At 72.1% G+C, this 55687-nt stretch carries 54 protein-coding genes and 4 tRNA genes (2 of these 58 only partly in view); 35 read left to right on the top strand and 23 right to left on the bottom strand.

What is annotated here, in order from left to right:
- The 4 genes in view from ASF37_RS14185 to ASF37_RS14170 are tightly spaced (at most 53 nt apart) and all read left to right on the top strand, a layout consistent with a single transcriptional unit that may run on beyond the window.
- A protein-coding gene (locus tag ASF37_RS14185) for an NAD(P)/FAD-dependent oxidoreductase (protein ID WP_056555118.1) crosses the window boundary here: on the top strand, positions 1 to 370 show its 3' end. It extends 1052 nt beyond the left edge of the window; only the last 370 of its 1422 coding nucleotides appear in the window; the start codon falls outside the window, past its left edge; the stop codon is at positions 368 to 370.
- Positions 361 to 960 (top strand): acetoacetate decarboxylase family protein, encoded by a 600-nt coding sequence (locus tag ASF37_RS14180; RefSeq protein WP_055970544.1) that lies wholly within the window; start codon positions 361 to 363, stop codon positions 958 to 960. The genes ASF37_RS14185 and ASF37_RS14180 overlap by 10 nt, the downstream gene beginning before the upstream one ends.
- Positions 961 to 1013: 53 nt before the next feature.
- Positions 1014 to 1406, top strand: coding sequence for a hypothetical protein (locus ASF37_RS14175; RefSeq protein WP_055970545.1), 393 nt, complete (start codon positions 1014 to 1016; stop codon positions 1404 to 1406).
- Positions 1407 to 1425: 19 nt separating this feature from the next.
- Complete coding sequence (locus tag ASF37_RS14170; RefSeq protein ID WP_055970547.1) at positions 1426 to 1629, top strand: hypothetical protein; 204 nt, start codon at positions 1426 to 1428, stop codon at positions 1627 to 1629.
- 64 nt (positions 1630 to 1693) lie between these two features.
- Here the strand turns inward: ASF37_RS14170 and ASF37_RS14165 are convergent, their stop codons facing one another.
- The 3 genes from ASF37_RS14165 to ASF37_RS14155 all read right to left on the bottom strand — a co-directional run bounded on the left by ASF37_RS14165 (position 1694) and on the right by ASF37_RS14155 (position 3213).
- On the bottom strand, positions 1694 to 2179 hold the full coding sequence (locus ASF37_RS14165; protein WP_200914573.1) for a YbaK/EbsC family protein: 486 nt from the start codon (positions 2177 to 2179) through the stop codon (positions 1694 to 1696).
- Between the two features lie 73 nt (positions 2180 to 2252).
- Positions 2253 to 2324, bottom strand: a tRNA-Val gene (locus tag ASF37_RS14160).
- 52 nt (positions 2325 to 2376) lie between these two features.
- Positions 2377 to 3213 (bottom strand): aminotransferase class IV, encoded by an 837-nt coding sequence (locus tag ASF37_RS14155; RefSeq protein WP_056581277.1) that lies wholly within the window; start codon positions 3211 to 3213, stop codon positions 2377 to 2379.
- Positions 3214 to 3306: 93 nt separating this feature from the next.
- Between ASF37_RS14155 and ASF37_RS14150 the strand changes: the two genes are divergently transcribed.
- The 5 genes from ASF37_RS14150 (at position 3307) to ASF37_RS14130 (ending at position 4533) form a co-directional block, all read left to right on the top strand.
- Positions 3307 to 3378 (top strand) — tRNA-Gly (locus tag ASF37_RS14150).
- Positions 3379 to 3403: 25 nt separating this feature from the next.
- Positions 3404 to 3474, top strand: a tRNA-Cys gene (locus ASF37_RS14145).
- A gap of 34 nt (positions 3475 to 3508) precedes the next feature.
- A tRNA-Val gene (locus ASF37_RS14140) sits at positions 3509 to 3580 on the top strand.
- A gap of 424 nt (positions 3581 to 4004) precedes the next feature.
- On the top strand, positions 4005 to 4274 hold the full coding sequence (locus ASF37_RS14135) for a hypothetical protein (RefSeq protein WP_055970553.1): 270 nt from the start codon (positions 4005 to 4007) through the stop codon (positions 4272 to 4274).
- A 52-nt stretch (positions 4275 to 4326) separates the two neighbouring features.
- Positions 4327 to 4533, top strand: a complete 207-nt coding sequence (locus ASF37_RS14130; RefSeq protein ID WP_055970555.1) for a hypothetical protein — start codon at positions 4327 to 4329, stop codon at positions 4531 to 4533.
- A gap of 268 nt (positions 4534 to 4801) precedes the next feature.
- On the opposite strand, the gene ASF37_RS14125 is transcribed toward ASF37_RS14130, so the two are convergent.
- The 3 genes from ASF37_RS14125 to ASF37_RS14115 are packed head-to-tail and all read right to left on the bottom strand — an operon-like array spanning position 4802 to position 6614.
- Positions 4802 to 5323 (bottom strand): hypothetical protein, encoded by a 522-nt coding sequence (locus tag ASF37_RS14125; RefSeq protein ID WP_055970558.1) that lies wholly within the window; start codon positions 5321 to 5323, stop codon positions 4802 to 4804.
- A 2-nt stretch (positions 5324 to 5325) separates the two neighbouring features.
- Positions 5326 to 5727: a DUF4333 domain-containing protein gene (locus tag ASF37_RS14120; RefSeq protein ID WP_156368088.1), complete on the bottom strand. Its 402-nt coding sequence runs from the start codon at positions 5725 to 5727 to the stop codon at positions 5326 to 5328.
- 11 nt (positions 5728 to 5738) lie between these two features.
- Positions 5739 to 6614 (bottom strand): YihY/virulence factor BrkB family protein, encoded by an 876-nt coding sequence (locus ASF37_RS14115; RefSeq protein ID WP_055970563.1) that lies wholly within the window; start codon positions 6612 to 6614, stop codon positions 5739 to 5741.
- A gap of 133 nt (positions 6615 to 6747) precedes the next feature.
- On the opposite strand from ASF37_RS14115, the gene ASF37_RS14110 reads away from it, so the two are divergent.
- From ASF37_RS14110 to ASF37_RS14095, 4 genes are all read left to right on the top strand, one after another.
- Positions 6748 to 7368: a hypothetical protein gene (locus tag ASF37_RS14110; RefSeq protein WP_156368089.1), complete on the top strand. Its 621-nt coding sequence runs from the start codon at positions 6748 to 6750 to the stop codon at positions 7366 to 7368.
- A 292-nt stretch (positions 7369 to 7660) separates the two neighbouring features.
- A complete protein-coding gene (locus tag ASF37_RS14105; protein WP_055970567.1) occupies positions 7661 to 9343 on the top strand; it encodes a nitrite/sulfite reductase in 1683 nt (560 codons plus the stop codon).
- A 178-nt stretch (positions 9344 to 9521) separates the two neighbouring features.
- Positions 9522 to 10280, top strand: coding sequence for a sirohydrochlorin chelatase (locus tag ASF37_RS14100; RefSeq protein WP_055970569.1), 759 nt, complete (start codon positions 9522 to 9524; stop codon positions 10278 to 10280).
- A gap of 67 nt (positions 10281 to 10347) precedes the next feature.
- Entirely contained in the window at positions 10348 to 11850 is a 1503-nt protein-coding gene (locus ASF37_RS14095) for a metallophosphoesterase (RefSeq protein ID WP_056581268.1), read from the top strand.
- Between the two features lie 6 nt (positions 11851 to 11856).
- On the opposite strand, the gene ASF37_RS14090 is transcribed toward ASF37_RS14095, so the two are convergent.
- Positions 11857 to 12684, bottom strand: a complete 828-nt coding sequence (locus ASF37_RS14090) for a PPK2 family polyphosphate kinase (protein ID WP_056581265.1) — start codon at positions 12682 to 12684, stop codon at positions 11857 to 11859.
- Positions 12685 to 12711: 27 nt separating this feature from the next.
- Between ASF37_RS14090 and ASF37_RS14085 the strand changes: the two genes are divergently transcribed.
- Positions 12712 to 13362, top strand: coding sequence for a dihydrofolate reductase family protein (locus ASF37_RS14085; RefSeq protein WP_056581261.1), 651 nt, complete (start codon positions 12712 to 12714; stop codon positions 13360 to 13362).
- Here ASF37_RS14085 and ASF37_RS14080 read toward each other — a convergent pair.
- A complete protein-coding gene (locus tag ASF37_RS14080) occupies positions 13337 to 14191 on the bottom strand; it encodes an SGNH/GDSL hydrolase family protein (protein ID WP_235500008.1) in 855 nt (284 codons plus the stop codon). The two genes, ASF37_RS14085 and ASF37_RS14080, sit on opposite strands and share 26 nt — an antisense overlap.
- A 64-nt stretch (positions 14192 to 14255) precedes the next feature.
- Here ASF37_RS14080 and msrB point away from each other — a divergent pair, with 64 nt between their 5' ends.
- Entirely contained in the window at positions 14256 to 14678 is a 423-nt protein-coding gene (msrB, locus tag ASF37_RS14075) for a peptide-methionine (R)-S-oxide reductase MsrB (RefSeq protein WP_055965946.1), read from the top strand.
- Between the two features lie 116 nt (positions 14679 to 14794).
- On the opposite strand, the gene hemQ is transcribed toward msrB, so the two are convergent.
- The 3 genes from hemQ to hemE are packed head-to-tail and all read right to left on the bottom strand — an operon-like array spanning position 14795 to position 17899.
- Positions 14795 to 15505, bottom strand: a complete 711-nt coding sequence (hemQ, locus tag ASF37_RS14070) for a hydrogen peroxide-dependent heme synthase (protein ID WP_055965944.1) — start codon at positions 15503 to 15505, stop codon at positions 14795 to 14797.
- 22 nt (positions 15506 to 15527) lie between these two features.
- On the bottom strand, positions 15528 to 16850 hold the full coding sequence (gene hemG / locus ASF37_RS14065) for a protoporphyrinogen oxidase (protein ID WP_056555728.1): 1323 nt from the start codon (positions 16848 to 16850) through the stop codon (positions 15528 to 15530).
- A complete protein-coding gene (gene hemE, locus ASF37_RS14060) occupies positions 16850 to 17899 on the bottom strand; it encodes a uroporphyrinogen decarboxylase (protein WP_056581257.1) in 1050 nt (349 codons plus the stop codon). Before hemE ends, hemG begins: the two co-directional genes overlap by 1 nt.
- Positions 17900 to 17998: 99 nt before the next feature.
- Here hemE and ASF37_RS14055 point away from each other — a divergent pair, with 99 nt between their 5' ends.
- From ASF37_RS14055 to ASF37_RS14040, 4 genes are read left to right on the top strand one after another with little or no spacing between them, the layout of a single operon-like run.
- Positions 17999 to 18577, top strand: coding sequence for a DUF3000 domain-containing protein (locus ASF37_RS14055; protein WP_055965937.1), 579 nt, complete (start codon positions 17999 to 18001; stop codon positions 18575 to 18577).
- Positions 18574 to 19809: an HRDC domain-containing protein gene (locus ASF37_RS14050; protein ID WP_055965935.1), complete on the top strand. Its 1236-nt coding sequence runs from the start codon at positions 18574 to 18576 to the stop codon at positions 19807 to 19809. Before ASF37_RS14055 ends, ASF37_RS14050 begins: the two co-directional genes overlap by 4 nt.
- 55 nt (positions 19810 to 19864) lie before the next feature.
- Positions 19865 to 20686, top strand: a complete 822-nt coding sequence (gene efeU, locus ASF37_RS14045) for an iron uptake transporter permease EfeU (protein WP_055965932.1) — start codon at positions 19865 to 19867, stop codon at positions 20684 to 20686.
- 60 nt (positions 20687 to 20746) lie between these two features.
- Positions 20747 to 21337, top strand: coding sequence for a hypothetical protein (locus ASF37_RS14040; protein ID WP_055965930.1), 591 nt, complete (start codon positions 20747 to 20749; stop codon positions 21335 to 21337).
- A 198-nt stretch (positions 21338 to 21535) separates the two neighbouring features.
- On the opposite strand, the gene ASF37_RS14035 is transcribed toward ASF37_RS14040, so the two are convergent.
- A complete protein-coding gene (locus ASF37_RS14035; RefSeq protein ID WP_056555725.1) occupies positions 21536 to 22507 on the bottom strand; it encodes an aldo/keto reductase in 972 nt (323 codons plus the stop codon).
- Between the two features lie 87 nt (positions 22508 to 22594).
- Here ASF37_RS14035 and ASF37_RS14030 point away from each other — a divergent pair, with 87 nt between their 5' ends.
- The 4 genes from ASF37_RS14030 to ASF37_RS14015 all read left to right on the top strand — a co-directional run bounded on the left by ASF37_RS14030 (position 22595) and on the right by ASF37_RS14015 (position 27888).
- Entirely contained in the window at positions 22595 to 22918 is a 324-nt protein-coding gene (locus ASF37_RS14030) for a hypothetical protein (RefSeq protein WP_056581255.1), read from the top strand.
- 42 nt (positions 22919 to 22960) lie between these two features.
- The gene (gene secD, locus ASF37_RS14025) at positions 22961 to 25252 is read left to right on the top strand and encodes a protein translocase subunit SecD (protein WP_055965925.1); all 2292 of its coding nucleotides are present in this window, start codon (positions 22961 to 22963) and stop codon (positions 25250 to 25252) included.
- Positions 25253 to 25345: 93 nt separating this feature from the next.
- Positions 25346 to 26722, top strand: coding sequence for a cystathionine beta-synthase (locus tag ASF37_RS14020; protein WP_055965922.1), 1377 nt, complete (start codon positions 25346 to 25348; stop codon positions 26720 to 26722).
- On the top strand, positions 26719 to 27888 hold the full coding sequence (locus ASF37_RS14015) for a cystathionine gamma-synthase (protein WP_055965920.1): 1170 nt from the start codon (positions 26719 to 26721) through the stop codon (positions 27886 to 27888). The genes ASF37_RS14020 and ASF37_RS14015 overlap by 4 nt, the downstream gene beginning before the upstream one ends.
- 18 nt (positions 27889 to 27906) lie before the next feature.
- Here the strand turns inward: ASF37_RS14015 and rmuC are convergent, their stop codons facing one another.
- On the bottom strand, positions 27907 to 29421 hold the full coding sequence (rmuC, locus tag ASF37_RS14010; RefSeq protein ID WP_055965918.1) for a DNA recombination protein RmuC: 1515 nt from the start codon (positions 29419 to 29421) through the stop codon (positions 27907 to 27909).
- Positions 29422 to 29554: 133 nt separating this feature from the next.
- Here rmuC and ASF37_RS17250 point away from each other — a divergent pair, with 133 nt between their 5' ends.
- The 4 genes from ASF37_RS17250 (at position 29555) to tgt (ending at position 32704) form a co-directional block, all read left to right on the top strand.
- Positions 29555 to 30232 (top strand): hypothetical protein, encoded by a 678-nt coding sequence (locus tag ASF37_RS17250; protein ID WP_055965917.1) that lies wholly within the window; start codon positions 29555 to 29557, stop codon positions 30230 to 30232.
- 63 nt (positions 30233 to 30295) lie between these two features.
- A complete protein-coding gene (locus tag ASF37_RS16965; protein ID WP_056576449.1) occupies positions 30296 to 30700 on the top strand; it encodes a tetratricopeptide repeat protein in 405 nt (134 codons plus the stop codon).
- Between the two features lie 38 nt (positions 30701 to 30738).
- The gene (locus tag ASF37_RS14000) at positions 30739 to 31398 is read left to right on the top strand and encodes a M50 family metallopeptidase (protein WP_235497683.1); all 660 of its coding nucleotides are present in this window, start codon (positions 30739 to 30741) and stop codon (positions 31396 to 31398) included.
- A gap of 49 nt (positions 31399 to 31447) precedes the next feature.
- Positions 31448 to 32704 carry a tRNA guanosine(34) transglycosylase Tgt gene (tgt, locus tag ASF37_RS13995; protein ID WP_056581391.1) on the top strand — a complete coding sequence of 419 codons (1257 nt, stop codon included), beginning with the start codon at positions 31448 to 31450 and terminating at the stop codon, positions 32702 to 32704.
- A gap of 12 nt (positions 32705 to 32716) precedes the next feature.
- Here the strand turns inward: tgt and ASF37_RS13990 are convergent, their stop codons facing one another.
- Positions 32717 to 33439, bottom strand: a complete 723-nt coding sequence (locus ASF37_RS13990; RefSeq protein WP_055965915.1) for a queuosine precursor transporter — start codon at positions 33437 to 33439, stop codon at positions 32717 to 32719.
- On the opposite strand from ASF37_RS13990, the gene ASF37_RS13985 reads away from it, so the two are divergent.
- Positions 33438 to 34736 (top strand): geranylgeranyl reductase family protein, encoded by a 1299-nt coding sequence (locus ASF37_RS13985; protein ID WP_304438622.1) that lies wholly within the window; start codon positions 33438 to 33440, stop codon positions 34734 to 34736. The genes ASF37_RS13990 and ASF37_RS13985 overlap by 2 nt on opposite strands.
- A 12-nt stretch (positions 34737 to 34748) precedes the next feature.
- Here ASF37_RS13985 and ASF37_RS13980 read toward each other — a convergent pair whose 3' ends face one another.
- On the bottom strand, positions 34749 to 35252 hold the full coding sequence (locus ASF37_RS13980; protein ID WP_055965913.1) for a hypothetical protein: 504 nt from the start codon (positions 35250 to 35252) through the stop codon (positions 34749 to 34751).
- Positions 35253 to 35450: 198 nt separating this feature from the next.
- On the opposite strand from ASF37_RS13980, the gene ASF37_RS13975 reads away from it, so the two are divergent.
- Positions 35451 to 36395: an RNA polymerase sigma factor RpoD/SigA gene (locus ASF37_RS13975; protein WP_055965911.1), complete on the top strand. Its 945-nt coding sequence runs from the start codon at positions 35451 to 35453 to the stop codon at positions 36393 to 36395.
- A 117-nt stretch (positions 36396 to 36512) separates the two neighbouring features.
- Here the strand turns inward: ASF37_RS13975 and coaE are convergent, their stop codons facing one another.
- Complete coding sequence (coaE, locus tag ASF37_RS13970) at positions 36513 to 37103, bottom strand: dephospho-CoA kinase (RefSeq protein WP_056576440.1); 591 nt, start codon at positions 37101 to 37103, stop codon at positions 36513 to 36515.
- A gap of 17 nt (positions 37104 to 37120) precedes the next feature.
- Positions 37121 to 37882: an SH3 domain-containing protein gene (locus tag ASF37_RS13965; protein ID WP_055965908.1), complete on the bottom strand. Its 762-nt coding sequence runs from the start codon at positions 37880 to 37882 to the stop codon at positions 37121 to 37123.
- 288 nt (positions 37883 to 38170) lie between these two features.
- Between ASF37_RS13965 and ASF37_RS13960 the strand changes: the two genes are divergently transcribed.
- Complete coding sequence (locus ASF37_RS13960; protein ID WP_082480748.1) at positions 38171 to 39478, top strand: class I adenylate-forming enzyme family protein; 1308 nt, start codon at positions 38171 to 38173, stop codon at positions 39476 to 39478.
- Positions 39479 to 39500: 22 nt separating this feature from the next.
- On the opposite strand, the gene ASF37_RS13955 is transcribed toward ASF37_RS13960, so the two are convergent.
- Positions 39501 to 40454 (bottom strand): GlxA family transcriptional regulator, encoded by a 954-nt coding sequence (locus tag ASF37_RS13955; RefSeq protein WP_056555716.1) that lies wholly within the window; start codon positions 40452 to 40454, stop codon positions 39501 to 39503.
- 93 nt (positions 40455 to 40547) lie between these two features.
- Here ASF37_RS13955 and ASF37_RS17245 point away from each other — a divergent pair, with 93 nt between their 5' ends.
- Positions 40548 to 40697 (top strand): hypothetical protein, encoded by a 150-nt coding sequence (locus tag ASF37_RS17245; RefSeq protein ID WP_156364841.1) that lies wholly within the window; start codon positions 40548 to 40550, stop codon positions 40695 to 40697.
- A gap of 92 nt (positions 40698 to 40789) precedes the next feature.
- Here ASF37_RS17245 and rpsA read toward each other — a convergent pair whose 3' ends face one another.
- The 3 genes from rpsA to ASF37_RS13940 form a co-directional block, all read right to left on the bottom strand.
- Entirely contained in the window at positions 40790 to 42235 is a 1446-nt protein-coding gene (gene rpsA, locus ASF37_RS13950) for a 30S ribosomal protein S1 (RefSeq protein ID WP_055965904.1), read from the bottom strand.
- Positions 42236 to 42444: 209 nt separating this feature from the next.
- Entirely contained in the window at positions 42445 to 43710 is a 1266-nt protein-coding gene (locus tag ASF37_RS13945; RefSeq protein ID WP_055965902.1) for a M18 family aminopeptidase, read from the bottom strand.
- 114 nt (positions 43711 to 43824) lie between these two features.
- The gene (locus tag ASF37_RS13940) at positions 43825 to 44817 is read right to left on the bottom strand and encodes a DUF3068 domain-containing protein (RefSeq protein ID WP_055965900.1); all 993 of its coding nucleotides are present in this window, start codon (positions 44815 to 44817) and stop codon (positions 43825 to 43827) included.
- 133 nt (positions 44818 to 44950) lie between these two features.
- Here ASF37_RS13940 and ASF37_RS13935 point away from each other — a divergent pair, with 133 nt between their 5' ends.
- From ASF37_RS13935 to ASF37_RS16960, 4 genes are all read left to right on the top strand, one after another.
- The gene (locus tag ASF37_RS13935; protein WP_156368214.1) at positions 44951 to 46717 is read left to right on the top strand and encodes a hypothetical protein; all 1767 of its coding nucleotides are present in this window, start codon (positions 44951 to 44953) and stop codon (positions 46715 to 46717) included.
- A 107-nt stretch (positions 46718 to 46824) separates the two neighbouring features.
- Positions 46825 to 48696, top strand: coding sequence for a hypothetical protein (locus tag ASF37_RS13930; RefSeq protein WP_156368213.1), 1872 nt, complete (start codon positions 46825 to 46827; stop codon positions 48694 to 48696).
- Entirely contained in the window at positions 48693 to 50519 is a 1827-nt protein-coding gene (locus ASF37_RS13925; protein WP_055965895.1) for a hypothetical protein, read from the top strand. Before ASF37_RS13930 ends, ASF37_RS13925 begins: the two co-directional genes overlap by 4 nt.
- On the top strand, positions 50512 to 51681 hold the full coding sequence (locus ASF37_RS16960) for an acyltransferase (protein ID WP_255353830.1): 1170 nt from the start codon (positions 50512 to 50514) through the stop codon (positions 51679 to 51681). Before ASF37_RS13925 ends, ASF37_RS16960 begins: the two co-directional genes overlap by 8 nt.
- Here the strand turns inward: ASF37_RS16960 and ASF37_RS13910 are convergent.
- Both ASF37_RS13910 and ASF37_RS13905 read right to left on the bottom strand, forming a co-directional pair.
- A complete protein-coding gene (locus tag ASF37_RS13910; RefSeq protein WP_162239961.1) occupies positions 51582 to 55592 on the bottom strand; it encodes an alpha-(1->3)-arabinofuranosyltransferase family protein in 4011 nt (1336 codons plus the stop codon). The two genes, ASF37_RS16960 and ASF37_RS13910, sit on opposite strands and share 100 nt — an antisense overlap.
- Positions 55589 to 55687, bottom strand: partial view of a class I SAM-dependent methyltransferase gene (locus ASF37_RS13905; protein WP_235493025.1) — the 3' end only. 633 nt of this gene lie beyond the right edge of the window; the window shows 99 of its 732 coding nt (coding positions 634–732); its start codon lies beyond the right edge, outside the window; its stop codon occupies positions 55589 to 55591. The genes ASF37_RS13910 and ASF37_RS13905 overlap by 4 nt, the downstream gene beginning before the upstream one ends.

Genomic DNA, 55687 nt, shown 5'->3' with positions numbered 1-55687 from the left:
GACCGACGGGGCCCACGCCCACCTCGGGATGTACGTGCCGGGGTTCCCCAACCTGTTCGTCTCCTACGGGCCCAACACCAACCTCGGTGGCGGCTCGATCATCTACATGCTCGAGGCGCAGGCCCGGCACATGCGCCAGGTGCTCGACCGCATGGAAGCCGGTGGCTACGAGGCGGTCGACGTGCGCCCCGAGGTCGAGGCCGAGTACGACCAGCAGGTCCAGGAACGGCTCGAGTCCTCCGTGTGGGGCAGCTGCGACAGCTGGTACCGCCATCCGTCGGGCCGGATCACGTCGAACTGGCCGGGGTCGACCTACCCGTACCACCGGCGTGTGCGGACCGTGGAGCCGGAGGACTTCGCATGGACGTGACCTACCCCCCGGAGCCGTGGGACCTGCACGGCCAGGCCCTGGCGTCGGTGTTCCTCGTGCCGGCCGCCGACCTGCCCGCCCCGCCGCCGGGCACGACGATCGTCACCCTCCGCGGCCGGGCGGTCGTGACGGCGGCGTTCTTCCGGTACGAGGAGCCCAGCCCGCTCACCTACGACGAGATCATGGCGACGGTGCTGGTGCGCCGTGGGCTGAGGTTCCGCGTGTGGATCCCGTGGATCTGGGTCGACAGCGAGGCGTCCCGCGACGGTGGCCGGGCGCTGTGGGCCATCCCGAAGGACCTCGCCGAGTTCCGCGTGGAGCCGGGCCGGCGGCACGAGGGCCTCGGCCTGGCGTCAGCCACCGTCGAGCGCACCCGGGCGCTCCCCGGACGCTGGCCCCTCGGCTTCCGCATCGCCCAGGCCCGCGCCGGGCGGTCGGTCGTCACGCCGGTGCGCGGGCGGGTGAGCGCCCAGCTGGTGCGTGCCTCGTGGACCTTCGACGGCGTGCTCGGCCTGCTCTCCGGGCGCAGGCCCGTGGTCTCTCTGCGCGTGCCGCGCTTCGCCCTGCTCTTCGGACGGCGCTCGTCCTGACCTCGATGGCCCAGAGCGAGAAGACCCTGCGCGAGATGGCCTAGCCTCGAGGGATGCGTCGTCTTGCCAGCATCCTGCTCCTCGCCGTCCTCGCCGCCGGCTGCACGTCCGGAGGGTCGGACGAGCCCTCGGGCGGCTCCGGTCCCTCGGACCAGCCACGCGGCTCCGACGGAGCGAGTGCCAGCGCGTCGCCCGTGCCCACGGGTCCGGACTGCTCCAGCGTCTGGAAGGCCGGGGACGACCTCCCGGCCGACTACGACCTCTGCGTCGCCGACGGGGAGGCCGGGGTCCAGGAGGTGACGGACTGCGTCGACGGGCCGCCGCTCATCGTGTTCGACGACGAGCTCTACGGCCGTCCGGGCGAGCAGATCGAGGCGCCGACCGCGTCGCCCGTGCAGGACACCGAGGAGTACGGCAAGGCCTACGCGGAGTGCACGGGCGAGTGATCCGGTGCACGGTGGACCCATGGCCGACTACCGACTGACCACCGAGGACGGCGACGTCGTCGCCGAGCGATCCCTGGAGCACGACCAGGCTGCCGTGGCCTGGCGCTCCAGCCACCCCTTCGAGGGCCCGTCCGCGGGCGAGGGGCGCGGGCTCCGGCTCGAGCGCCACACCGACCGCGGCTGGACCCGGCTCGACCCCCTCGGCACCGCCGAGACCACCTGAGCGCGCCCGCGCGCGTCCTGACGCGTTCGGGTCGGTCCTGGCTCCGTCGATCGACCCGAAGGTGTCAGGACGCCGGCGCGGGGTCCTTCGTGACCTGGACCCAGCCCACCGGCTCGGCCACGACCTCGAGCTCGTCTGGCGTCAGCTCCACGGCCGACGCGGCGTTGCCGACGGCCGGGAACACCGACGCGAAGCGCCGTAGTGAGGCGTCGAGGTGCACGGCGGCGACGTCGGGGTTGGCGAACGGGCACACACCGCCGATGGCGTGCCCGGTGAGGGCCTCGACGTCGTCGGGCTTCAGCATGCGCGCCTTGATGCCGAAGGCGGCCTTGAACGCCGCGTTGTCGACCCGTGCGTCGCCGGCCGCCACCACGAGGATGCTCGTGCCCGGCTCGGCTCCGTAGAAGCCCAACGTCTTCGCGATCCGTGCCGGCTCGACACCCAGCTCGGCGGCAGCGAGCTCGACGGTGGCGCTGGACCCCGACGTCTCCACGACGTCGTCGCCTCGGCCGAAGCGGGCGAGGTGGGCGCGGGCGGTCTCGATCGACATGCCCGCCATCGTAGGAGCGCCCGGCGGACGCACGACGAAGCCCCCGGCGCTGGGCCGGGGGCTTCGGTGTCGGTGGGCGATACTGGGTTCGAACCAGTGACCTCTTCGGTGTGAACGAAGCGCGCTACCACTGCGCCAATCGCCCGGGGACGCACAGAACCTTAACGCACGTCTCCGCGGCGGTCCCACTCGGTTCCCTACGGGTCGGAGTGCTTGGCCGCCTCGCGGGCCCAGATGGCCTGCGCCTGCTGGGTGATCGGGCCGGGGGCCGCGCCGACCGCGCGGCCGTCGACGTGGGAGATGGCCTGGATGTCGCGGGTCGTGCCGACGAGCACCACCTCGTCGGCGTCGGCCAGGACCTCGATGGGTGCGTCGCGCTCGACGACGTCGAGCTCGGCCGAGAGCCACTCGAGGGCGAGGGCGCGCGTGATGCCCGCGAGGCAGCCCGACGCCAGCGTCGGCGTGACCAGCGTGCCGTCGAGGACGTACATGATGTTCGACCCCGTGCCCTCGCAGAGGTGGCCCTGCGTGTTGGGCATGACCGCCTCCGACGCACCCGCGGCCCGGGCGGCCTCGACCATCTTCGCGTTCTCGGCGTACGACGTGGTCTTGAGCCCGGCCAGCGCGCCGCGCTCGTTGCGGGGCCACGGCACGGTGGCGATCGACGCGACCGAGGGCGGGCGCTCGGCCGGCTCGGCGACCACCACGTGCGTGAGCCCGTGGTCGCCGCGCGGCGAGCCGAGGGGGCCCCGGCCCGACGTCACGGTGATGCGGATCCGACCGAAGGGCAGGTCCTGCCCGTCCATCGTGGCGGCGACACCCTCCCGCAGGAGGCCGAGGTCGGGGCGCCCGATGCCGAGCCCCGCGGCCGAGCCGGCCAACCGCTCGAGGTGGCGCGTGAGGGCGAACGGCACCCCGCTGTCGACGGCGACCGTCTCGAAGACTCCGTCGCCGACCACGAGCCCGTGGTCGAGGACGCTGATGGCCGGTTCTTCCGGTGATCCGAGGACTCGTCCGTCCACCCAGGCACGCATGTCGCCACCGTACCCCCGCCGACGACGACCCCCCGTTTGGTGCGCCGGAGCCCATCGGCTAATGTTTCTTCCCGCGCCGGAAACGGTGCGAATGCGGACATAGCTCAGTGGTAGAGCATCACCTTGCCAAGGTGAGGGTCGCGAGTTCGAATCTCGTTGTCCGCTCGGAGGGTCTCCATACCCATCCAGCGGTGGGTTGGCCGAGAGGCGAGGCAACGGACTGCAAATCCGTGTACACGGGTTCAAATCCCGTACCCACCTCGACACGACGCACCAACTGAACAGCACCACCCTCGGGCGATTGGCGCAGCGGTAGCGCGCTTCCCTGACACGGAAGAGGTCACTGGTTCAAACCCAGTATCGCCCACTTCGAGAAGGCTCCGGAATCTCGCCGAATCCGGGGCCTTCTCGTCTTTCTCCCCACGGCGGATCCGTCCGCTCATGCGGTGCACGTGCCGTGGGGCTCTCCGCACGAGACTCCCGCGCCGGCTCGCCCCACACCGCGAGCACCACGCCGCCAGCCCCATGCCTCAGCGCCCCGCGACGGCTTCACAGTCGCCCCACCGCGCGTGAAGCGCGCAGATGGTGGAATGCACCTGCGCGCGCACGACCCCCGGCTCACCCACTCCCATGCCGAGCCGGGGGTCCACCCACGTTCACGCCCCGGCGTCGGACCCGCACGTCCCACGACGGGAAGGCTCCGAAAGCTCGACGATTCCCGAGCCTTCTCGTCTCGTTGCGTCCAGCGGCGCTCCGTCGCATTCGATCACCTGTTCGAGTACGATCGCCCGATGGGCGCCAACCGTCGTTACGGAGACCGCTCCCCCGCCGACCACCTCGAGCGGGCCGAGCGGATCCGGCACGTCTGGGTCGCCCCGTCCGCGAAGCACCCGGACATGGCGCCCTACCCGGGGCTGCTGATCACGTGGCAGCGACGTGACGGACAGTGGTGGGCCCACGTCGCGATGGTCCTGCCCGAGGGCGCCGTCGTCCTGAACTGGCTCCCGGCCACGCGACTTCGACCTGCCGCGCCGCCCCGACCCTTGGCAACCGGGAGGTGAACGATCGGCACGGCGACTGGCGCGAACGCCGATCCCGGCGCACCATCGGTGCATGAAGTGCGCGGAGGTCAACTGCCACGAGACGGCGTCCACGCTGTCGCAGCTGGAGCTGGACGACGCGCGCTTCGCCGTGCCGGTCTGCGCGCTCCACGACGTCGGCGACGTCTCCGTCGAGAAACCGACCCGAGCCGCCGGCCTGGACATCAGGCCGACACCCGTCGACGGCAGGTCCCTCGCGGAGTCCACCACACCGATGTGAGCCCTCTGGGGCCTGCGGTTGACGCCACGGGCCGACGCTCCAACGCCGTGACGACCGGCACCTTCGGGCCTCGTCCTGCGCCGGAGCCCGACCGAGACGTCCGCACCCCAGGACCGGGTGTGTTTCGGACTCCTCGGGCCGGGGAACGTGCAGGGCAGCACCGTTGGTTGAGACCACAGCTGCGCGTGCCAGTGGTCCCGGACCCCCGCGCGGGGGTCCGGGATCGCGCAGCTTCGCCGAGGACGCGCCGAGGACGGCGCGGCGTCGGTCAGGACCGCGAGCTCGACCGCCAGGTGAACTGACCCTGGCGGGAGGTGATCCGCACGGTCGCGTCGGCGATGACCGTGGCCGGGGCGGACGCGTAGGCCACGGTGCAGGTGAAGGTGGTCCCCACGGCCGCGGACACCCGAGGCGGGCACCAGACCGACGTCGGCTCGCCCTTGGCGTCGAGCGAGGACCTGATGCGAGCCACGACGGCGCCGGTGGCCCGGGTGGTGCGGGGCGCCGGGGCCGCGGTGCGACGCGGAGCGGACGTGGCTCGCGGAGCCGCGGTGGTCCGCGTCGGTGTCGGCGTGGCCGACGGGGTCTCGCTGGGGGTCGGCTCCGTCGTGGGCGAGGCCGAGAGGCCGGCCGACGGGGTCGGCGCGACCGACTCGCTCACCACACCGGGCGAGGCGGAGTCGTCCGACGCCGCGTCGGTGCCGACCCACGACCGCAGCCCGAAGACGCCGCCGGCCAGGACAAGCACCGTGAGCACGAGCCACGGCAGCACCTTGCGTGCACCGGACATGGTCACTCCCCCTGCGACTTCGGCGTCGACGTCCACACGTAGTGGCCGTCGGGGCCGTCGATCTCGACCGCGGCCGTCGCGATCGCGGCCGTGTCCGGCTCGTCGTCGAAGAACACCTCGCAGTCGAAGGTGGTACCGATCTTCTGCGCCACCCGCTCCGGGCACTCGATGCGAGTGGGGCGCCCTGCGTTCTGGTCCAGACGCGCCTTGATGGTCCGCTCGATCTTGGTCGTGGACATCTTGGCCGGCGCCAGCGACGGGGCCGCGGTCGGCTCGGCCGACGCGGTCGACTCGGGATCGGAACCGGCGTCGTCGTCGCTGCTGCAGGACCGCAGGGCGAACAGCAGCGCTGCCACGCCCAGGAGCACGACGACGAGCGCAGCCACCTTCCGCAAACCCTTCACAGGCGCCGATCCTAGCGGTCGACGCGGGGGTGGCGTTGCTCGTCGAGCGAGGCGTTGATCGCAGCACCGATGAGCACCGCGATCGACAGGACGTACAACCACAGCAGCACGGCGATCGGAGCTGCCAGCGGGCCGTAGATCGACGTGCCGCCCGTGGAGAACCCCAGGGCCCAGCGGACGAGCAGGCTGCCGCCGATCCACAGGCCCATCGTGAAGAAGGCCCCGGGCAGCCCGGAGCGCCACGACACCTTCACGGGGACGGCCAGGTGGTAGAGCGACGCGAGGAACCCCACGGAGACGAGCAGCACCGCCGGCCAGTACAGCGGCTCCAGCACCGACAGCTGGGAGGGCACGATCGAGGCCGCCACCTCCGGCCCGGCCAGGACGAGCGGGACCACGATGATCGCGAGCGCCAGCGCCACCACGTACAGCGAGAACGACAGGGCGCGGGTCTTGACGATGCCGCGCACCCCGCCGAGCCCGTAGAGGATCGAGATCGTGTCGAGGAAGACGTTGAGCGCCCTCGACCCCGACCACAGGGCCAGCACGAAGCCGATGGACACCACGTCGATGCGGCCCGAGCTCAGCACCTCGTCCAGGGTCGGCGCGATGACCTGGTCGACGGTGCCCTGGGTCAGGGCCTGCGACGACAGGTCGAGCACGCGGTCCTTGAGCACGTCGACCTGCGCGACGTCGTAACGCTCCGCGACGAAGCCGATCGTGCCGGCGAGCCCGAAGACGAGCGGCGGCAACGACAGGATCGCGAAGAACGCGGCCTCGGCCGCGAGCCCGGTGACCCGGTGGGTGATGCAGCGCGACACGGTGCGTGCCGTGACCCGCGCCAGCAGGTCGACAGCCGCCGGGCGTGCTACCCGTTCAGCCGCCATGGCCCTACGGTATCGACATGCATCCCCTCCGCTGCGCACCGTCGCGCCAGGCGATCCCTCACGTCGATCGGGACGGCGCCGATCGGAACCGCGTCGAACGGGCCCGCGCCGCCCGCCCGTCCGGGGCGTGCGCGTGAAGCCGCTCGCCGTCGCTGCCGTCACGGCGGCCCTCACGACCGCGGTCGCCGCCTGGTCGCTGCGGGCCACCGATCCGGCCACGGCCGTGGCCGCGGTGGCGGTCGTCGCCGTGGCCGCCGCCTGGCTGGCCGGCTTCCACGACACCTCGGAGACCTCGGGTCTCGCCCTCACCGGGCCGGCGCAGCTGGTCTCCTTGACCCTGGTCGGCCGCGCCGCGGTGGGCGGAGTCCTGCCGACGCTGGCCGCCCAGGTGGTCGGAGCCGTGGCAGCAGGCGCTGCGGTCACCTCACTCGACCTGCCCGGAGGATCGCTCGTGTGGGACGAGCCCGGCCTCCTCACGGGTGGGGTGCTGGGCTTGGTGGCCGGACTCGTCCTGGCGTGGACCACGTTGGCGGCCGACACCGGCGCCGTGGCCTGGGCCGCCGCCGGGCCGGTCACCTCCGGGGCGGTGCTGGGCGTGGGACTCGCGGCCGCGGCGCACCCGGGCGCCCTGCTGGGGCTCGCCGTCGCCGGGGTCGTCGCCTGGCCCGTGGCTCTCGTGGTGGCCGCGGCGGTGCTCGTGGGGACGGCGCTGGGCACCTTCGTGGTCTCCTGGGTGTCCCCGCACGCTGCGTGACTCAGGTCACGCATCCACCTGCCGTTCCAGGCGGAACGCTCACCGGGTTCCATATTTTGGACACATGGTCCAGATGATGGACATTCCAGTTGTGGGCCCGTCCACGACCTGACCAGACTGTCCGCATGTTGATCGCGCAGACCGTCTGGCTCGTGGAGCGTCTCCACGTGGACCTCGGCCGCGCGCACACGATGATCTGTCGCTGATCCGCGCGCCCGCTGACCCTTCCGCGACGCGCGACGACACCGTCCGTCGGACGCGACCGTCGTGCGTCCTCTCCCCGAGGACCTTCATGACTTCGAGCACCACCCCGCCCCCCGCACGCACGGCACGTCGTCGCCGTGGTGAGGGCCAGTGGGCGCTCGGCTACCGCGAGCCCCTCAACGCCAACGAGCAGTCCAAGAAGGACGACAACCCGCTCAACGTGCGCGCCCGCATCGAGAACATCTACGCCCACGGCGGATTCGACAGCATCGACCCCGGCGACCTGCGGGGCCGCTTCCGCTGGTGGGGCCTCTACACGCAGCGCAAGGCCGGCATCGACGGCGGCAAGACCGCGACGCTCGAGCCGGAGGAGCTCGACGACCGCTACTTCATGCTCCGCGTCCGCGTCGACGGCGGCCAGCTGGACCTCCGGCAGCTGCGGACGATCGCCGACATCTCCGTGGAGTTCGCCCGCGACTCCGCCGACCTGACCGACCGTCAGAACGTGCAGTACCACTGGATCGACGTCCGGGACATGCCGACGATCTGGGAGCGCCTGGAGTCCGTCGGACTCTCCACCCAGGAGGCGTGCGGCGACTGCCCCCGCGTCATCCTCGGCTCCCCCGTGGCCGGCATCAGCGAGGCCGAGATCATCGACGGCCGTCCGGCCATCGAGGCGATCGAGAGCCGCTACATCGGCGACCGCGCGTTCTCCAACCTCCCGCGCAAGTTCAAGTCCGCGATCAGCGGCCACCCCGGGCACGACGTGGTCCCGCAGATCAACGACATCGCCTTCATCGGCGCCGAGCACTCCGAGCACGGCCCGGGCTTCGACCTCTGGGTCGGTGGCGGGCTCTCGACCAACCCGATGCTCGCCCAGCGGGTGGGCGTCTGGGTCCCGATCGACGAGGTGCCCGAGGTGTGGGAGGGCGTCGTCAGCATCTTCCGCGACTACGGATACCGACGTCTGCGCTCGCGTGCGCGGCTCAAGTTCCTCGTGGCCGACTGGGGCATCGAGAAGTTCCGCGAGGTGCTCGAGACCGAGTACCTCGAGCGTTCCCTCGTCGACCTCGAGGCCCCCGAGGTGCCCACCACCCCGGTCGACCACGTGGGCGTGCACCGCCAGAAGGACGGCCGGTACTACGTGGGCGTGGCGGCCACGGTCGGTCGCATCTCCGGCACGCTGCTCAACCAGGTGGCCGACGTGGTCGAGGCGCACGGCTCCGACCGCGTCGCCACGACGCCGATGCAGAAGCTCGTCGTGCTCGACGTCGAGGAGGACCGCGTCGAGTCGCTCGTGGACGCCCTCGCCGCCCTCGGCCTGTACGCCCGGCCCTCGCAGTGGCGCCGCAACACCATGGCCTGCACGGGCATCGAGTACTGCAAGCTGGCCATCGTCGAGACCAAGGCGCGTGCCCGTGACCTGGTCGACGAGCTGGAGCAGCGCGTGCCCGAGCTCGACTCGCCGATCACGATCAACGTGAACGGCTGCCCGAACTCCTGCGCCCGCATCCAGACCGCCGACATCGGCCTGAAGGGCCAGCTCGTCCTGGACGAGCAGGGCCGGCAGGTCGAGGGCTTCCAGGTCCACCTCGGCGGCGCCCTCGGGCTCGAGGCCGGGTTCGGCCGCAAGCTCCGCGCCCACAAGGTCACCGGCGAGCAGCTCCCCCACTACGTCGAGAAGCTCTCGCGCACCTACCTCGAGCAGCGCGACGGCGACGAGTCCTTCGCCCGCTGGGTCGCCCGCGCCGACGAGGAGGTCCTGCGATGACAGGCAGGGCCACGCCGTTCCACTGCCCGTACTGCGCGGACGAGGACCTGCGGCCGCACGGCGAGACCCACGGGGAGTGGGAGTGCCGAGCGTGTCAACGGGCCTTCCGCCTCGGCTTCATCGGCATCCTCTCCCCCACCCCACCCAGCACGACCGAGCCCTCTGGAAGGAGGACAGCATGACTGCACCAGCGTTGATCGCCCTGGCGCACGGCAGCCGCGACCCGCGGTCCGCCGCCACCATCACTGCCCTGACGGAGCTCGTGTCGTGCATGCGTCCCGACCTCCGCGTCACGACGGCGTTCCTCGACCACTCCGAGCCGAGCCTCGACAGCGTCGTCGACCGCCTCGTGGCCGAGGGGCACAGCGAGATCGTCCTCGTGCCCCTTCTGCTCACGGAGGCCTACCACGCGAAGGTCGACGTGCCCGAGGCCGCCGAGGCCGCTCGCGCGCGGCACGACGGGATCCGGATCCAGGTGACCGACGTGCTCGGCATCGAGTCCGCGTTCTTCCGCGTGCTCGACCGACGGCTGCGCGACGTGCTGCGCGAGAACCGGGTCCGGGAGCTGGATGCACTGGTGCTCGCGGGCGCCGGCTCCTCCGACGCCATCGCCAACGCCACCATCGCGCGCGCTGCCCGGGCGTGGGGCGCCCACCACAAGCTCCCCACGATCGCCGCGTTCGCGTCGAGCGCACCTCCCGCCGCCGGCGAGGCCGTCCGGGCCCACCGGGCCGACGGGCGTCGCAACATCGCGGTCGGCCAGCTCATGCTGGCTCCGGGCTTCCTGCCCGACCGCGTCAAGGAGCTGGCCTACGAGGCCGGTGCCGTGGCCGTGGCCGAGCCGCTCGGCGTCGACGAGGAGATCGCCGAGGTCATCCTGGCGCGCTACGCCGTGGGCGCCGTCCAGCTGGTGTCGTTCGACGCGCTGTTCACGTAGTCGCTGCACCCACCGCGTCACGATCGGGGTCCTCACGTCTCTCTCAGACGTGAGGACCCCTCTGCGCGTGACCCCCCTGCTCCTGTCGCTCCTGCTCGCGGGCGGTCTGCTCGTCGGGGTCGCACCACGCGCGACGCCGCCGGCCGCGGGCGCCGAGGCCGACGCCTCCTTCACCGTCGTGGTCCTGCCCGACCTTCAGGGCTACACCGTCTCGAGCACCTACGCCGCCACCGCCACCGCGCAGACGCAGTGGATCGCCGACCAGGCCGACGACCTCGACGTCGCGGTCGTGGCGCAGGTGGGCGACCTGGTGGAGACGCACCCGATCCCCGAGCAGTGGACGCGGGCGTCGACCTCCATGAAGGTGCTGGACGACGCCGGCGTGCCCAGCGCGGTGCTGCCCGGCAACCACGACATGGACGTGAGCACTGGCGAGGCCGTACGGTACGACGCGAGCTTCCCGGCCTCGCGGTACACCGGTGCGTCCTGGAACGGACCCGCCGCGACCTACGTGGAGGGCTACCGCGGCAACAAGAACAGCGCCGTCACGTTCGAGCGCTCGGGCATGGACTTCATGCTCCTCAGCCTCGAGTACGACCCCACCGACGCCGTCCTGGCCTGGGCGCGAGGCGTGCTCGCCGCGCACCCGGAGCACCGGGTGATCTTGTCCACCCACTCGTTCATCCACACCGCCGGCGGTCGTTCCACCACGACCACCCGCACCGACGCCGGCGCCAACACGCCGCAGCAGGTATGGGACGAGCTCGTGCAGCCGAGCTGCCAGATCTTCCTGGTCGTCAACGGCCACTGGCACGACGGGCCCGACCGCACCGAGGCCCGCCGCGCCGACGCCAACGCCTGCGGCCGCCCGGTGCAGCAGATCCTGTCCGACTACCAGGACCGCCCCAACGGTGGCGACGGCTGGCTGCGCACCTACCGGTTCGACCCGGCGGCCGACACGATCACGGCCGCCACCTACTCCCCCACGCTCGCCCGCTACGAGACCGACGCCGACAGCGCCTTCACCCTCGCCTACGACATGACGAGCGGCACCACCCCGCCCCCGATGACGACACCGACGACCTTGGTCGGTGCCGGGTCGTCGTGGACCTACCGCTACGACAACACCACCCTGCCCACCACCTGGAACACCCCCGGCTTCGACGCCTCCACCTGGCGCACCGGCAACGCCGTCCTCGGCTTCGGCACGACGTCCCCGCCCCCACCACCAACCGCCCCCGCAGCGCCCAGCTCCGCCGCACCTTCACCATCGACGACCCCACCACGCTCTCCGACATCACCCTCACCACCCGAGCCGACGACGGGATCGCCCTCTACCTCAACGGCACCGAGCTCACCCGCAAGAACCTGCCCACCGGCACCCTCGGCCGCGACACCTACGCCACCGCCGCACCCCGCACCAGCGCAGCCCTCGCCGCACCCGTCACCGTCACCATCCCCGCCAGCGCCCTCCGCACCGGCACCAACACCCTCGCCGCCAGCGTCCACCTCAACTACCGCGGCACACCCGACCTCACCTTCGACGCCACCCTCACCGCAGACCGGCTGAGGGAGGTCAGACCCCGAGACGTCGCTTCTGCTCGTCGACGTCGTAGTCGGCCTTCGGCCACTGCGGGTCGAGGCCGCGCAGGTGCTCCAGCAGCAGCGTGCCGACGGCCCAGTTCCGGTACCACTTGCGGCCGCTGGGCACGACGTGCCACGGCGCGTGCTCCGTGGACGTCCGCTGGAGCACCAGGTCGTACGCGGCCTGGTACTCGTCCCAGAGCTCACGCTCGTCCATGTCGCCCGGGTTGAACTTCCAGTGCTTGGTGGGATCGTCCAGGCGCGCAGCCAGGCGCTCCGCCTGGTCCTCCGGGCTGATGTGCAGCAGGCACTTCAGGAGCGTGCCCCCGGCGTCGACGTAGCGACGCTCGAAGTCGTTGATGGCGTCGTAGCGCCGTTCGATCTCGTCGGCGTCCGCGAGCGACCGGACCCGACCGATCAGGACGTCCTCGTAGTGCGACCGGTCGAACACGCCCAGCACGCCGCCGGCCGGGAGCTGCTGCTCGATCCGCCAGAGGAAGTCGTGCGCCAGCTCCTCCTCGGTGGGTCTCTTGAACGAGGCGATGCGCACGCCGAGCGGACTCACCAGCCCGACCACCTTCTCGATGACGCCTCCCTTGCCCGAGGTGTCCATCCCCTGGAGGACGAGCAGGACGGACCGCTCACCCCCGGTGGCGCCCTCGGCGTGGAGCCGCTCCTGCAGGTCGGCCAGCTCGGGGCCCAGTGCAGCGAGGGCCTCGAGGGCGTCGTCCTTCGCACCGTCGAAGCCGGGTGTCGACCTGGAGTCGACGTCGGCGAGGGAGGTGGTGCCCGACAGCGTGCTGCTCAGGGTCTGCGTCATGGCGTCACCGTACCTAGGCTGTGCGTCATGGCCCTGCCGACGATCGACCCCGCGCTCTACGCCTACCCCGACGTCGACCGGGCCTGGGTCCGCGTGAACTTCGTGTCGAGCGTGGACGGTTCGGCCCAGGGCCCGGACGGCGTCTCCGGCATGCTCGGGACCGACGCCGACCAGGCCGCCTTCGACCTCCTGCGCGACCTCTGCGACGTCGTCCTCGTGTCCGCCGGCACGGCGCGCGCCGAGGACTACGGCCCGATCGAGGACGGCGTGCTGGCCCTGGTGAGCCGCAGCCTCGACGTCCCCGAGCGTCTGCGCGTGCCCGGGGTCCTCGTCGTGGCACCGGCCGACGTCGACGGGCAGAAGGTCGACGCGCTCGAGGCGGCCGGCGTCGAGGTGCTCACGACCGGTGACGCGGACATCGACTGGCCCGCGGTGCTGGACGAGCTCGGCCGGCGCGGACTTCGGCGCGTGCTGTGCGAGGGCGGGCCGTCCCTGCTCGGCACGTTGACCACCCTGGACCTCGTGGACGAGCTGTGCCTGACGCTCTCGCCCGTGCTCGTGGCCGGTGAGGGCCGACGGATCTCCGTCGGGGACGAGACGACCGACGTGCCCCTCCGCCTCGCGCACGCGCTCGACGTCGAAGGGACCCTGCTCACCCGGTGGGTGCGCGACCGCTGACCGGATCGACGAGGACCGGCCAGGCGTGGCCGAAGGGCACCTCGTCGTGCTCGCCCAGCGCTGCCAGCACCGACGGCAGCATCGCCTTCGCCGTGCGCTTGTAGCCCAGCGAGCTGGGGTGGAACCGGTCGAGGCTGAACATCTCGTCCGGGTTCGTGACGAAGAACGGACCGACGACGTCGGCCAGCGACACCACGTAGGCGCCGTGCCGCAGGGCCACCTCGCGCTGGGCCGAGGCCAGCTGGCGTGACGCGCGTGCCCCGAGCGCGCGCAGCGGCTGCGGCACCGGGGTCAGTGCGCCGAGGTCCGGGCACGTCCCCACCACGACGGCGCTGCCCTTCGCCCGCAGGGCCACGACGCACTTCTCGAGGTGCCCGACCGACTCCGCCACCGGCACCCGGTGCGTCACGTCGTTGCCGCCCACCACGACGATCGCGACGTCGGGGACGTAGTCGAGCGGAAGGGTGGCCAGCTGCGCGTCCAGCATGCTGCTCTCGGACCCGACCACGGCGGCCGTGCGCAGGCGCACCGCACGGTCCGTCCGCTTGGCGACCTGACGCGCCAGCCGCGCCCCCAGGGTGCCCCGCGGTCCGTCGGCACCCAGCCCGGCTGCGATCGAGTCGCCGAGGACCAGCAGGTCGATCGTGGCGCCGAGCCGCTTCTTGAAGACCCGGTCGGCGCGCGGCGCGTCCTCGCCCAGGGGCTTGCCGATGGCCGCGCGCGCCGCCGCCGCCTGGTGCTGCAGCACCGCACGGGCACCGAGTGCAGCCGCCACGGTGGCCGTCGTCGTCACCAGCAGTCCGGTCGTCACCACGCGTCGCACGTCCACAGGGTCGTTCCTCCCACACGCTCGTGAACGCGTGGACACTTGCACCTGAACGTAGGCTGGAGACATGTCCGACCAGGTGGAACAGAACAGCTACGACGTCGAGAAGTCCGACGAGGAGTGGCGCGCCGAGCTCAGCGCCGCCGAGTACCACGTGCTCCGCGAGGCGGGCACCGAGCGGCCCTTCAGCTCCTCCTTCGAGACCGACACGACGAAGGCGGCGTACGCCTGTCGGGCGTGCGGCTCCGAGCTCTTCCGCAGCGACACCAAGTTCGACGCGCACTGCGGCTGGCCGGCGTTCTACGCGCCCCTGGCCGAGGACCGCGTGCAGTACATCGAGGACCGCTCGATGGGCATGCGCCGCGTCGAGGTCCGCTGCGCGAGCTGCGGCTCGCACCTCGGCCACGTGTTCGAGGGCGAGGGCTTCCCCACCCCGACCGACCAGCGCTTCTGCATCAACGGCATCAGCCTGACCCAGGTCCCCGACTGATCTGCTCGCTCACCCTGGTTCTCACCCACTCACCCTGGCGTGCACGCGATGGTGAGTGGGTGAAGACCGTGGTGGGCTCGTGATTCCCATCAGCTGATGGGAATCACGATCACGGGTCAGGGCCAGAGGGCCGTGAGGTCGGCAGGGTCGTGGCGACGGCCGGTGTAGAAGGGGATCTCCTCGCGGACGTGGCGGCGGGCGGTGCTGGCGCGCAGGTCGCGCATGAGGTCGACGATGCGGTGCAGGTCGTCGGCCTCGAACGCCAGGAGCCACTCGTAGTCGCCCAGCGCGAACGAGGCCACCGTGTTGGCGCGCACGTCGGGGTACGGGCGGGCCTGCATGCCGTGCTCCTTCAGCATCGCGCGGCGCTCCTCGTCGGGGAGCAGGTACCACTCGTAGGACCGCACGAACGGGTACACGCACACCCAGTCGCGGACCGTCTCGTCGGCCATGAAGGCGGGCACGTGCGACTTGTTGAACTCGGCCGGGCGGTGCAGCGCGGTCTGGGACCACACCGGCGCCATGCGCGAGCCGAGGGCGGTCCGCCGGAAGGCGTTGTACGCGGCCTGGAGCGCCTCGGCGGTCTCGGCGTGCCACCAGACCATCAGGTCGGCGTCGGCACGCATGCCGCTCACGTCGTAGAAGCCACGGACCACCACGTCGTCACCGGCGAGACGCTCGACCAGCGCGTCGACCTCCGCCGCCTCGGCGGCACGGTCGGCGTCGCCGAGCACCCGCTCGAGCCTGAAGACCGACCACATCGTGTAGCGGATGGTCTCGTTGATCTCCTTGGCCAGCTTTCCCTGGTTCGGCAGACGATCGCTCATGGCACCATCCTCCCCCGCTCGTCTACCGGGCGAGGAGGCGGGCTGCGGCCTCTCGTGCCGACCCGATCACGGCGGGCACCCCGACGCCGCGGTAGGCCGCTCCGCAGACCTCGAGGCCGTCGACCCGGGCCACCGCGGCCTCGACGGTCGCCACCCGCGACAGGTGGCCGACGTCGTACTGCGGGAGCCCGCCGCCCCAGCGCTGCACGTGGGCGGACTGCACGGACGGGAGCGACCCGTAGGCCGCAGCGAGGTCGGTCAGCGCCAGGTGGGCGACCTGCTCGTCGTCCTGGTGGAGCACCCCCGTGTCGCCCGCGCGGCCGATCGACGCCCGCACGACCGTGCGGTCCCCGGCGACCTCGGCCAGCCAGGCCCACTTGTGGGTCGAGATGGTGGAGCCCTTCACGACCGTGCCGTCGATCGGCGGCACGAGGAACCCGGACCCCTCGACGTCGATGGGGCCGTCGAGCACGAAGGTCGCGATGGCCATCGAGGCGTAGTCGATCGCCGCGAGGGAGAACGCCGCCGGCGGCGCGGCCTCCGCGAGCAGGCGCGCAGCGGCCGGCGCGGGTGCGGCCACGACGACGGCGTCGAAGGCCAGGGTCTCGATGGCCGACGTCGGCCCGACGTGGAGCTCCCAGCCGCCGTCGACGGAGGTGATCGCGCGGACGGTCGACCGCAGCCGGACGTCGAGGCCGCCGTGCTCGACGACGCGGTGCGGCAGGGTGCCGACCCCGCCGACGATCCCGGCGAACACCGGGGTCTCCAGCGTGCGGGTCTCCGCCCGGGTCCGAGCGGCGCCCGCGAGGGGGTCCTCGCCGAGGGCCAGCACCTGCGGCGCCGCCGCCCGCAGCGAGAGCCGGTCGGCGTGCCCGGCGTAGACCCCACCGAGGAGCGGCTCGACCATCCGGTCCACGACCTCCCGGCCGAGACGCGGCTCCAGGAAGGCGGTCACCGAGACGTCGTCCTCGGGCACGGGAAGGGCGTGCCCGACGGGCCGCTCGGCGACGATGCCCGAGGCCTCGAGGGCGTCGAGGTCCGCCGGGACGCCCATGACGGTCGGCGGCAGGGGCCGCAGGGCCCCCCGGGTCCAGATCGACGCCGACGTGGTCGCGGGGTGGGTGAGCTCGGCGCCCACCCGTGTCGCGAGGTCGACGGCCTCGGGACGTCGCGCGAGCAGCGACTCGGCCCCGACGTCGACCCGCAGGTCGCCCACCCGGTCGACGTGCAGCTTCCCGCCGATCCGGTCCGATCCCTCGAGCACGACGACGTCGCACCCGGCCTCGACCAGGTCGAGCGCCGCCGTCAGCCCGGCGATGCCGGCGCCCACCACCGCGACGCGCATCAGACCCGCTCGTACCCGTGCACGAAGTCCACCAGGCCCTTCACGGCGTCGGGGTCGGTCTGCGGCAGCACCCCGTGCCCCAGGTTGAAGACGTGGCCACGGGCGCTGCGCCCGCGCTCGATGGCCGCCGCGGCCTTCGTGTGCAGCACGTCGGCCGGCGCGAACAGCAGCGTCGGGTCCAGGTTCCCCTGCACCGACCGGCCCGGGCCGACCTTCTCGATGGCGCGGTCGAGCGGAACCCGCCAGTCCACGCCCACGACGTCGGCGCCGACGTCACCCATCTGGTCGAGCAGCTCGCCCGTGCCGACACCGAAGTGGATGCGCGGCACGCCGAGGTCGGCCACGGACTCCAGCACCCGGCGCGAGTGGGGCGCCACGTAGGTCTCGTAGTCCGACGGCGAGAGCGTCCCGGCCCACGAGTCGAACAGCTGCACGGCCGACGCGCCGGCCTCCACCTGGATCCGCAGGAAGTCCGCCGCGATGTGGGACAGCCGCTCCAGCAGGTCGTTCCACAGGCCGGTCTGGGAGTACATCAGCTGCTTGGTGATGCGGTGGTCGCGCGAGGGCCCGCCCTCGACGAGGTAGGACGCCAGCGTGAAGGGCGCCCCGGCGAAGCCGATGAGCGGCGTCGCGCCCAGCTCGCCGACGAGGGCGCGGGCCGCGGCCGCGATGCTCTCGACGTCGTCGGGCTCGAGCCGGCGCAGCTGCTCGAGCTGACCCCGGCGGCGGATCGGGTCGGCGATGACCGGCCCCGTCCCGGGGACGATGTCGAGGTCGACGCCGATGGCCTTCAACGGCACGACGATGTCGGAGAAGAAGATCGCGGCGTCGACGCCGTAGCGCCGCACCGGCTGCATCGTGATCTCCACGACCAGGTCGGTCGAGAAGCACGAGTCGAGCATGGCCACGCCCTCGCGGATCCTCAGGTACTCGGGCAGGTGCCGGCCCGCCTGACGCATGAACCACACGGGGACGCGGCTCGTGGGCTCGCCACGGCAGGCGCGCAGGAAGTCGCTGTCGGCGGTGATGTCGGAGGGGGAGGTGCTCACCGGCCGATTCTCGCAGGGACAGGGCCGAAGGGTGCAGCCGCGGTGCCGGGCCCTGCGTGTCGGGACCCCGACGCGGCCCGGAGTGCCTACGATCGGCCTGTGGGCGTCCGCAGCGAGATCGATCACACTCCTCCAGCGTTCCTGGCTGCCCTGGAGCAGCTGCACGCCGCACCCTTGCGCCCGGAGGTCGCGATCGACGAGATCCCGGCACCGCAGCGCATCGCCCCGCACGCCCACGCGCTCAGCGGCGACGTGGAGGTCGCCGGCGACGACGTCGCCACCGGGCGCTTCATCCTGCTCCACGACCCCGCGGGCAACGACGCCTGGAACGGCGAGTTCCGCTGCGTCACCTTCGCCCGCGCCGAGGTCGAGGCCGAGATGGCCGCCGACCCCGCCCTGGCCAGCGTCGGCTGGAGCTGGCTGGTCGACGCGCTCGCGACCCACGGCGGCACGCACACGGCGGCCAGCGGGAGCGTCACGGTCGTCACCACCGAGACGTTCGGCGAGATGGCCGACGACGCCGGGTCCGCCCAGGTCGAGGTGCGCGCGTCGTGGACGCCCACCTCCGAGGTCGGCGCCCACGTCGCGGCCTGGTCCGAGCTGCTGTGCACCCTCGCCGGGCTTCCCCCGCTGAGCCCCGGGGTGGTCCCGCTGCAGCGACGTCGAGGACGTCGTTGAGCTCGTCCGCGTCGGACACGCCCGGGAGCGAGGAGGTCGCTCCCCCGCTGCCGCGCCTGCAGCTGCGTGATCCGCTCCCTCCGGTCATCGACACCGTCGACGACTACGTCAACTACTGCGCCCGGGTCTCCCTCGGCTCCGGGCCCGTCGCCCTCGACGCCGAGCGCGCCTCCGGCTACCGCTACTCCCAGCGCGCCTACCTGGTCCAGGTGCGACGCGACGGCAGCGGCACCGGTCTCGTCGACCCGATCGCGTTCGACGACCTCACCGACCTCGACGAGGCGATCGGTGACGCGGAGTGGATCCTGCACGCCGCCACCCAGGACCTTCCGTGCCTGGCCGAGATCGGCCTGCGTCCCACCGCGCTGTTCGACACCGAGCTCGCCGGGCGGTTGCTGAACCTGCCTCGGGTCGGGCTGGCCTCGCTCGTGGAGCACTACCTCGGACTCAGCCTGGCCAAGGAGCACTCCGCGGCCGACTGGTCCACCCGCCCGCTGCCCGAGCCGTGGCTCGAGTACGCGGCGCTCGACGTCGAGGTGCTGATCGAGCTGCGCAACCTGATCGAGGCCGACCTCGAGAGGACCGGCAAGCGGGAGTGGGCCGCCCAGGACTTCGAGGCCCTGCTGTCGTTCACCGGTGCACCTCAGCGCGAGGAGCGCTGGCGTCGCACCTCCGGCATCCACCGCGCCCGTGGTCGACGCACCCTGGGTCTCGTCCGAGCGATCTGGGAGGCGCGCGACCGCATCGCCGAGCAGCGCGACACCACCCCGGGCCGCATCCTGCCCGATGCCTCGATCCTCGAGATCGCCCGCGAGGCACCGCGCGACGCCTCCGCGCTCCGCCAGCTCTCGGTCATGCGCTCGCGCGGTCCGCGCCGCTTCGTCCAGGAGTGGCTCGACGCCGTCGAGGAGGGTCTGGCCCTGGCGGAGGACGAGCTGCCACACTCCACGCCGAACCGCGAGGGACCGCCTCCGCCGCGCGCCTGGGCCGACAAGCACCCCGAGGCCGCGGCACGCCTGGCCGCCGCCCGCGAGGCCGTCGCGCGCATCGCCGAGCAGAACGACCTGCCGACCGAGAACCTCATCTCCCCCGGGCTGGTCCGCGCCCTGGCCTGGGAGCCCCCGAGCACCCCCGACGTCGCCCACGTCGGCGATGCGCTGGCCGAGGCCGGCGCCCGCCCGTGGCAGGTCGAGCTCGTCGCGACCGACCTGGCCGCCGCCCTGCAGCCGTAGGCGATCTCACAGGCGCAGCCCTGTCAGGCAAGGCGAACCTGAGTAGCATGTCGTTGTGCTCGCCAACTTCCTGATCGGCCTGCGCGAGGGACTCGAGGCCAGCCTCGTCGTCAGCATCCTGCTGGCCTACCTCGTGCGGACCGACCGTCGCCACGACGCCCGGTACATCTGGCTCGGCGTCGGGGGCGCCATCGCGCTCGTGGTCGTGGTGTTCACGGTCGTCACGCTCGTGTTCGAGCAGCTGCCCTTCGTCTGGCAGGAGGCCGTCGGCGGAACGCTGTCGATCCTGGCCGCAGCGCTGGTCACGTGGATGATCTTCTGGATGCGGCGCACCGCACGGGGGCTCAAGCGCGAACTCGAGGGAGAGCTCGCCACCGCCGTCGAGCTCGGACCCCTGGCGATCGCCACGGTGGCGTTCCTGACGGTGGGTCGCGAGGGCCTGGAGACGGCCGCCATCATCTGGGCCACCATCTCGGGCAGCTACACGGCGGAGCCGTTCGTCGGGGCGATCAGCGGCATCCTCGTCGCGGTGGGCCTCGGCTACCTCATCTACCGGGGAGCCGTGCGCATCAACCTGGCGACCTTCTTCACCGTCACCGGCGCGCTGCTGGTCGTGGTCGCCGCCGGGGTCCTGGCCTACGGGATCCACGACCTGCAGGAGGCCGGCATCCTGCCCGGTCTCGGCACGCTCGCGTTCGACGTGTCCAGCACCATCCCGCCCGACAGCTGGTACGGGACCCTGCTGAAGGGGACCGTCAACTTCCAGCCGAACCCCACCGTGCTGCAGGTCGTGGCCTGGGTCGCTTACCTGGTCCCGGTGCTGTGGATCTACCTGCGTCCGCGTCGCACGGCGGCGACGGTCGGCTCGGCGGCCTGATCCGGTGGCGGGCTACGCCCCGGCGGATACGGTGGTGCCCATGCCAGCCCGGTGTCCGCGATGAGCGACTTCCATCGCCCGTCCCTGCCGGGGCAGAAGCTGTTCGAGGCGCTCGCGCACGACACCGATCCCGCCGAGGTGGCTGCTGCCGGTCACCGCATCGCGCACCTGCTGGTGCGCGGCCCGCTGGACCGCGACGACCGCGAGCTGGTGGACCGGGTGCTGCACCTCTCCGACGCCGAGGGACTCGGCGTCATCGCCGAGCTCTGGTCGCACGCCGCGCCCGACACGCTCTCGGGAGCCCTGTGGCGGTTGTACCTGCTGCGTGAGTGGGTGCACCGCCAGCCACGGCAGGCCGCCGCGGAGTTCGCCGCCGGCCGCGGCTTCGCCCCGGTCCACGAGGTGCTCGCCGGCGTCGTCGAGCCCCCGGGCGCCGACGAGGTGGTGGCGCTCGTCGACACCGTCGTGCGCGGCATCGTCGTGACCGACCTCGACGTCGTCCTCGACCGGGCGGCCGCGTTCGCCCATATCGTGGGAGTAGGTCGCGGACAGCTCGACGACGGCGATGCGCACAGCGCGGCCCGGCTCCTCGACATGGCCCAGCACCTGCGCCGTTCGGCGGCGCTGGAGCGGTCCGGCTCCCTGCACTGACGGGCACCGCAGCCCTGCGTGGGATGTGTCACGAGGTCAGGTCGGCTCGTCGCTTGTGTGGGCCGGCGAGCGAGTTAGGCTGGTGCACGCGCCGGGTCGGTGCAAGCCCCGGGTCCCAAATGAAGCCGCTACGAGCGGCCACGCGCCGTGAGGCGCTTCCCGGCCCGGCGCATCACTCCTCGGCCCATCCCCGACGCCTCAGGAAGGCGCGAAGGTCGTGTACGACTGACGTGCGGCCCCGATCTCGGACAGGGCCGCGAGGTCGTCCCCGGACGGCAGCCAGCCGACCGCGTCGGCGTTGGCGCGCACCTGCTCGGGGCGGGTCGCACCGGCGATCACGCTCGTCACGGCGTCCTGGGCCGCCAGTCCGCCCATGGCCACCTGCAGGAGGGTGAGGTCCCGCTCGTCGGCGAAGGTCTGCAGTGCCTCGATCCGCTCCCAGTCGGCCCCGGCGAGCCGCTCCGTCTGCGCTGCGAGACGGGTCCCGGACGGAGCGTCCTCGCCGCGCCGGTACTTGCCGGTGAGCAGTCCGTAGGCCAGCGGGAAGTACGGCAGCAGCCCGACGTCGAGCTGCTCGCACGCCGGGACCAGCTCCACCTCCGCCGTGCGGTTGTACAGCGAGTACTCGTTCTGCGCGGTCGCGAAGCGGGCCAGGTCCGCCGACCGGCTGCGCCAGTCGGCGTCGACCAGCTGCCAGGCCTGGAAGTTCGAGCAGCCGATCGCGCGCACGGTGCCCGCCTGCACCAGGGCGTCGAGCGCCTCGAGGGTCTCCTCGACCGGCGTCAGCGGGTCGGGGGTGTGCAGCTGGTAGAGGTCGACGTGGTCGGTGCCGAGCCGACGCAGGCTGGCCTCCACGGCCGTGCGCACGTACGCGGCGCTCCCCCGCCGCCCGCCGTCGTCGCCGTTGCGGCCCTGCATGTCCATGCCGAACTTCGTGGCCACCACGACGTCGTCGCGTCGCGAGCCCAGCGCGGCACCCAGCAGCTCCTCGCTCGCTCCCAGCCCGTAGGTGTCGGCGGTGTCGAAGAACGTCACGCCGCGGTCGATCGCGGCGTCGACGACCTCCTGCACCTGGTCGGCGTCGATCCGACTGCCGAAGGCGTTGCACCCGATGCCGACGACGGGCACCTGGATGCCGGAATGACCGAGGGGACGCTGCGCGAGATCCATGCCACCGAGACTAGGACCCCGACCAGGCGGGTGACCCCCGTGGCCGCGTCCACCGGCTCCACGCGCACGTCGCCTAGACTGCAGCGCATGCCTGGACCCCGTCGCACGCTGGCCGCCGCCGTGTGCGCCGCCGTGGTCGGGCTGTTCCTCGTGGCCGGGGTCGGGGTCGCGCAGGCGTCGCCGCAGCACCGGGCCACCATGGTGCACGCGTCGTCGGCCACGCACCACGCCGCCCACGTGCGGTCCACCGGCGACCACACCGACCACCGGGACCTCGACCTGTGGTCCCTCCCGCCGGTCGAGGCGGACCAGGCTCCCGAGCTCGAGCGCGGCGCGGCCCCGGTCCACGCCGTCGTGCCCGTGCCCGGGCAGGCGGTGCGCCCGCTCGTACGAGGTCCTCCGGCTGCCTGAGGTCCCCGTCCAGCAGCCCGCCACCACCTCGAAAGTCCTTCCATGAGCAACCGTGCACCTCTGTGGCGCGCGATCACGGCCTTCGCCGTCCTCGCCGCCTCCCTCGCCTTCGCGTACTTCAAGCCGGCCAACCTCGGACTGGACCTGGAGGGCGGCACCCAGATCGTCCTCGAGACCCAGAGCACCGACCGGATCGAGGCCGACGCGGAGTCCACCGCCCGAGCGCTGGAGGTCATCCGCGGCCGCGTCGACGCCCTCGGCGTGGCCGAGCCGACGCTGGCGCAGTCGGGCGACCGGCGCATCATCGTCGAGCTGCCGGGCGTCCAGGACCCCCGTGAGGCGGCCGAGGTCATCGGCCAGACCGCCCAGCTGTCGTTCCACGAGGTGCTGAGCCCGGCCACCGAGGGCCAGGAGCCCGAGGAGGGCCAGGTCGTCGCCGCCGACGAGCAGGGCCAGCCGCTCCTGCTCGGACCCACGGTCATCGACGGCGAGGGCGTCTCCGACGCGCAGGCCGCCCAGCCGCAGCAGAGCATCGGCCAGTGGGTCGTCAACGTCGACTTCGCCGGCGAGGGACGTTCGGGCTGGCGCGACCTCGTCGCCGCGGCCTGCGCCAACACCGCGGGCGGGAACCGGGTCGCGATCCTGCTCGACGAGGACATCATCTCCTCCCCCGCCGTCCAGCCCGACCTGTGCACGTCGGGCGGCGGCAACAGCACCAGCATCACGGGCAGCTTCACGCAGGCCGAGGCCGACGACCTCGCCGTGCTCATCAAGGGCGGCGCGCTCCCCGTGCCGGTCGAGGTCATCGAGCAGCGCACCGTCGGCGCCACCCTCGGTGCCGCCGCCATCGACGCCTCCATCGAGGCCGGCATCATCGGCATCATCCTGACCGGCCTGTTCATCGTGCTCGTCTATCGCGCCATCGGGTTCATGGCCACGCTCGGCCTGGCCACGTACGCCGCCATCTCCTACGGCCTGCTCGTCTGGATCGGGGCGACCCTGACCCTGCCCGGACTGGCCGGCTTCGTCCTGGCCATCGGACTGGCGATCGACGCCAACGTGCTCGTGTTCGAGAGAGCGCGTGAGGAGTACGAGAAGAACGGCAACCTCCACCTGTCGCTGACGACCGGCTTCAACAAGGCGTGGTCGGCCATCCTCGACTCGAACGTCACCACGATCCTCGCGGCGGGGCTGCTGTTCGTCCTGGCATCCGGCCCGGTCAAGGGCTTCGGCGTGACGCTGACCATCGGCACGATCGCGTCGATGTTCTCGGCGCTGGTCGTCGCGAGGGTGCTCACCGAGTGGGCCGTGAAGCGGTCCGTGCTGCGCAAGCGTCCGGGCGTCACCGGCATCGCCAACACCGGACCCGTGCGCAAGTGGCTCAACGAGCGCGGTCCCGACCTGATGAAGCGCAGCGGCACGTGGATCGCGATCACGCTGGTCGTCGCCGGTGTGTCGGTCAGCGGCATCCTGCTGCGCGGTCTCAACCTCGGTGTCGAGTTCACCGGCGGCCGGATCCTGGAGTTCTCCACCGCCCAGACGGCCGACGTCGAGGACGTCCGCACGGCCGTCTCCGACGCGGGCTTCCCGCGTGCCGTCGTGCAGGAGTCCTCCGGCGACGGACAGAGCGAGAACGTCACCGTCCGGCTCGACGACATCTCCAACGAGGAGGCCGTCCAGGTCGAGGAGGCGGTCGAGACCGTTGCCGGCGAGGCCACCAAGGAGAGGGACGAGCTGATCGGCCCGAGCCTGGGCAAGGAGCTGCGCGACAAGGCGCTCATCGCCTTCGGCATCGCGATCGCCGCCCAGATGCTCTACCTCGCGTGGCGGTTCCGCTGGACCTACGCGGTCTCGGCCCAGCTGTCCATGTCGTCGGTGGTGCTGACGGTCGTCGGCATCTTCGCCTGGTGGGGCAAGCCGATCGACGGCGTGTTCCTGGCTGCGGTCCTCTCGATCATCGGCCTCGCGGTCAACGACACCATCGTGGTGTTCGACCGCATCCGTGAGCACACCGGCGACAACCGCGGCCGCAAGCTACGGGAGGTCGTGAACGAGGCGATCCTGCAGACGATCCCCCGCACCGTGAACACCGGCCTCGGCGCGATGTTCATCCTGGCTGCGCTCGCGGTCCTCGGCGGCGACTCGCTCACCGACTTCGCGATCGCCCTGCTCCTCGGCCTGTCGATCGGCATCCTGTCGACGATCTTCACCGCGTCCGCCCTGGCGGTCGTGCTGGAGGAGCGCTGGCCGCACGACCCGGAGCGGAAGCCCAAGGTCGTCGACAAGTACGCCCAGATCGACGACGGACGCAGCGCCGACGGTGCCGTCGTCTGAGCCGACCCCGGTGAGGAGCTGCCGCCCGCCCACGTGGTGACGGCGGCAGCGCCTCGGGGTCGCCCGCATCGGCCGGGTGGCAGGATGAGCAGCATGCGCATCGCGAATCACGTGGTCGACCTCGTGGGCGGCACCCCGCTCGTGAAGTTGTCCAGCGTCGTCCCGGCAGGATCTGCCCTGGTGGCGGCCAAGATCGAGTACCTCAACCCCGGCGGCAGCTCCAAGGACCGCATCGCCGTCAAGATGGTGGACGAGGCCGAGGCCTCCGGTGCCCTCAAGCCCGGCGGGGTCATCGTCGAGCCGACGTCGGGCAACACCGGGGTCGGGCTCGCGCTGGTGGCCCAGCAGCGCGGGTACACCTGCATCTTCGTCTGCCCCGACAAGGTCAGCGAGGACAAGCGCAACACCCTGCGCGCCTACGGGGCCGAGGTCGTCGTGTGCCCCACGGCCGTGCCGCCCGAGCACCCCGACAGCTACTACAACGTCTCCGACCGCCTGGTGCGCGAGACCCCGAACGCCTGGAAGCCCGACCAGTACTCGAACCCGGCCGGGCCCGCCTCGCACTACGAGACGACCGGTCCGGAGATCTGGGCCGACACCGACGGCACGGTCACCCACTTCGTCGCAGGCGTCGGGACCGGCGGCACGATCACCGGCGCCGGGCGGTACCTCAAGGAGGTCTCCGGCGGCCGAGTCAAGGTCGTCGGCGCCGACCCCGAGGGATCGGTGTACTCCGGCGGCACGGGCCGCCCGTACCTCGTGGAGGGCGTGGGCGAGGACTTCTGGCCGAGCGCCTACGACCCCGAGATCGCCGACGAGATCATCGCCGTCTCCGACGCCGACGCCTTCGACATGACGCGGCGCCTCGCCCGCGAGGAGGGCCTGCTCGTCGGCGGCTCCTGCGGCATGGCCGTCGTCGCCGCCCTCCAGGTCGCCGAGCGCGAGGGTCCCGACGCCGTCGTCGTCGTGCTGCTGCCCGACGGGGGCCGCGGGTACCTGTCCAAGATCTTCAACGACGACTGGATGTCGTCGTACGGGTTCCTGCGCGAGCCGCTCGACGGCCGGACCGACCGCCCCAGCGTCGGCGACGTGCTGCGCCGCAAGAGCGGCGACCTGCCGGCACTCGTGCACACGCACCCGTCCGAGACCATCCGCGACGCCATCGAGATCCTGCGCGAGTACGGGGTCTCCCAGATGCCCGTCGTCGGCGCGGAGCCGCCCGTCGTCATCGGTGAGGTCGCGGGCAGCGTCAGCGAGCGCACGCTCATCAGCGCCGTCTTCGAGGGCCGCGCCGCCCTCACCGACCCGGTCTCCAAGCACATGGAGGCGCCGCTCCCCCTGCTGGGCGCCAACGAGGACCTCGACGCGGCCCTCGAGGCGCTCGGCGAGAGCGACGCCGTCATGGTCATCGAGGACGGCAAGCCGCTGGGCGTCCTCACCCGTCACGACCTCCTGGGGGTTCACGTATGAGCGACGAGAAGAGCCAGCACGAGCTCGACCCGCGCGGCTTCGCGACCCGTGCGATCCACGCCGGCCACGAGCCCGACCCGGCCACGGGTGCGGTCAACGTCCCGATCTACGCCTCCAGCACCTTCGCCCAGGACGGCGTCGGCGGCATGCGCGGCGGCTACGAGTACGCCCGCACCGGCAATCCCACGCGCGCGGCCCTCGAGGCCAACCTCGCGTCGCTGGAGGACGGCCGGCACGGCCGGGCGTTCTCGTCCGGCATGGCTGCCACCGACGCCGCCCTGCGGACCCTGCTTCGTCCCGGCGACCACCTCGTGATCCCCGACGACGCCTACGGCGGGACCTTCCGGCTCATCGACAAGGTGTTCACGCAGTGGGGCATCTCCTACACCCCGGTGGCCGTCAACGACGTCGACGCGGTGCGCGCCGCGATCACGTCCGCCACCAAGGTCGTGTGGGTCGAGACGCCCACCAACCCGCTGCTCAACATCGCCGACATCGAGCGCGTGGCCGAGGTCGCCCACGACGCAGGCGCACGCTTCGTGGTCGACAACACGTTCGCCTCGCCCTACCTGCAGCAGCCGTTGAGGCTCGGTGCCGACGTGGTGCTGCACTCGACCACCAAGTACCTGGGCGGCCACTCCGACGTCGTGGGTGGCGCGCTCGTGACCGACGACGCCGAGCTCGACGCCGGGTTCGGCTTCCTGCAGAACGGTGCAGGCGGGGTCCCCGGGCCGTTCGACGCCTACCTCACGTTGCGTGGCGCCAAGACGCTCGCGGTCCGCATGGAGCAGCACTGCACCAACGCCGAGGCGGTCGTCGACCTGCTCGTCGGCCATCCCGCCGTGGCCTCGGTCCTGTACCCGGGTCTGCCGGACCACCCGGGCCACGAGGCAGCCGCGCGCCAGATGCGCCGGTTCGGCGGCATGGTGTCGCTGCGCCTGGCCGGAGGACGTCAGGCCGCGCTCGACCTGTGCGCCCGCACGAGCATCTTCACCCTGGCCGAGAGCCTCGGCGGCATCGAGTCCCTCATCGAGCACCCCGGCGCGATGACCCACGCCTCCACGGCCGGTTCCGTGCTCGAGGTCCCCGACGACCTGGTGCGTCTCAGCGTGGGCATCGAGGACACCGCAGACTTGCTGGCCGACCTCGAGCAGGCACTCGCCTGATCGAGCCGTGACGTCGGGTCAGCCGACGTCGCGGCCCCGCTCGGCGTCGGAGGGCGTGACCATGTCGACCTCGAGCTCCTCGCGCTCGAGGTCGGCGAAGAGGTCCTGCTCGTCGACCGCCGCCGGCGGTGCGGGCACGGCCGGCTCCGGCTCGGGCGCCGCCGCGACAGGCCCGACCTGCGGCGCCGTGTCGGCGGCGAGCTCGGGGGCGTTCAGCTTCCGCACGTGCGTGTCCTCGATGGTGGCGATGCTGCCGAGCTGGGCGGCCTCGTCGACGGCGTCGAGCTTGCGGGCGGTGGAGATGACCTGGCGATCGAGCGAGCCGACGAGCTTGTTGTAGTCGTCGACGGAGCGCTCGATCGTGCGGCCGAGCTTGGACACGTGGCCCGAGAGCGTGCCGAGGCGCTTGTAGAGCTCGCGGCCGAGCGCGACGAGCTCGAGCGCGTTCTCGGCCATCTGCTCCTGCTTCCAGGTGAGCGCGACGGTCTTGAGCACGGCCCAGAGGTTGACCGGGGTCGCCAGCGCGATGCCCTGGCTGTAGGCGTGCTCCATGAGACCGGGATCGGCGTCGAGCGCGTCGTTGAGGATCGCCTCGTTGGGGATGAACGCGATCGTGAACTCGGGGCTCTCCTCCAGCCCGGTCCAGTACTGCTTGGAGGCGAGGGTGTCGACGTGCGACTTGACGGCCCGGGCGTGCTGGAGGCGGACCTGCTTGCGCCGGTCGTCGTCGAGCTCGTCGCGGTAGGCCTCGATGAACGCGCGGTACGGCACCTTGGCGTCGATCGCCAGGCGCTTGCCCCCGGGCAGGTTGATGACCATGTCGGGGCGGCGTGCACCGCTGTCGGCCGTGATCGACTCCTGCACCGAGTAGTCGATGCGGTTGAGCAGCCCGGCCGACTCCACGAGCGTGCGCAGCTGGGTCTCGCCGTAGGTGCCGCGGACGGCGTTGTTGCTCAGGGCGGCGGACAGCGCCTCGGCCGCCTGCTTGGACTGCGCCGCCGTCTCGCGGGTGACCCGGAGCTGCTCGGCCAGCTGGCCGTGCTGCTCGGCGCGCTGCTGCTCCAGCTCGTCGACCTTGGCCTGCATGCCCTTGAGCTGGGCGGCCACGGGAGCCAGCTGCTGCAGCACCTTGCTCTCGGCGGCACCGGAGGCCTCACGCTTCTGCTCCTCGCGCCGGTGACGCTCCACCGCGTCGCGGTACTGCTGCTGCGCGACGCCGACCTGCTCACGCAGCTCCTTGGCCTCCGCCGCGACCGCGGCCAGACGCGCCTCCACCGCGGCACGTGCCGAGGCGAGCGAGCTCTCGAGCTGCGCCTGCTCGACGGCGGCCGCGTGCCGGACCTCGGCCAGCTGCACCTGGGCGTCGTGCCGGAGCTCGCTGATCTCGGCGGTGTGCCGCGCCTCGACCACGGCGGGGTCCTCGTGACCGCAGACCACGTCCTGCCGACGCGCACGATCCACCAGGGCACCGACCACCGCACCGAGCGCGATGCCCACCAGCAGACCGAGCAGAAGTGCCGTCGAGGAAGCCATGGCCCGAGTCTCCCAACCAGGACCGACAGAAGCGTGGAGGCGTGCCGTGGCCCGGCGCGTGGACCCGCCCGACGCGACCCGAACGTCCTCGCGGGGCTCGGACGGGTGGGTCGGCCCCTCTACCCTGGACGCCATGCCCGACTCCCCCGACACCCGCGAGCGCTCGTTCCTGAGCGGACTGTCGTGGTTCCAGGTCCTGGCCGGCGCTCTCGCCGCGATGACGTCGGCCTGGGTCGCCTCGGCGCTGGGCGTGGGCGGCACGATCATCGGCGCGGCGCTCGGCAGCCTCGTCGTGACGATCACGTCGACCTTCTACGCCAGCACGCTCGACCGTGGCCGCACCCTCATCGTCCAGACCGACAGCGGCACGTTCGTCGAGACCGACGTCGAGCCCGGTCACACCGCCGAGGCGCTCGCCGCCGTGAGCGAGGCCACCCACGAGCAGGTCAAGGGCGCCGAGGTGGTCGAGGACCCTCGTCGGTCCATCCGCTGGAGGACGGTCGCGCTCACCACGGCGATCATCCTGGCGGTGTCCGGCCTCGCGATGGGCGCCTACGAGATCGTCACCGACAAGGCCTACGGCTCCGATCCCGACAACGCCCGGATCGGCAACCCGTTCGGCGGTGGGAGCAAGGCCGAGCCCACCGAGGACGCCGAGCCGCGGGAGTCCTCGTCGCCCGACCCGGCCGCCACGCCGACGCCGACCCGCCGGCCCACGGCCACCGCGACGCCCACCCCGACGGCCACCCCCACGCCCACGCCCGCACCGACCGCCACGGCCACCACCGAGCCACCCGTCGACCAGGAATGAACGGACCCGACCCGACGTTGACCAGCGCGATCACGACCCCGTGACCTCTGGGAGGAGGACCCCATGACCATCTACCTGACCCCGAACCTGTCCGACGAGAAGATCGCCGCGATGGACGCCTTCGAGGCCTTCCGCCTGGGTGAGGAGCTGTTCGACTCGCGCTACCCCCGCGACGCCGTGCGGGTCCTGCGGCGTGTGGTCGACGAGGTGCCCGACAACGCGTCGGCGTGGGAGCTGCTCGCGCGCTCGCACTTCGCCGCGGCGCAGCTGGCACCCGCGGAGGCCGCCTTCCGTCGGCTCATCGCGCTCGAGCCGACGAGCGGCTGGGCGCACACGGCCCTCGGTCTGACGCTGGACCGGCAGAGCCGCCACCGCGAGGGGGCGGCGATGCATCGCCTCGCCGCGGCCCTGGGCGAGTCGGCGCGCGACGCCACCCGCGTCGAGCTGGTCGACCGGCCGGCCACCTGAGTCGTGGCCGCCCCGAACCCTCCGTCCGGCGGGCACCCGTGAGTCCGTGGGTGCCCGTCGCGGTCGGTGCCGCAGCGGCGCTGCTGCCGTGGGGCTGGGGGCCCGGCCGACACGTCGTCACCCTCGTGCACGAGGCCGGGCACGCCCTCGTCGCGGTGCTGACCGGACGCCGGCTCAACGGCGTGCGTCTGCACCGTGACACCTCAGGGCTCACCACGTCGGTCGGACGTCCGCGCGGGCCGGGCATGGTCGCGACGGCGGCGGCCGGGTACCTGTCCCCCACCGCCCTGGGCCTCGGGATGCTCGCCACGGCCGCGCTCGGCAGCACCGCCTGGGCGCTGTGGATCGCCCTGGCCGTCGTGACCGGCATGCTGGTCTTCATCCGCAACTGGTTCGGCCTGCTCGTCGTGGGCCTCGCCGCCCTGGTCGTGGGTTACCTCGTCTGGCGCACCGACGAGGGGGTCCAGCAGCTCGCCGTCGTGGCCCTCGCCTCCTTCCTGCTCGTGGGCGGGCCGCGCACGACGGTCGAGCTGTGGTCGAGCCGCCGTCGCTCCCGCTCCGCCACGTCGGACGCCGACGTGCTGGCCCGCCTCACGCACCTTCCCGCGGCGCTCTGGAACGCCGTGTTCGTGGTCGTCACCACGGCGGCCCTCCTGCCCGCATGGCACCTGCTGCGCGGCCTCGACGGGCTGGGCTGAGACCACGCCGTCGTCGGGGTGCTTGGATGAGGCGGTGACCGACGGACCCATGACGACCCCATCCTTCTTCGAGGTCGAGGCCCGACTCGACGGGCGGGCCGGACGCACCGGCACCATCACGACCGCCCACGGCGCCATCCGGACACCGGCCTTCGTCCCCGTGGGCACCAAGGCCACGGTCAAGGCGGTCCTGCCGGAGGCGATGGCCGAGCTGGGCGCGCAGGCGCTGCTCGCGAACGCCTACCACCTCTACCTCCAGCCCGGCGACGACGTCGTGGAGGCCGCCGGCGGACTCGGCCGCTTCATGGGCTGGGACGGCCCCACCTTCACCGACTCCGGCGGGTTCCAGGTGATGAGCCTCGGCTCCGGCTATCGCAAGACCCTGTCGATGGACGCGTCCACGGACGCCGCCGACGTGATCGCCACGGACAAGGACCGCCTGGCGCACGTCGACGAGGAGGGCGTCACGTTCCGCAGTCACCTCGACGGATCCACGCACCGCTTCACGCCCGAGGTGTCGATGGGCATCCAGCACCGCCTGGGCGCCGACATCATCTTCGCCTTCGACGAGCTCACGACCCTGCTCGACTCCCGGACCTACCAGGAGGAGGCCCTCGCCCGCACGCAGGCCTGGGCGGCCCGGTGCCTGGCCGAGCACGGCCGACTCGCGGCCGAACGCGCGTCTCGGTCCGGCCCCTCCGGCGGCCCCGGGCCCGGCACCCCCGCCCCGGCCCTGTTCGGCGTCGTCCAGGGCGCCCAGCACGAGGACCTGCGCCGCCGTGCGGCCCGCGACCTCGCCGCCCTGGACGTCGACGGCACCCGCTTCGACGGCTTCGGCATCGGCGGCGCCATCGAGAAGGAGAACCTCGCGACCATCGTCGGATGGGTCACCGACGAGCTGCCCGAGGACCGGCCCCGACACCTGCTGGGCATCGGCGAGCCGGACGACCTGTTCGCGGCGGTCGAGGCAGGGGCGGACACCTTCGACTGCGTGGGCCCGTCCAGGGTGGCGCGGTCGTCGCGCGTGTACACCGCCGACGGACGCGAGAACCTGCTGGTCGCCGCGTCACGGCGTCGCTTCGAGCCCATCGAGGACGGCTGCGACTGCTACACCTGCGCGCACTACACCCGCGCCTACCTGCATCACCTGTTCAAGGCCAAGGAGTACGTGGCGGCCACGCTCACCACGATCCACAACGAGCGCTACGTCGTGCGGCTGGTCGACCGGATGCGCGGCGCCATCGAGGACGGCACGTTCGACGACCTGCGCGACGAGACGCTCGGCCGCATCGCGGCGTCGCGCTGAACCGACCGGCCGTCAGTACGTCGGCTCGGCCGCCTTCAGCCGCGCGATGACCGTCACGGTGACCGGCATGACGAGCAGCTCGACCGCGCACTTGAACAGCACGCCCACGACGAAGTAGTTCAGGAAGCCGCCGAACCCGGTGATGCCGATGGCCGACGCGGCGATGGCGCAGAACAGGAACGTGTCGACCAGCTCGCCGACGCCGGTCGACGACGCCAGCCGCACGACGAGCGCGCGTTCTGCGGTGCGGGCCTTCATGCGGGTGAGCACCCAGGCGTTCGTGAGCTGCCCGCAGACGTAGCCGACCACGCTGGCCAGGACGATCTGGCCGACCGGGCCCAGCACCGCCTCGTACGCGTCCTGGTTGGCGTAGAACGATGCGCCCGGGATCCGCTGGACGACCGCGAACGTCAGGACGGCCAGGACCGCGCACGCGAAGCCCACCAGCACGGCCCGGCGGGCTGCCCGGAAGCCGTACACCTCGGCCACGACGTCGCCCAGGACGTAGGCGAGGGGGAACAGCACGGCTCCACCGTCCACGAGCAGGGGCCAGACCTGGACCGGGCCGAGGCTGAACGAGCCCGTGCCGATCTCGATGGGCTTGGCGGCCACGATGTTCGAGACCACGATGATCGTGCAGAACAGCGCGAGCACCACGGCGTAGTACGACGAGCCCGACGACGCGAAACGGACTGTGCCGGGGCCCGCGGACGGAGCGGACGACGGTGAGGCCATGCGCGCCATCCTGGCACGGGGTGGGATGATCGGGGGCATGACCCTGCCCGAGCGCACCGACGTCCTCGTGGTCGGCGCGGGGCCGGCCGGAGCCGCTGCCGCCGCCTGGTCCGCACGGGCCGGCGCCGACGTCGTGCTGGCCGACGCCGCCACCTTCCCGCGCGACAAGACGTGCGGTGACGGACTCACCCCCCGGGCGATCGCCGAGCTCGACCGGCTGGGCCTGGGCACGTGGACGCGCTCCTTCGGCACCAACCGCGGCCTGCGGGCCGCCGGCTTCGGCCAGGAGCTGCTGCTGCCCTGGCCCGGTGGCTCGCTGCCCGACCACGGCTCGGCGGTCCCCCGGACCCAGCTCGACGCGCGGATCCGCGACGTCGCGCTGGCCGACGGCGCCCGCCCCCTCGACCACGCGCGCGCGGTCGACGCCGAGCGCGACAGCTCGGGTCGGGTCACGGGCGTCGTGTTCGCCGTGGGACCGGACAAGCAGCGCCACGTGGTCCGGTGCGACCGGCTCGTCGTGGCCGACGGCGTCCGCTCCCCCCTGGGCAAGGTGCTGGGCCGTGAGTGGCACCGCGACACCGCCTACGGTGTCGCCGGCCGGTCGTACGTGAAGTCCGGCCGCGCCGACGACCCCTGGATCTCCTCGCACCTCGAGCTGCGTGACGAGGACTCCTCACTCCTGCCCGGGTACGGGTGGATCTTCCCGCTCGGCACCGCCGGCGAGGGCGGCGAGGTGAACCTCGGCGTCGGCGCCCTGGCCACGGCCAAGCGACCCGCGGCGCTGCAGATCCGACCGCTCATGCAGTACTACGCCGAGCTGCGACGTGACGAGTGGGAGCTCGGCCCCGAGCTGCGGATGCCGACGTCGGCGCTGCTGCCCATGGGCGGCGCGGTCTCCGGCGTGGCCGGACCCAACTGGATCCTGGTCGGCGACGCCGCCGGGTGCGTCAACCCGCTCAACGGCGAGGGCATCGACTACGGCCTCGAGACCGGCCGGGTGGGGGCGGAGCTGATGACCTCGGGGGCCGACCTCTCGACGGCCTGGCCCGAGCTCCTCGTCGGCCACTACGGCGAGGCGTTCTCCATCGCACGGCGCCTCGCGGGGCTCATCACGGTCCCGCGCCTGCTGCCCACGCTCGGCCCGCTGGGCATGCGGTCCCACACGCTCATGACGATCGCTCTGCGGGTCATGGGCAACCTCGTCACCGACGAGGACCGTGACCTCACTGCGCGGGTGTGGCGCTGGGCGGGACGGCGGTCGGTCGCCCTGGACGACCGACCACCGTTCACCGCCTGACCACCGGTCGGCTCAGGCCGCCGGCGGGTCGTTCTTCTTGTTGACCTCGGGAAGCTTCTCGCCGGAGTCCTTGAACGCGAGCGCCGTGAACACGGTGAGCGCGATGGCGGCGATGAAGAGCAGCCAGCCGGACCAGCCGGGACCGACGCTGACGCTGACGCTGCCGAAGCTGCCGCCGCCGTCGGCGGTCAGGGCACGCAGGATCACGAGCAAGGTGCCGAGACCAGCGGCTGCGAGGGCCACGAGTCGCCACGGCACGGTGTCCGGCAGGCTCTGCGCGGCGAAGGCCTTGATCGCCACGACCGCGACCGCGACGAGGATGAGCAGCATGCCGAGGGTCGCCCAGCTGTTCCAGGCGTTCACCCCGCTCGACGTGTCGACGGAGATCGGCAGGTCGTCGCCACCGTCCACGGAAGCCACGACGTACGCCCCGAAGAAGGAGAAGAGGAGCGCGAGCACCCCGGCGACGAGTGCACCTTGATCGTTGCGGGAGAGCGCCTTGAAGTCGGCTGCCATGGGTAGACCTTTCATGCTGAGAATTGGGTAAGGACAACCTAGCCGTCCGCGCGCCTCCCGCGCACCACCCCGTGCCGGACCGACCGCCGTGCTGGGACTGAGACCCCGGCCAACACCTGCCAAGAAGACCCTGAGAGCGGAATCAGAGGGCGATCCGGTGCGTTGCACTGGTACAGACACGATGGGAGGCGTATTCAGATGACGTCAACGAGGCACGAGAGCGCCGAGGGCAAGGACAGCGTCGGCATGTACCTGGCCGAGATCGCCCGGACGCCGCTGCTGGACGCCGCCCGCGAGGTCGAGCTCAGCCGGAGCATCGAGGCCGGGCTGTACGCCCAGCACCTGCTCGACGAGGGACGCGTCGGCCGCGCCAAGGGCGGTGCGCCCAAGCGCGCTACCCGCGAGGAGCTGGAGTTCATCGCCGCCGAGGGCGAGCGTGCGCAGCAGGAGTTCGTGCAGGCCAACCTGCGTCTGGTCGTCTCCATCGCCCGCAAGTACGGGCGCTCGGCCATGCCGATGCTCGACCTGGTGCAGGAGGGCAACACCGGCCTGATCCGCGCGGTCGAGAAGTTCGACTACGCCAAGGGCTTCAAGTTCTCCACCTACGCCACGTGGTGGGTGCGGCAGGCGATCACCCGAGGCATCGCGCAGCAGGCACGCGTCGTGCGGCTGCCCGTGCACGTGGTCGAGGAGCTGAACCAGGTCACGGCTGCTCGCCGCACGCTGGAGCGGACCCTCGGCTACGACCCGGAGCCGCAGGAGATCGCCGAGGAGCTCGGCATGGACGTCGACCGCGTGATCGACCTGCTGTCCTGGGGTCGCGACCACGTGAGCCTCGACACCCCGGTCGACGACGACGGCGACACCTCGCTGGGTGACCTCATCGCCCGCGACACGTCGCCCGGTCCCGACCTGGCGGTGCTCGACGACGAGACCAAGCACCTGATCAGCACGCTGATCGACCACCTCGGTCCGCGCGAGGCCGACATCGTGCGAGCCCGCTACGGCCTGCTCGACGGCCGTCAGCAGAAGCTCGCCGACATCGGCAAGCGCCACGGCATCTCCGCCGAGCGGGTCCGCCAGCTCGAGCGCCAGGCGCTCGTGACGCTGCGCAAGATCGCCGACCCCGACCTGGCGGCCTGACACGCTCAGGGACCGCCACCCCACGCGAAGCCGCCCTGCCTCCCCCGACAGGGCGGCTTCGTCATGTGCGGACGGTCGCGGAGACGGGCGTGAGCCTCGCACCGTGCCGGACGCGGGTCAGCCGGCGAGGCGTTCCCAGAGGGCGTCGACGGCGTCGAGGAGCTGCTCGCGGGTCCCGCTGTTGTCGAGCACCTCGTCCGCGACGGCGAGGCGTTCCTCCCGCGACGTCTGGGCAGCCAGACGGGCCCGGGCGTCGGCCTCGGTCATCCCGCGCTGCTCGACGAGCCGCTCGACCTGGACGTCGGTCGGGACGTCGACCACGACCACCGTGTCGCACTGCCCGGCCATCCCCATCTCCACGAGGAGGGGGTGGTCGTGCACCACGACCGACTCTGCGGGAGCCTGGGCGACCCGCGCGGCGGCGAGCTCGCGGATGGCGGGGTGGGTGATGGCCTCGAGGTCGCGCCGGGCCTGCTCGTCGGCGAAGACGACCGACCCCAGGGCCGGCCGGTCCAGCGTCCCGTCCGGGGCGATCACGTCGTCACCGAAGCGCGCGCCGATGGCCGCCAGAGCCGTGGAGCCGGGTTCGACGGCCTCACGCGCCAACAGGTCGTAGTCCACCACCACGGCGCCCAGCTCGGACAGCCGCGCGCTGACGGTGCTCTTGCCCGAGCCGATGCCGCCGGTGAGACCGACCTGGAGCGTCATGCGTGCACGAGCCGGGCTCAGCCGGTGGCGGCGTTGCCGTAGGTCGTGACGTGCACGTGGTCGAAGTGGTTGGCCGTGTCGCCACCGCGGCTGCTCATGCCCCGCCAGCTGTTCGACGTGGCCGGACGCCAGATGCGCTGCTCCCAGATGAGGTACTCGATGCCGAGCTCGGCCCGGTTCTCCTGCAGGAACGCGGCGATCTGGTCGCCCAGCGGACCGCGGACCATGATGTCGAGAGCGTGGCCGGTGGCGTGCTCACCTCGGCCGGCGATCGCGCCGTACGACGAGATCTCCGGGAACTTGGCGCACACGGCCCGGAACACCTTGACGGTGTCGGGCTGCATGCCGCTCTCGGAGAGCTTGGGGCACGGCTCGGTGCCGAGCGGGAGGTCGTCGGCGATCTTCTTCGTGCTGACCCAGCGCGGAAGCCCCTTGTAGACGACCTCGCTCCAGCCGTCCTTCTTCTCGCCGGTGACGTCCAGCACGTCGCCCTGGTCGACCTTCTTGAGCACCGGGGAGTCGGAGTCGGCGTCGGCGTGGATCGTCACGCCGTCCTCGAGGGCGACCTTCTGGCCGGTCACGTCGACCGCGACCGTGTCCTCGTCGGGCAGCTCGGGACGCTCGGCGCTGCGGTTGACCTCGGGGGTGTCGGCGAGCGCCTCGGTGATGATGTCGTCGGCCGGGGCGGCGACGCTGGCCGAGGCCGGCGCGACCTCGGCGTCGGAGGACACCACGGCGACCGCGGCACCGAGCACCGCAAGGGCGCCGACGGTGGGCATGGCGACCTTGATGACCTGACGGCGCCAGGGGGACGGCGCCGAGTGCCGGCTGCTGTGTCGAGCGGGGGCGGTGGAGCGGGGAGCGGGGGACGTGGTTCCGCGTCCGGCACGCCGCGGGACGGCGTGCTTGTGGCGCGAAGAAGCCACAGACGATCACCTTCAGACGGAGGGGGGACAAGACCGATCAACCACTGAAGCATACTTTGTGCCTGAGTTCACGCACTCGTGACGATCCACACCCGTCGCCCCGCGGGGGCTGTGACCGACCTCTCACGAAGGGAGAGCGACGTGGAGGTGCTGACGGCCGAGCGGAGCCGGCACGACCAGGCCCGCGTGGCCGGCGCGCTCCGGGGGCGTGGGCTGCGCGAGGGTGACCGCCTGGTGCTGCTCTGCCCTGGCGAGCCGGACTACGCGAGCGTCGTGCTCGGAGCCTGCCGGAGCGGCGTCGTGCCGGTGCCGCTCGACCCGCGACTCACCCCGTGGGAGCGGTCGCGCATCCTCGACGACCTCGATGCCGCGCTGGTCGTGGAGAGCGCCGACGAGCTGCACGCCCTGCTCGACGGCGAACCGACGGAGCTCGACGCCGCCCCGCGCTGTCGGCCCATGCACTTCACGTCGGGCACGACCGGCCGACCCAAGGGCGTGTGGTCGGGCCTGCTCGACGCGGGCGACGCGGCGCAGCTGGTGGCCGAGGAGCGCGAGCTGTGGGGGTTCTGCGCCACCGACGTCGACCTCGTGGTGTCGCCGATCTACCACTCCGCTCCCCTGCGCTTCGCCACCGGGACCCTGCTGGCCGGGGGCGGCATCGCGGTGCTGCCGCGCTTCGAGCCCGCCGCGTTCCTCGACGCCGTCGAGACGGTGCGCCCGACGACGATGTTCTGCGTCCCGGCGCACCTGCAGCGGTTGCGGCAGCACGTCGACCACACCGGCTGCCACCCCGACCTCTCCTCGTTCCGCCTCGTCGCACACGCCGGGGCCCCCTGCCCCGAGCCGGTCCGCCGGTGGGCGCACGACCGCTTCGGCGTCGACGCGGTCTGGGAGTTCTACGGATCGACCGAGGGACAGTGGACCGCCTGCCGTGCGCAGGAGTGGCGCGAGCACCCCGGCACGGTCGGTCGTGCGCGGCCGGGACGGGTCGTGACGGTCGACGACGACGGCCTGCTCTGGTGCGTCGTCCCGCCGTGGGGACGCTTCACCTACTGGCGCGACGACGACAAGACGGCCGACGCGTGGCGCGAGACGGCCGCGGGGCCGGCGTTCACCGTCGGCGACCTCGGGCGGGTGGAGGACGGCTACGTGCACCTCGACGCCCGGCGCAGCGACCTCGTGATCAGCGGTGGCGTGAACGTCTACCCGGCCGAGGTCGAGGCCGCGCTGGAGGACGTCCCCGGCGTGGTCGAGGTGGCCGTGTTCGGACGACCCGACGACCGGTGGGGACAGCGTGTGGTGGCGGCCTACGTCGGCGACGTGGACGAGGACGTCCTGCGCGGGCGCGCGACGGAGCGGCTCGCGCCCCCGAAGCGTCCGAAGGAGTACGAGCGGCTCGACGCGCTCCCCCGCACGGCCACGGGCAAGGTGCGGCGCACGGAGCTGTGACCCTGGGCGCCGCGGTGGTCGGTCAGCCGGCCTCGAGGCACGTGAAGGTCCGGCGGAACTCCTGCGGCGTGGTGCCGAGCGCCTGGGTGAAGTGGTGGCGCAGGGTGGCGGCGTTGCCGAACCCCACGCGGCCGGCGATCTGCTCGATCGACAGCGGCGAGCTCTCGAGCAGCTCCTCGGCCAGGGCGATGCGCTGGCTCGTGAGCCACTGCAGCGGCGTCGTGCCCGTCTCGTCGCGGAACCGTCGCGCGAAGGTGCGCGGCGACATGTGCGCCTGGGCCGCGAGGCGGTCGACGGGCAGCGGCTCGTCGATGTGCTCGAGCGCCCAGGCGAGCACGGGCGACAACGTCTCGGCCTCCACCTGGCCGACGGGGGTGCGCACGAACTGCGCCTGTCCCCCGCTGCGGTGCGGCGGCATGACGATGCGTCGTGCCGCCGTCGCGGCCGTGCGGGCCCCGAACACTCGACGCATCAGGTACAGCGAGGCGTCGATGCCGGCAGCGGAGCCGGCGCCGGTCAGCACGCCGTCGTCGAGCACGTAGAGGACCTCGGGGCGGACCACCGCCTCCGGGAACGCCTCCTGGAGCTCGGCGCCGTAGCGCCAGTGCGTCGTGCACTCCCGCCCGTCCAGGAGCCCGGCCTCGCCGAGCAGCCACGCCCCGGTGCAGTGCGCCGAGACGTAGGCTCCGCGACCGGCCGCGGCACGGACGGCCTCGATGGCCGCCGGGTGGTGGGCCCGGTAGCCGCGCTTGGGGGCGATGCAGACGAGGTCGGCGTCGGCTGCGGCGTCGAGCGACTCCTCGACGAAGAGGTCGTAGCTCGAGCCGCGGACCCGTCCGGGCTCGGGCGTGCACACGGAGAACTCGAACACGGGGTTGTCGTCGTCCGGGTGGTACGGCTCGTTCCACACCTCGCAGATGGAGCCCAGCCCGAACGCCTCCACCCCGTCCTGCACGATGACTGCGACCTTCTTCATGGGACCAGCGTGCCACAGGTGTGGCAGTAAATCGACTGATACTGGCGATGCTGCCACTGGTGGCAGGTTCCCGATGTGGCGAGAATTGCTGCCATGATCATCCTCCTGCTCCTCCTCGCCCTGTCCGCCCTCGTCATCACCCTCGCCGTCCTCGTGTCCTTCGACGGCTACGGCACGCGTCCCCCGCCCCGCAGCCACCACCAGGACGCGTTCGAGCCCGACCAGCACCTGACCGTCCGGTGATGCCGCCACACCCCCGGACACGACGAGACCCCCCGACCTGACGGTCGGGGGGTCTCGTGTGCTGGATCAGCGTCGTGCGGTGGGAGTGTGGATCACTCGCCGCCGGTCAGCTTCTCGCGCAGGGCCTGCAGGGCCTCGTCGGACGCGAGGGAGCCCTCGGTCGTCTCGACCTCGCCACCGGCGGAGTAGTTGCTGACCTCGCCGGCCTCGACGTTGGCCTTCTCGGCCTCCTCGATCTGCTTCTTGTGCGCCTCCCAGCGCTCGTGAGCCTCGGCGTACTGCTTCTCCCACGCGGCGCGGGCCTCGTCGAAGCCCTCCTGCCACTCGCCGGTCTCCGGATCGAAGCCGTCGGGGTAGATGTAGTTGCCCTGCTCGTCGTACGAGGAGGTCATGCCGTACAGCGTCGGGTCGAAGTCGTCGCCCTCGGCCGCCTGCGTCTCGTTCGCCTGCTTGAGCGAGAGCGAGATACGACGACGCTCGAGGTCGATGTCGATGATCTTGACCATGACCGAGTCGCCGATCTGCACGACCTGCTCGGGGATCTCGACGTGACGCTCGGCCAGCTCGGAGATGTGCACGAGGCCCTCGATGCCCTCCTCGACGCGCACGAACGCGCCGAAGGGGACGAGCTTGGTGGCCTTGCCGGGCACGATCTGACCGATCTGGTGGGTCCGGGCGAACTGCTGCCACGGATCCTCCTGCGTCGCCTTGAGCGACAGCGACACGCGCTCGCGCTCGAGGTCGACGTCGAGGACCTCGACGGTGACCTCGTCGCCGACCTGGACGACCTCGTTCGGGTGGTCGATGTGCTTCCAGGACAGCTCGGAGACGTGGACGAGACCGTCGACGCCGCCGAGGTCGACGAACGCACCGAAGTTGACGATGGAGGAGATGACGCCCTTGCGGACCTGCCCCTTCTTGAGCTCGTCGAGGAACTTCTGGCGCACGGCCGACTGGGTCTGCTCGAGCCAGGCACGGCGCGACAGGACCACGTTGTTGCGGTTCTTGTCGAGCTCGATGATCTTCGCCTCGAGCTTCTGGCCGATGTACGGGTCGAGGTCGCGGACGCGACGCATCTCCACGAGCGAGGCGGGCAGGAAGCCACGGAGTCCGATGTCCATGATGAGGCCGCCCTTGACGACCTCGATGACGGTGCCCTCGACGACGCCTTCCTCGGCCTTGATCTTCTCGATGTCGCCCCAGGCGCGCTCGTACTGAGCACGCTTCTTGGACAGGATCAGACGGCCTTCCTTGTCCTCCTTCTGGAGGACGAGGGCCTCGACGCTGTCGCCGACGCTGACGACCTCGTTGGGGTCGACGTCGTGCTTGATGCTCAGCTCGCGCGAGGGGATGACGCCCTCGGTCTTGTAGCCGATGTCGAGGAGGACCTCGTCACGGTCCACCTTGACGATGGTGCCGTCGACGATGTCGCCGTCGTTGAAGTACTTGATGGTCGAGTCGATGGCGGCGAGGAAGTCGGCCTCGCTGCCGATGTCGTTGACCGCAACCTGCGGTGCCGCAGAGGGAGCGATGCTCATAGGTAGATGGACTCCGATGGATGGATGATGTCGGGAACGGCCGGTGGACGGCGCCGCGGAGCCCGCAGGACGGACATGCCGAGGACGCTCCTGCTCGTCCCGAGGAACGCACAGGTCACCAGCGCATCTCTCAGGGTACGCGATCTTCCTCGGCTCCGGGGTGGCGGGGCCCCTGTGACGTCCAGGCCGGTCGCGAGCCGGCCGGACCGTCAGTCGGCGAGCTCGAAGAAGGCCGTGAGGGCCTTCACGTAGTGCTCCACGTCGGCGGCGGCCATCGTCTCCCGCGCCGAGTGCATGGCCAGCTGCGGCGCTCCGAAGTCCACGGTGGAGATGCCGGTGCGGGCGGCGCTGATGGGCCCGATCGTCGACCCGCACGGCAGGTCGGCCCGGTGGACGTACCGCTGCAGCGGGACGCCGACGCTCTCGCAGGCTCGCGCGAACACCGCCGCGCCGGCGGCGTCGGTCGCGTAGCGCAGGTTCTGGTTGACCTTGAGCACGGGCCCTCCCCCGAGCACGACGTGGTGCAGCGGCTCGTGGCGCTCGGCGTGGTTGGGATGCGTCGCGTGCGCCATGTCGCCGGACGCGCAGATCGACCCGGCCACGGTGCGGTGCAGGTCGTCGCGCGCTCCGCCTGCAGCCAGCACGATGCGCTCCAGCACGGTGAGCAGGAGGTCGGAGGCCGCTCCCCGCTCCGATGAGCTGCCGACCTCCTCGTGGTCGAACAGCACGAGCACCGAGCGCTGACCCGGCACCGGGCCGGACCCCGACGCCCCCGAGGTCAGGAAAGCCTCCAGCCCGGCGAAGCAGGTCGCCTGGTTGTCCAGACGTGGGGCGGCGACCAGCCAGCCGTCGGCCCCGACCCGCCCGCTCGGCACCACGTCGGTCGTCATGAGCTCGTGGCCGAGGACGTCCTCGGCCGCGAAGCCCTCCCGCTCCCCCAGCCAGGCCAGGAACGGCCTGCCCCGCTGCGACCACACCGCGTCGAGGTGACGCTGGCGGTCGGGCGCCCCGGCAGCGTCGCGGTCGAGGTGGATCGCCAGGTTGGGCACGCGCAGGACGGGCTCGTCGACGTGGACGAGCCGCTCGGATCCGTCGCGCAGCACGACCCGGCCGGCGACGCCGAGGTCGCGGTCGAGCCACGTCGTGAGCAGCGGTCCTCCGTACGGCTCGAGCGCGAGCACGTCGGTGCCCTCGAACCGGCGGTCGTGGTGCTGCTTGAGGCGCAGGTTCGGGCTGTCGGTGTGGGCACCGACGATGCGGAACGGGTCGGCCGGCCCGGTCGCCGCGGTGTCGTCCCAGGCCACGAGCGAGCCGCCACGCACCACGTACCCGCGTCCGCCCGAGGCGGGCCACGCGTCGCGCTCGTCGGCGCGGGACCAGCCTGCGGCGTCGAGCGCCGCGGCCGCCGTCGCCACGGCATGGAAGGGCGACGGCGAGGCGTCCACGAAGCGGCAGAGGTCGTCGGCGGCAGGCATGGCCTCACCGTACCGAGCCCGGTCGCCCGGGCTCGGGACCCCACCACTGCCGTGCACGAACGCCTCCGGCGCGCCACCGGTGAGGGTGGCGCGCCGGAGGCGGTGGTGGCGTGACTACGCCGCCGTGTGCGTGCCGTTCTCCTTGCGCCCGCGGGCGAGGGCGACCGCACCGAGGACGAGCAGCAGCAGTCCCACGAGCCCACCCACGATCGGGAAGGTCGAGTTGACGGCCTTCAGCAGCGTGGCCTTGCCCTTGTACTCGTCGACCGTCTCCTGGATGTAGGCGTCGGTGTAGCCGAGCGTGGCCTTCGTCGTCGTGGCCTTGCGCTCGCCGTCGAGCTCCAGGTAGCCGTCCTGCGACTCCCCACCGCGGATGATGACCCCCGTGACGGGCTCCACGAGGAAGGTGCGGGTGTTGGAGTAGATCCGGTCGGCGACGACCGTGGGCCGGTCCTCCCCGATGAGCGACCCCGGGACCGCGATGGTCCCGGTCTTCGTCGGCTCGATGACCTGCTCGAACTCGTAGACGTCGAGGCCCTTGATGGTGGTCTCGCCCTGGTAGGTCGCGGGCGTGGCCTCCTTCAGGGTGCCGTCCCAGAACATGTAGTCCTTCTTCTCCGTCCCGAACGGGAACTTGAAGTAGAGGCCCTTGAACGCACCGCGCGTCTTGGTGCCACCGGACTCGGTGCGCGACTTGGCCCAGTCGACGGTCTCGCCCGTGTGGGCGTCGAAGGCGACCGTGTCCTTCGTGCTGCTCAGCGGCGTCTCGCCGCTGCCGCAGTCGAAGTCGGGCGTGTCGGTGCACGTGAACGTGTCCCACACGGCGACGTCGCGGTTCAGCTCGTCGGACGCCTCCTCGCTCAGCTCGACGTTGCCCTCGACGATGCGCGTGGACTTGAGCGGACCCGTCACGATGGCCGGCCCACCCTCGGCCCCCACGTCGAGGTACTCACCGTCCTCGCCCGACGCGGTCTGCGAGATGCTCGTGGTCTGGTTGTTGTCCGGCACGACCGCGAGGCGGTCGTACATGTAGAACTTGCTCAGACCTGCCAGTACCACCAGGAAGGCGCCCAGCACGAGCGCCACCAGTCCCAGCTTCTTTCCCACAGTGGGGCTCCCTCCGCCGTTGTGATCAGCGGCACGTTACCAGTCCGTAGGGTCACGACTCGCCGCCCGCGCCGGACCCGGGCACGTGGCAGGATCCTCCCTTGTGACCCTGCGCCTCCGACCGCCTTCCGCGGTGACCTCGGCGGCCCTCCTGATCATCCTCGCGCAGCTGGTCGTCCGGGGTGTGTTCGTCTCGCGCAGCTGGTTCCTCGTGGACGACCACATCTTCATGGCCGACATCGCGCGTGGGGAGGACGACCTCGCCTGGTACACCCGGTTGCACCAGGGTCACTTCATGCCGCTGTCCTTCCTGCTGGTGAAGCTCGTCGTCGCCGTCAGTGAGCCGTACGCGTGGTGGCCCGTCGCCGTCGAGATCGTCGTGCTCCAGGCACTCGCGAGCCTGGCCTGCTGGTGGATGCTGCGCACGGTGTTCGGACCGGGGCGCGTCGCGCTGGTGGGCCTGGCCGTCTACGGCACGACCGCTCTCACCGTGCCGGCCCTCATGTGGTGGGCGGTCGCCATCAACCAGTACCCGCACCAGATCGCCTTCTTCGGCGTCGTGACGGCGCACGTCCTGTACGCGCGCACCCGTCGAGTGCGGTGGGTCGCCGTCGCCGGCGTCTTCCTGACGGTCGGCTACCTCTCGTACGCCAAGACGGGACTGGTGGTCGTCACCGTGGCGGCCCTCACGCTGATCTGGCTGGTCGAGGGTCGGCCGTGGGACCGCTTCTGGAGGACCGTCCGGGACTTCCGGGTCGCCTGGGTGGTCTACGGCGCCCTCAGCGTCGCCTGGCTCGTCGTCTACGTCACCCGGCCGCAGGCGGCGGTGCCGGCGAGGGCGAGCCAGTTCGTCGAGCTCGCACAGGCGCAGCTCTTCGAGGCGCTCCTGCCGACCCTGGTCGGCGGTCCCTTGCGGTGGGTCGACTTCGGGACGGGTCCCGTGCAGTTCGCGGACCCCCCCGTGGTCATGGTGGTCGTGGCCACGACGCTCGTCGCCGTGGTCCTGCTGCACAGCTGGGGCACCTACGAGCGTTCGCTGCTGGTGCTCTGGCCCGTCGGCCTCTACCTGTTCGCCTCCGCCGTGCTGGTCTACACCGGACGTGCCTACACGATCGGCCTCCTGGGCGGCGAAGGCATCGGCATCCACGTCCAGTACCTCTCCGACGCAGCGCCGCTGCTGCTGCTCGCCGGCGTGTCGCTGGTGCGCAGCCCCGTCGACGTCGCCGACCCGCCGCGCCGACGGCCGGTCCCCCTGGTCGACCTCGTCCCGGCCGTCCCGGTGCGCGCGACGCTCGTCGGTCTCGTCGTGCTCCTGGGACTGATCAGCTCGGCGGTGTACGCCGACGGGTGGCGGACGTTCGACGAACGCACCGTCAACCAGCGGGCCATCGCGGACCTGAGGTCCCACTCCGCGACCCGACTCGCCGACGTGTTCGCCCCGTCCACCGTGGTGGCGCCGGTGCTCGGCGACAAGGCGCTCCTGAGGAACTACTTCGCCCTGCTCGACGACCGGTACACGACCTCCCTCGCCGGAGCCGACCTCCAGACCTTCGACGACGCGGGTCGCCTCCGCCCCGCGGACGTGGTCCCCGTCGAGGGGGCCGTCGCCGCGCCGGCCGTCCGCGGATGTCGTCCCGTGGGCACGACGGGTCGAGACTTCAGGCTGACGCCGCCGACGGTCCTGGGTCCGTGGGTGGCGGTCGACTACGTCTCGGCCCGACCCGGAACGGTGTCCGTGGGTGGGATCGGGGTCACGAGGGTGGGCATCGCGGCACCCGCCGGGCGGCACAGGATCCTGGCGGCCGCACCGCGCCCGCTGGACCGGGTCGTGGTCACCGCGTCGGCCGGGACGTCTCTGTGCGTCACCCGGGTCGAGTACGGACTGGTGGCGCCGTCATGAACGAACCACTGCCCGCGGACCCGGTGGCCCGCCTGCTGTCACGAGCACGCGAGCGCGTCGCAGCCAGCCGTCCGGCTCGCAGTCGCGTGGCACGGCGGCTCCCCCGCGTGGGCACCACCACGTGGCTCGCGGTCGCACTCATCGGCGCTCAGGCGCTGCTGCGGGGCTGGGCGACCTCACGCAGCTGGTTCATGTGGGACGACTACATCTTCATCGCCGACGTCGTTCGGGGGGAGACCGGCCTGGGTTGGCTCTTCCGCAGCCACTTCAGCCTTCTGCAGCCCGTCGGCTTCGCCATGGCTCTGCTCGTCGGAAAGGCCGGCTTCGCGTGGTGGGCCTACGCCACCCACATCCTCCTCATGCAGGTCGCGGCCTCGGTGGCGTGCTGGGTGATGCTGCGGGTGCTGTTCGGCGACCGACGACTCCTGCTGGTGCCGCTGACCTTCTACCTGGCCAGTCCCTTCACCGTGCCCGGCTCGGTCTGGTGGTCCGTGGCCATCTACCAGTACCCCTTCCACATCGGGCTGTTCGGCGCCGTCACCTGCCACGTGGTGTGGCTCCGCAGACGACGCCCGCCCGCACTGCTCGGAACCTTCGCCTTCACGGCGCTCGCCCTGGGCTCCTACATCAAGGCACCTCTGCTGGTTCCCGTGCTGGTCGGCATCTCGCTGCTGTGGTTCACCGCGGGTCCGTGGCGCGAGCGGCTCCGCGATCTCGGGCGGCAGTGGCCCGCCTGGCTCGGCCTCGGCCTCCTGCTCGCGGGCTATGTCGCACTCTGGCTCTCCCGGCAGACCGCGGCTCCGCCTCGACAAGCCTGCGAAGCACCTCGACTGGTCGAGACGTCCGTCCTCGAGACCATCGGCAGCGGACTGGCCGGAGGGCCCTGGTCATGGCGCCTGTGGACCGGCGGCATCGACCCGTTCATCGCCGCCTCCGACTGCGCGCCGCTGGCCTACCGCGGCAGCCCTGACCTCGTCGTCGGCGGCGCGCCGCAGTCCCTCGCGACGGCGCCACTCGCGCTCGTGGCCCTGTCGTGGGTCGTGATCGTCCTGCTCGTCGTGCACCGGTGGGCCCGACACCGCAACGCGCTGCTCGTGCTGTGGATCCTGGTTCCCTACGGCCTCGCCTCGGTCGTCCTGGTCTTCGCCGGCCGCGCCGCCACCTTCGGCAGCCAGGTGGGCGCCCGCGAGGTCCGCTACTTCGCCGACCTCGCCGCCGTGGGGGCGTTCGGCATCGCTGCGGCGTTCCTGACGATCCGTGGCGCCCGCACCGGACCCGAGCCGCGCGAGGTGCCTCGCATCACGCTTCCGCTCCCGACGGGCCTCGTGCGCACGCTCGGCGTGCTCTTCGTCGCCGGCTCGCTCGTCTCGACCGTCACCTACGTGCTGCCGTGGCACGCTCGCGACGACGAGACGGCGTTCCCCGAGCGTGCGTTCGTCGCACAGGTCGAGCGCTCACTCGCCCAACGTGAGGGCACGGTCACGGTGGCCGACGTCCCGTTCCCGCCCAAGGTCGCCAACCCGGTCATCGCGCCCTACAACCTTCCCTCGCGGAAGCTGGCTCCTCTGGCACCGAAGCTGCGTGCCGTCACGCAGGGCACGGACCTGGAGGTCCTCGACCAGCAGGGCCGGCTCCGCCCCGCCACCGTCGAGGCCGGCCCGCGAGCCGCCCCGGGCGAGGTCGAGAACTGCGGATACCTGGTCCAGCAGGCCCGGCGCACGATCGAGGTGGCGGAGGTGGTCCCCGGTGGCTTCTGGGTACGACTCGACTACCTCGCGAACGCCGACGGGTTCGTCGACGTCACGGTCGGCGACATGTTCCGACGCGTCGAGGTCGAGTCCGGGCTGCACACGATGCTCTTCCTGAGCGACGGCGACTTCTCCGAGGTCGAGCTGGTCGCCTCCGCGAACCTCAGCGTCTGCATCGACAACGTCCGCGTCGGCTTCGTCACCCCCCGCGGCCAGGAGCCCCCGGCATGAGGCGCCGTCCGTTCGACCGCGAGGAATGGGTGGTCATCGCCTCGCTCGCCCTCGTGCTCGTCGCGCTGCTGTTCCGTCTCTGGGCCGTCACCGGGAGCTGGTTCTACTCCGACGACTTCATCTTCCTCGGTGACACGGCGACCGGGATCGATCGAGGTGGTTGGTACCTGGAGCCCCACAACGTCCACTTCATGCCGTTCAGCCGATGGCTGACGACCCTCGTCGGTCACAGCGGGACCTTCCCGTGGTGGGCGGTCGTCGTCCAGGTCATGACCCTGCAGCTCGCGGCCGCAGGGACCTGCTGGTGGATGCTCCGGACGCTCTTCGGCGACCGACCCGGCATCCTCCTGCCCCTGGCCCTCTACCTGTTCTCGCCGGCCACCGTCCCCACCACGGTGTGGTGGGCCGCGGCCATCAACCAGCTCCCCCACCAGGTCGCCCTCATGGGTGCGGTGGCGGCACACGTCGGCTACCTGCGGCACCGGACGCCGTCTCGGGCCGTCCTCACGGGCGCATTCCTCGCCCTCGGCTACGCGAGCTACACCAAGTCGGTCCTCATCCCGGTCCTGCTGCTCGTCGTCACGTTCTGCTACTTCGCCTCGAGCCGTCGACTCGTCCCGCGACTCCGCGAGACGGTGGGACGCTACTGGCACGCCTGGCTGGTGACCGGCGGACTCACCGTGACCTACCTGTGGATCTACCTCACGGTCGCGCCGAGCTCGCCTGCTCCCTCACCGTCGGTCGTGCTGGACACCATCGACCTGTCACTCGTCCGATCAGCCGTCCCCTCGCTCCTCGGAGGTCCCTGGTGGTGGACGACTCTCGGCCAGCCCGGTGGCGTGGGCCCCAGGCTCTTCGTCGACACGCCGCTGCTGCTCACCGTGCTGGCCTGGCTCGTCCTGGGCGGCCTGACCGTCTGGCAGGGTCTGCGGCATCGCCGCGCCTGGTGGCCGGTGCTGATCGTCCTCGGCTACGCCGTCCTCGGCGCCGTGATCATCGCGATCGGTCGCGCGACGGCCTTCGGTCCGGAGTCGGCGGCGCTGGAGCTCCGGTACTTCGCGGACCTGGCTGCCGTGGCCGCACTCGGCGTCGGCCTGGCGACCATGCCGGTCCGGGGAGCGCACCAGTCCCTCGAGCCGCGGGAGCCGGCGGTGCTGGTCGTCCCGCTGCGTCGACGCTGGGTCGTCGCCACGGCAGCAGTGGTGCTGGTCTCCGGTCTGGTCAGCTCCGTGCTCTACGTGCGACCGTGGCACGAGGAGGCCACCATGCCGCAGCGGGAGTACCTGGCCACGGTCGAGTCCCAGACGTCGCCGACGGCCCCGCGTCAGGTCCTGGACACCGGCGTGCCGGACGTCGTGCTGTGGTCGGCGGCGTTCCCGAAGAACCTCGCGTCCCACGTGCTGGCGCCGCTGGGTGACCGACTGGACTTCGTCGACCAGGGCGTGGACCTGGAGATGATCGATCCCGCAGGACGGGTCGTCGACGCGGCCGTGGGCGGCGGCCCCAGGAGTCTGCCCGGACCCCGGGAGGGATGCGGGTACCTGATCCAGCCCGGCTCCACCGGCCGGGTGCCCCTGCAGCCCGTGCTCGACTTCCCGTTCATGCTGTCCTTCGGCTACCTCGCCGGCGCCGACCTGGACGTCACGGTCCGCGCAGGGACGGTGACGCGCGAGCTCGATCTCGCCCGGGGAGCCCACACCGCCTTCCTGCCGTCGGCCGGCGCGTTCGACGAGCTCGTCGTCCGCAACGACGGGACCGCCGCCCTGTGCATCGACACCGTGGCGGTCGGCGGCATCGAGCCCTTGGTGGTGCCCGGTGCCTGAGACCACGCGTCGAACCTATCCGGGACTCGACACCGTCCGGGCCATGGCGGCTCTCGCGGTCCTGGCCACCCACACCAGCTTCTGGGCAGGCTTCTACCCCCAGGGTCTGCTCGGGGCGATGACCGCACGGCTCGACATCGGCGTCGCCATCTTCTTCGTGCTCTCGGGCTTCCTCCTGGGCCAGCCGTTCCTCGCCGCCATGGCCGACGGCACCTCCTCGCCGCGCGCGGGACGCTACCTCTGGAAACGCTTCCTGCGGATCGTCCCCCTCTATGTCGTCACCGTGGTCGTGGCGCTCCTCGCACTGCCGGAGAACGACGCCGCCGGGCCGGGCACCTGGATCCGCCAGCTCACCCTCACGCAGGTCTACCCACCCGCCGACCTCGTGGCCGGCCTGACGCACATGTGGAGCCTCTGCGTCGAGGTCGCGTTCTACCTCGCCCTCCCCCTGCTCCTGTGGCCTCTGCACCGCTGGTCCGCCCGTCGTGGCTGGAACCCGAGGGCCGTGCTCCTGGTGCTGGCGGGGGCGGGCCTCGCGTCCTGGTGTTGGCTCGGGCTGGTCGCCCCGCGGGTGGACGGCTCGAACCTCTGGCTCCCGGCGTTCCTCGGCTGGTTCGCCGTGGGGCTCGCGCTCGCGGTCGTGGACCTCGAGCGCCGCACTGCTCCTCGGTTCGCGACCCTCGCAGGACTCGCCGGTCAGCCCGGAGTCTGCTGGACCCTCGCCGCCGCCGCCTTCGCCGTCTCGGCGACGCCGCTGGCGGGGCCGACGCTGCTCGAGCAGCCGACGGCGGGCCAGGCGGTCGTCAAGAGCGTCCTGTACGCCACCGCGTCGGGGCTCCTCGTCCTGCCGTCGGTCCTCGGTCCGACCGACACCCGGTACGCCCGCGCGATGGCCTGGAGGCCACTGCGGCACCTGGGACACATCTCGTACGGCATCTTCTGCCTGCACCTACTGGTCGTGCACGGCGTGGCCGCCGCCCTCGACCTGCCCCTCTACCAGGGCAACGGCTGGACCCTGTTCGGCCTGACGGTCCTCGGCAGCGTCGTCGCGGCAGAGGTCGCCTACCGGCTGGTGGAGAGGCCCGCGATGCGGCTCAAGGACCGGGGACGCGGCACGACCGTCCCCACGAGCGCGCCCACCGCCAGCAGCACCAGGAGCTGAGGCCACGCCTCTGCCCCGGCCCAGCCGCCCGCCGAGCCCCACGGCGCCAGCACGTACCCCGTCCCCGCCGCCGTCACCGCCAGCGGCGCGACCCAGGTCCCTCGCGCCCGCAGCAGTCCGGTCACGACGGCACCGACGCCGGCCGCGGCCAGCCCCGTCCATCCCCCGAGGAGTCCGACCGACACCACGGTCGCGAGGCCCAGGACCGTCGCGCGCAGGCGCCGCCGTGGTCGCGGTCGCGCCGCGGATCCCGGCGCGCCTCGAGGGCTCGACCGCCACCACCAGAGGACCAGGCCGAGCACGGAGACGGCGCCCAGGGCCAGGCCGAGGCGGTACACCGTGCCGGCGCCGAACGACGCCTGGACGCTTCCCCGGTCCGTGATCCACCCCTGCATCCAGCCGTTGACGGTCACGGCCGTGGCGTCGTCGGCCGTCCAGCCCGGGTTCGCCGTCTGGGGGACGGCGACGAGGCGCTCCGTCCCCTCCCCGAGGTCGTCGACCCGCAGGGTGCCGCTGCCGTTGCGCCCGATGGCGCTCTCGGAGCCGGCAGCGTCGGCACGCGGCCCCTGCGACAGGCGCAGGAGGGTGGGTCGGAAGGCCTCGCCGCCCCGGACCACGATCCGGTTGTCACCCTCCTGCAGCGCGATCGAACCGCCGTCCTCGCACACGGTGGCGGGGAGCTCGGCTCGCGCCGCGACGGCGGCGCGCGACCCTCGGACGGAGGTGGGGTACCGGGCACCGTTCACCCGGAGGTCGGGACCGGAGCCGCACGGGAGGTCGACCGTGGTGGCGGCTCCCTCGGCGGCATCGATCCCGCTGCCGGGCAGTGACACCTCGCTGACGCCGACGGGCAGACCGCTCCCCGATCCGTCGAAACCGAGGGTGGACCGGACGTACACGTCGGTGACCGTCACCTTCACCAGTCGTGCGTCGCCCGGGCGCTCGAGCTCGGCCAGCCCGTCGACGTCGAACCGCACGCGCTGTCGGGCGCCGTCGTCCAGCTCGACCACCCCTCGCCGCGGCGCAGAGGCCGCCAGCGTCGGATCGGTGCGCAACCTGATCCGCGAGACCTCGGCGTCCTCGTCCAGACGCAGGGTGATCGTCGGGTCGCTGTCGCCGAGCGAGGCCACCCAGCCGGTCTGCGGATCACCGTCGACCATCGCCAACGGCCCGGCCGCGGGATCCGACGAGGCCGACGAGCTCGTCGTCGGCTCCACCGGACCGGCGAGGAGCCTCTGGAGGTCCGTGCCGTTCACGGGCAGCACGCTCATGCCCGAGGCGAACACCGCTCCCGCCCCCATCGGCACCACGCGGTCGAGCATCGATGCGTCCTCGCCGCGGCCGTCGCGGCCCGGGACGCACCGGGTGACACCTTCGACGCGCCAGCACGAGGCGTCACCGGGGTCGGCGGTGAGCACCACGTCGGTGGGCGTGCCCCATGCCTTGGGCAGGTCGGGCAGCCGAAGGGGGCGCGACAGCGGAGCGCGCGGCACGTCGACCTCGGCGAGGGACAACGGATCGAGGTCCGGTCGGGGCAGCCCGATGCGCAGCGTCCGTGTCGTCCCCGCGTCGATCGAGGCGGGACGACCGGGCCGCAGCCTGAGCGTCTGGACGCCACGGTCGGTGCGGACCTCGACCGTCCTCGGCTCAGCCCCTCTGGGCAGGGTGACCGTCGCGCCCTCCGTGGAGACGGCGCGGCCGTAACGCACCTCCAGCCACCCGTCGAGGTCGCCGGCGGTCCAGGCCGTGCTCGGGTCCCCGTCGAGCGCCGCCCACGGCGCAGCCGTCTGGTCGATCCGACCCTGGGTGACGTCCGAGGCCGACGAGGAGACCGCGACGTCCCGGGCACCTTCGAGCTCGGGCACGGTCTGCCAGGCCTCGTCGTCGCCGGTGACGTAGTCGTGCACGGGCCGCTCGATCCGGTAGGGATCGGTTCGAGCCAGCGAGGCGGAGCGGTTGTCCACGACACGGCCGAACGCCACCTCCTGCCGCCGGTCCGTGTCGGTCAGGACCACCTGCCGCGGGGTGAGGGTGTCGGGGACGTCGCGGGCCATCAGCACGTCGACACCCGTCGGCAGCAGGCCCAACAGCTGTGCCGCAGGACTCCCGACCACGACGGGTGTCGCGTCCGCCTGCTGGCTGCGGGCCGTCGACGCCGAGGTCTCGGCGACCTCGAAGACCTCGACGGCACGGTGGCGTGACTGGCGTCCACCGTTCACGAACACCGTCTCCCCCTCGTCGGTCTCCTGGCCGGCAGGACTGCCGACCCGGGGACCGAACCCGGCCCGTCGTTGCACGCCCGGTGTGGAGGACAAGGTGGAGTAGACCAGCTCCGGATCGGTGGCGCCGGTCTCGGCGAGGTCGTTGCGGACGAGGAGGAACCGGATGCCGGAGCGTCTCAGCAGGTCGGCGAGGGCCGGGGAACCGCGCCCGGAGGCGAAGGCCTCCTCGAGCGCGTCGAGCGAGCGGATGGCTCCGGGCGGCACGAGCGGCACCGCGTTGCGCAGGCTCCAGGGCGTCGTGCCGAGCGCCTGCACCAGCTCGTCCCGCGGCCTGCCCCACAGGTAGTCACCGAACGCCGAACCCGGCAGGACCAGCGTGTTCTCCCCCGACGTGTTGGCCGTCATCCACCGCGTCGCGTCGTCCCAGTAGCCCGGCACGGAGACGAAGCCACCGGTCCGCGGCAGCTCGGCCGTCCAGGCAGGGGTGGTCGCCGACGCCAGGGAGGCGACTGCGAGGACCGCGACCCCCGAGACACGGAGACCTCGCACCGTGACCGGCTGGGCCCGGGCGACCAGGTGCACGAGGCCCAGGACCAGCGGGATCCTCAGGACGAGGTCGAACTTGTGCGTGTTCCTCAGGGGTGCGAGGGCGCCGTCGAGCCACCCCGCCACCGTCCCGCTCCCCCAGCCGCCGTCGCCCTGGCCTGCCGTCACCAGCACCAGGCCGAGGAGGGTGCCGCCGACGAGCCAGGATCGATGCGGCACGTCGCGACGGGCAAGGCCCCACACGCCGAGCGCGAGCACCAGGGTGCCGTTGAGGATGAGCAGCGGCTCGGTGACCAGCGCGTTGCCGGCGACCTGCGTCCCGTCCAGGTAAGGCAACCAGTTGGTGGTGCCCCGCAACGCGTCGAAGGGGTGAGCCGCGAACGTCGTGGTCGTCGCGCTCTCGATGAAGTCCAGGAAGGGTGGACTCACCCTTCCGAGCAGGAGCAGCGGGATCCACCACCAGGCCGTGGCCACGATCGTCAGCGCCGGCCACCACAGCATGAGAGCTCGGCGCCGAGGGCCCGGATCGGCCAGCAGGACGAGCAGGACGCCCAGGGGCAGGACCGCGGCCGTGGCGGCGGCGTTCACCCCGCCGGTCGCCGCGACCGCGAGGGCCGCCGCCGCGGCCCACCGACGTGGGTCACCGCGCGTCAACCCGATCGCGAGCGCCACGAGGACCCAGGGCGCGGTGGCCATCGGCCACACCTCGACCGAGCTGGGCCCGATGACCGTGAGGATGCGGGGCGACAGCACGTACGCCAGGGCACCGAGCATCTGGGTCCCGTGCGTCCCGATGCCGAGGACCCGCGCCAGCGTGACGACGCCCCAGAACCCCAGGACGAGCAGGAGGGCCCACCAGGCTCGCTGGACGACCCAGGGTGGTGCCGCCAGCAGGTCGCCGAGCCAGAAGAACGGTCCCATCGGGAACAGGTAGCCGTACGCCTGGTTCTGCACCTGCCCGAACGAGCCGGCCGGGTCCCACAGGCTCAGCGCCCGCTCGAGGAAGCGCCCCGGCGCGAGGGCCAGGTCGATCTTGGTGTCGTTGAGGATCCGGTCCGGGGCCTGCACGAACGCCAGCGCGACGAGCGCTCCTGAGACGGCCACCATGCGCCACCGCTGGACCGCGGTGAGTGGTGTGGTCATCGCCGTCTCAGGACGATCGCGAGGTTCCACGTGACGACCTCGCGCAGCAGCGGGACGCGCAGCACCCCGTAGGCCCATCGCGGGAGGTAACGAGG

It is taken from the genome of Aeromicrobium sp. Leaf289 (assembly GCF_001423335.1).
GTDB lineage: Bacteria > Actinomycetota > Actinomycetes > Propionibacteriales > Nocardioidaceae > Aeromicrobium.
Note: the sequence above shows the minus strand (reverse complement) of the source record. Positions and strands in the feature narration are given on the sequence as shown.

Coding starts and splice junctions, on each gene's coding strand:
- ASF37_RS14180 (WP_055970544.1), top strand. CDS start 361: ATGGACGTGACCTACCCCCCGGAGCCGTGGGACCTGCACGGCCAGGCC.
- ASF37_RS14175 (WP_055970545.1), top strand. CDS start 1,014: ATGCGTCGTCTTGCCAGCATCCTGCTCCTCGCCGTCCTCGCCGCCGGC.
- ASF37_RS14170 (WP_055970547.1), top strand. CDS start 1,426: ATGGCCGACTACCGACTGACCACCGAGGACGGCGACGTCGTCGCCGAG.
- ASF37_RS14165 (WP_200914573.1), bottom strand. CDS start 2,179: ATGTCGATCGAGACCGCCCGCGCCCACCTCGCCCGCTTCGGCCGAGGC.
- ASF37_RS14155 (WP_056581277.1), bottom strand. CDS start 3,213: ATGCGTGCCTGGGTGGACGGACGAGTCCTCGGATCACCGGAAGAACCG.
- ASF37_RS14135 (WP_055970553.1), top strand. CDS start 4,005: ATGGGCGCCAACCGTCGTTACGGAGACCGCTCCCCCGCCGACCACCTC.
- ASF37_RS14130 (WP_055970555.1), top strand. CDS start 4,327: ATGAAGTGCGCGGAGGTCAACTGCCACGAGACGGCGTCCACGCTGTCG.
- ASF37_RS14125 (WP_055970558.1), bottom strand. CDS start 5,323: ATGTCCGGTGCACGCAAGGTGCTGCCGTGGCTCGTGCTCACGGTGCTT.
- ASF37_RS14115 (WP_055970563.1), bottom strand. CDS start 6,614: ATGGCGGCTGAACGGGTAGCACGCCCGGCGGCTGTCGACCTGCTGGCG.
- ASF37_RS14105 (WP_055970567.1), top strand. CDS start 7,661: ATGACTTCGAGCACCACCCCGCCCCCCGCACGCACGGCACGTCGTCGC.
- ASF37_RS14100 (WP_055970569.1), top strand. CDS start 9,522: ATGACTGCACCAGCGTTGATCGCCCTGGCGCACGGCAGCCGCGACCCG.
- ASF37_RS14090 (WP_056581265.1), bottom strand. CDS start 12,684: ATGACGCAGACCCTGAGCAGCACGCTGTCGGGCACCACCTCCCTCGCC.
- ASF37_RS14085 (WP_056581261.1), top strand. CDS start 12,712: ATGGCCCTGCCGACGATCGACCCCGCGCTCTACGCCTACCCCGACGTC.
- msrB (WP_055965946.1), top strand. CDS start 14,256: ATGTCCGACCAGGTGGAACAGAACAGCTACGACGTCGAGAAGTCCGAC.
- hemQ (WP_055965944.1), bottom strand. CDS start 15,505: ATGAGCGATCGTCTGCCGAACCAGGGAAAGCTGGCCAAGGAGATCAAC.
- hemG (WP_056555728.1), bottom strand. CDS start 16,850: ATGCGCGTCGCGGTGGTGGGCGCCGGCATCGCCGGGCTGACGGCGGCG.
- ASF37_RS14040 (WP_055965930.1), top strand. CDS start 20,747: ATGAGCGACTTCCATCGCCCGTCCCTGCCGGGGCAGAAGCTGTTCGAG.
- ASF37_RS14035 (WP_056555725.1), bottom strand. CDS start 22,507: ATGGATCTCGCGCAGCGTCCCCTCGGTCATTCCGGCATCCAGGTGCCC.
- ASF37_RS14030 (WP_056581255.1), top strand. CDS start 22,595: ATGCCTGGACCCCGTCGCACGCTGGCCGCCGCCGTGTGCGCCGCCGTG.
- secD (WP_055965925.1), top strand. CDS start 22,961: ATGAGCAACCGTGCACCTCTGTGGCGCGCGATCACGGCCTTCGCCGTC.
- ASF37_RS14020 (WP_055965922.1), top strand. CDS start 25,346: ATGCGCATCGCGAATCACGTGGTCGACCTCGTGGGCGGCACCCCGCTC.
- ASF37_RS14015 (WP_055965920.1), top strand. CDS start 26,719: ATGAGCGACGAGAAGAGCCAGCACGAGCTCGACCCGCGCGGCTTCGCG.
- rmuC (WP_055965918.1), bottom strand. CDS start 29,421: ATGGCTTCCTCGACGGCACTTCTGCTCGGTCTGCTGGTGGGCATCGCG.
- ASF37_RS17250 (WP_055965917.1), top strand. CDS start 29,555: ATGCCCGACTCCCCCGACACCCGCGAGCGCTCGTTCCTGAGCGGACTG.
- ASF37_RS16965 (WP_056576449.1), top strand. CDS start 30,296: ATGACCATCTACCTGACCCCGAACCTGTCCGACGAGAAGATCGCCGCG.
- tgt (WP_056581391.1), top strand. CDS start 31,448: ATGACGACCCCATCCTTCTTCGAGGTCGAGGCCCGACTCGACGGGCGG.
- ASF37_RS13985 (WP_304438622.1), top strand. CDS start 33,438: ATGCGCGCCATCCTGGCACGGGGTGGGATGATCGGGGGCATGACCCTG.
- ASF37_RS13990 (WP_055965915.1), bottom strand. CDS start 33,439: ATGGCCTCACCGTCGTCCGCTCCGTCCGCGGGCCCCGGCACAGTCCGT.
- ASF37_RS13980 (WP_055965913.1), bottom strand. CDS start 35,252: ATGGCAGCCGACTTCAAGGCGCTCTCCCGCAACGATCAAGGTGCACTC.
- ASF37_RS13975 (WP_055965911.1), top strand. CDS start 35,451: ATGACGTCAACGAGGCACGAGAGCGCCGAGGGCAAGGACAGCGTCGGC.
- coaE (WP_056576440.1), bottom strand. CDS start 37,103: ATGACGCTCCAGGTCGGTCTCACCGGCGGCATCGGCTCGGGCAAGAGC.
- ASF37_RS13965 (WP_055965908.1), bottom strand. CDS start 37,882: ATGCCCACCGTCGGCGCCCTTGCGGTGCTCGGTGCCGCGGTCGCCGTG.
- ASF37_RS13955 (WP_056555716.1), bottom strand. CDS start 40,454: ATGAAGAAGGTCGCAGTCATCGTGCAGGACGGGGTGGAGGCGTTCGGG.
- ASF37_RS17245 (WP_156364841.1), top strand. CDS start 40,548: ATGATCATCCTCCTGCTCCTCCTCGCCCTGTCCGCCCTCGTCATCACC.
- rpsA (WP_055965904.1), bottom strand. CDS start 42,235: ATGAGCATCGCTCCCTCTGCGGCACCGCAGGTTGCGGTCAACGACATC.
- ASF37_RS13945 (WP_055965902.1), bottom strand. CDS start 43,710: ATGCCTGCCGCCGACGACCTCTGCCGCTTCGTGGACGCCTCGCCGTCG.
- ASF37_RS13925 (WP_055965895.1), top strand. CDS start 48,693: ATGAGGCGCCGTCCGTTCGACCGCGAGGAATGGGTGGTCATCGCCTCG.
- ASF37_RS13910 (WP_162239961.1), bottom strand. CDS start 55,592: ATGACCACACCACTCACCGCGGTCCAGCGGTGGCGCATGGTGGCCGTC.